The organism is Kitasatospora sp. NPDC017646 (assembly GCF_044329365.1).
GTDB lineage: Bacteria > Actinomycetota > Actinomycetes > Streptomycetales > Streptomycetaceae > Kitasatospora.
Genome location: NZ_JBIRJC010000037.1, coordinates 1 through 54,726 on the forward strand (window position 1 = coordinate 1; position 54,726 = coordinate 54,726).

At 72.5% G+C, this 54,726-nt stretch carries 52 protein-coding genes, 1 tRNA gene and 3 pseudogenes (1 of these 56 only partly in view); 23 read left to right on the top strand and 33 right to left on the bottom strand.

Features of this window, described 5'->3' with window-relative positions:
• Positions 1 to 111: 111 nt before the first annotated feature.
• Positions 112 to 900, bottom strand: a complete 789-nt coding sequence (locus ACH4J0_RS34330) for a helix-turn-helix domain-containing protein (RefSeq protein ID WP_396244972.1) — start codon at positions 898 to 900, stop codon at positions 112 to 114.
• Between the two features lie 99 nt (positions 901 to 999).
• Positions 1,000 to 1,085 (bottom strand) — tRNA-Leu (locus tag ACH4J0_RS34335).
• 62 nt (positions 1,086 to 1,147) lie between these two features.
• Between ACH4J0_RS34335 and ACH4J0_RS34340 the strand changes: the two genes are divergently transcribed.
• A complete protein-coding gene (locus tag ACH4J0_RS34340; protein WP_396244974.1) occupies positions 1,148 to 1,834 on the top strand; it encodes an ANTAR domain-containing response regulator in 687 nt (228 codons plus the stop codon).
• A gap of 68 nt (positions 1,835 to 1,902) precedes the next feature.
• Here ACH4J0_RS34340 and ACH4J0_RS34345 read toward each other — a convergent pair whose 3' ends face one another.
• From ACH4J0_RS34345 to ACH4J0_RS34370, 6 genes are all read right to left on the bottom strand, one after another.
• Entirely contained in the window at positions 1,903 to 2,619 is a 717-nt protein-coding gene (locus ACH4J0_RS34345) for an ABC transporter ATP-binding protein (RefSeq protein ID WP_396244975.1), read from the bottom strand.
• A complete protein-coding gene (locus ACH4J0_RS34350) occupies positions 2,616 to 3,437 on the bottom strand; it encodes an ABC transporter ATP-binding protein (RefSeq protein ID WP_396245044.1) in 822 nt (273 codons plus the stop codon). The genes ACH4J0_RS34345 and ACH4J0_RS34350 overlap by 4 nt, the downstream gene beginning before the upstream one ends.
• Positions 3,438 to 3,445: 8 nt before the next feature.
• Positions 3,446 to 5,380 carry a branched-chain amino acid ABC transporter permease gene (locus ACH4J0_RS34355; RefSeq protein ID WP_396244977.1) on the bottom strand — a complete coding sequence of 645 codons (1,935 nt, stop codon included), beginning with the start codon at positions 5,378 to 5,380 and terminating at the stop codon, positions 3,446 to 3,448.
• Positions 5,381 to 5,385: 5 nt separating this feature from the next.
• Positions 5,386 to 6,315 carry a branched-chain amino acid ABC transporter permease gene (locus ACH4J0_RS34360; RefSeq protein WP_030281863.1) on the bottom strand — a complete coding sequence of 310 codons (930 nt, stop codon included), beginning with the start codon at positions 6,313 to 6,315 and terminating at the stop codon, positions 5,386 to 5,388.
• 123 nt (positions 6,316 to 6,438) lie between these two features.
• Positions 6,439 to 7,680: a branched-chain amino acid ABC transporter substrate-binding protein gene (locus tag ACH4J0_RS34365; RefSeq protein ID WP_396244979.1), complete on the bottom strand. Its 1,242-nt coding sequence runs from the start codon at positions 7,678 to 7,680 to the stop codon at positions 6,439 to 6,441.
• Between the two features lie 593 nt (positions 7,681 to 8,273).
• Positions 8,274 to 8,738 (bottom strand): PaaI family thioesterase, encoded by a 465-nt coding sequence (locus ACH4J0_RS34370; protein ID WP_396244980.1) that lies wholly within the window; start codon positions 8,736 to 8,738, stop codon positions 8,274 to 8,276.
• Between the two features lie 230 nt (positions 8,739 to 8,968).
• On the opposite strand from ACH4J0_RS34370, the gene polA reads away from it, so the two are divergent.
• Positions 8,969 to 11,656: a DNA polymerase I gene (gene polA / locus ACH4J0_RS34375; RefSeq protein ID WP_396245045.1), complete on the top strand. Its 2,688-nt coding sequence runs from the start codon at positions 8,969 to 8,971 to the stop codon at positions 11,654 to 11,656.
• A gap of 205 nt (positions 11,657 to 11,861) precedes the next feature.
• Here the strand turns inward: polA and ACH4J0_RS34380 are convergent, their stop codons facing one another.
• Positions 11,862 to 12,236: a GNAT family N-acetyltransferase gene (locus ACH4J0_RS34380; RefSeq protein WP_396245046.1), complete on the bottom strand. Its 375-nt coding sequence runs from the start codon at positions 12,234 to 12,236 to the stop codon at positions 11,862 to 11,864.
• The gene (locus ACH4J0_RS34385; protein ID WP_396244982.1) at positions 12,167 to 12,895 is read right to left on the bottom strand and encodes an SDR family oxidoreductase; all 729 of its coding nucleotides are present in this window, start codon (positions 12,893 to 12,895) and stop codon (positions 12,167 to 12,169) included. The genes ACH4J0_RS34380 and ACH4J0_RS34385 overlap by 70 nt, the downstream gene beginning before the upstream one ends.
• A 235-nt stretch (positions 12,896 to 13,130) precedes the next feature.
• Here ACH4J0_RS34385 and ACH4J0_RS34390 point away from each other — a divergent pair, with 235 nt between their 5' ends.
• The gene (locus ACH4J0_RS34390; protein ID WP_396244984.1) at positions 13,131 to 13,397 is read left to right on the top strand and encodes a hypothetical protein; all 267 of its coding nucleotides are present in this window, start codon (positions 13,131 to 13,133) and stop codon (positions 13,395 to 13,397) included.
• A 20-nt stretch (positions 13,398 to 13,417) separates the two neighbouring features.
• Here ACH4J0_RS34390 and ACH4J0_RS34395 read toward each other — a convergent pair whose 3' ends face one another.
• From ACH4J0_RS34395 to ACH4J0_RS34410, 4 genes are all read right to left on the bottom strand, one after another.
• Entirely contained in the window at positions 13,418 to 14,230 is an 813-nt protein-coding gene (locus ACH4J0_RS34395; protein WP_396245047.1) for a class I SAM-dependent methyltransferase, read from the bottom strand.
• 545 nt (positions 14,231 to 14,775) lie between these two features.
• Complete coding sequence (locus ACH4J0_RS34400) at positions 14,776 to 15,204, bottom strand: VOC family protein (RefSeq protein WP_396244985.1); 429 nt, start codon at positions 15,202 to 15,204, stop codon at positions 14,776 to 14,778.
• 172 nt (positions 15,205 to 15,376) lie between these two features.
• Entirely contained in the window at positions 15,377 to 17,890 is a 2,514-nt protein-coding gene (hrpB, locus tag ACH4J0_RS34405; RefSeq protein ID WP_396244986.1) for an ATP-dependent helicase HrpB, read from the bottom strand.
• Between the two features lie 5 nt (positions 17,891 to 17,895).
• Positions 17,896 to 18,789, bottom strand: a complete 894-nt coding sequence (locus ACH4J0_RS34410; RefSeq protein ID WP_396244987.1) for a class I SAM-dependent methyltransferase — start codon at positions 18,787 to 18,789, stop codon at positions 17,896 to 17,898.
• A gap of 415 nt (positions 18,790 to 19,204) precedes the next feature.
• Here ACH4J0_RS34410 and rpsA point away from each other — a divergent pair, with 415 nt between their 5' ends.
• Both rpsA and ACH4J0_RS34420 read left to right on the top strand, forming a co-directional pair.
• Positions 19,205 to 20,695 carry a 30S ribosomal protein S1 gene (gene rpsA, locus ACH4J0_RS34415; RefSeq protein ID WP_238740199.1) on the top strand — a complete coding sequence of 497 codons (1,491 nt, stop codon included), beginning with the start codon at positions 19,205 to 19,207 and terminating at the stop codon, positions 20,693 to 20,695.
• A gap of 224 nt (positions 20,696 to 20,919) precedes the next feature.
• On the top strand, positions 20,920 to 23,133 hold the full coding sequence (locus ACH4J0_RS34420; RefSeq protein ID WP_396244988.1) for an MMPL family transporter: 2,214 nt from the start codon (positions 20,920 to 20,922) through the stop codon (positions 23,131 to 23,133).
• A gap of 3 nt (positions 23,134 to 23,136) precedes the next feature.
• Here ACH4J0_RS34420 and ACH4J0_RS34425 read toward each other — a convergent pair whose 3' ends face one another.
• Positions 23,137 to 23,577 carry a MarR family winged helix-turn-helix transcriptional regulator gene (locus tag ACH4J0_RS34425; protein ID WP_396244990.1) on the bottom strand — a complete coding sequence of 147 codons (441 nt, stop codon included), beginning with the start codon at positions 23,575 to 23,577 and terminating at the stop codon, positions 23,137 to 23,139.
• Between the two features lie 62 nt (positions 23,578 to 23,639).
• Between ACH4J0_RS34425 and ACH4J0_RS34430 the strand changes: the two genes are divergently transcribed.
• From ACH4J0_RS34430 to ACH4J0_RS34440, 3 genes are all read left to right on the top strand, one after another.
• Entirely contained in the window at positions 23,640 to 24,284 is a 645-nt protein-coding gene (locus tag ACH4J0_RS34430; protein ID WP_396244992.1) for an MBL fold metallo-hydrolase, read from the top strand.
• A 32-nt stretch (positions 24,285 to 24,316) separates the two neighbouring features.
• Positions 24,317 to 24,916: a dephospho-CoA kinase gene (coaE, locus tag ACH4J0_RS34435; protein ID WP_396244993.1), complete on the top strand. Its 600-nt coding sequence runs from the start codon at positions 24,317 to 24,319 to the stop codon at positions 24,914 to 24,916.
• A gap of 276 nt (positions 24,917 to 25,192) precedes the next feature.
• Positions 25,193 to 25,732 (top strand): GNAT family N-acetyltransferase, encoded by a 540-nt coding sequence (locus ACH4J0_RS34440; protein ID WP_396244995.1) that lies wholly within the window; start codon positions 25,193 to 25,195, stop codon positions 25,730 to 25,732.
• Positions 25,733 to 25,756: 24 nt separating this feature from the next.
• On the opposite strand, the gene ACH4J0_RS34445 is transcribed toward ACH4J0_RS34440, so the two are convergent.
• Positions 25,757 to 26,485 carry a hypothetical protein gene (locus ACH4J0_RS34445; RefSeq protein WP_396244996.1) on the bottom strand — a complete coding sequence of 243 codons (729 nt, stop codon included), beginning with the start codon at positions 26,483 to 26,485 and terminating at the stop codon, positions 25,757 to 25,759.
• A gap of 79 nt (positions 26,486 to 26,564) precedes the next feature.
• Here ACH4J0_RS34445 and ACH4J0_RS34450 point away from each other — a divergent pair, with 79 nt between their 5' ends.
• Both ACH4J0_RS34450 and ACH4J0_RS34455 read left to right on the top strand, forming a co-directional pair.
• Positions 26,565 to 27,446, top strand: coding sequence for a LysR family transcriptional regulator (locus ACH4J0_RS34450; protein ID WP_396244997.1), 882 nt, complete (start codon positions 26,565 to 26,567; stop codon positions 27,444 to 27,446).
• Positions 27,447 to 27,573: 127 nt separating this feature from the next.
• Positions 27,574 to 28,128 carry a hypothetical protein gene (locus ACH4J0_RS34455; protein ID WP_396244999.1) on the top strand — a complete coding sequence of 185 codons (555 nt, stop codon included), beginning with the start codon at positions 27,574 to 27,576 and terminating at the stop codon, positions 28,126 to 28,128.
• 124 nt (positions 28,129 to 28,252) lie between these two features.
• Here ACH4J0_RS34455 and ACH4J0_RS34460 read toward each other — a convergent pair whose 3' ends face one another.
• The 3 genes from ACH4J0_RS34460 to ACH4J0_RS34470 form a co-directional block, all read right to left on the bottom strand.
• Positions 28,253 to 29,056, bottom strand: coding sequence for a hypothetical protein (locus ACH4J0_RS34460; RefSeq protein ID WP_396245000.1), 804 nt, complete (start codon positions 29,054 to 29,056; stop codon positions 28,253 to 28,255).
• A 597-nt stretch (positions 29,057 to 29,653) separates the two neighbouring features.
• Entirely contained in the window at positions 29,654 to 30,919 is a 1,266-nt protein-coding gene (locus ACH4J0_RS34465) for an alpha/beta hydrolase (protein ID WP_396245002.1), read from the bottom strand.
• A gap of 120 nt (positions 30,920 to 31,039) precedes the next feature.
• Positions 31,040 to 31,564, bottom strand: a complete 525-nt coding sequence (locus ACH4J0_RS34470; RefSeq protein ID WP_396245004.1) for a DUF6879 family protein — start codon at positions 31,562 to 31,564, stop codon at positions 31,040 to 31,042.
• Between the two features lie 46 nt (positions 31,565 to 31,610).
• Between ACH4J0_RS34470 and ACH4J0_RS34475 the strand changes: the two are divergent.
• Positions 31,611 to 31,841: pseudogene (locus ACH4J0_RS34475) on the top strand (MerR family DNA-binding protein); the annotation flags it as partial.
• A 10-nt stretch (positions 31,842 to 31,851) separates the two neighbouring features.
• Here ACH4J0_RS34475 and ACH4J0_RS34480 read toward each other — a convergent pair.
• Positions 31,852 to 32,706 carry a helix-turn-helix transcriptional regulator gene (locus tag ACH4J0_RS34480; protein WP_396245005.1) on the bottom strand — a complete coding sequence of 285 codons (855 nt, stop codon included), beginning with the start codon at positions 32,704 to 32,706 and terminating at the stop codon, positions 31,852 to 31,854.
• 167 nt (positions 32,707 to 32,873) lie between these two features.
• Between ACH4J0_RS34480 and ACH4J0_RS34485 the strand changes: the two genes are divergently transcribed.
• Positions 32,874 to 33,650 (top strand): SDR family oxidoreductase, encoded by a 777-nt coding sequence (locus tag ACH4J0_RS34485; protein ID WP_396245007.1) that lies wholly within the window; start codon positions 32,874 to 32,876, stop codon positions 33,648 to 33,650.
• Here the strand turns inward: ACH4J0_RS34485 and ACH4J0_RS34490 are convergent.
• From ACH4J0_RS34490 to ACH4J0_RS34500, 3 genes are all read right to left on the bottom strand, one after another.
• A complete protein-coding gene (locus ACH4J0_RS34490; protein ID WP_396245008.1) occupies positions 33,625 to 34,587 on the bottom strand; it encodes an aminoglycoside phosphotransferase family protein in 963 nt (320 codons plus the stop codon). The two genes, ACH4J0_RS34485 and ACH4J0_RS34490, sit on opposite strands and share 26 nt — an antisense overlap.
• 83 nt (positions 34,588 to 34,670) lie before the next feature.
• Positions 34,671 to 34,880 (bottom strand): DUF397 domain-containing protein, encoded by a 210-nt coding sequence (locus ACH4J0_RS34495; protein WP_396245009.1) that lies wholly within the window; start codon positions 34,878 to 34,880, stop codon positions 34,671 to 34,673.
• Positions 34,877 to 35,731: a helix-turn-helix domain-containing protein gene (locus ACH4J0_RS34500; RefSeq protein ID WP_396245010.1), complete on the bottom strand. Its 855-nt coding sequence runs from the start codon at positions 35,729 to 35,731 to the stop codon at positions 34,877 to 34,879. Before ACH4J0_RS34500 ends, ACH4J0_RS34495 begins: the two co-directional genes overlap by 4 nt.
• A 247-nt stretch (positions 35,732 to 35,978) precedes the next feature.
• Between ACH4J0_RS34500 and ACH4J0_RS34505 the strand changes: the two genes are divergently transcribed.
• The 3 genes from ACH4J0_RS34505 to ACH4J0_RS34515 are packed head-to-tail and all read left to right on the top strand — an operon-like array spanning position 35,979 to position 36,822.
• Positions 35,979 to 36,374, top strand: a complete 396-nt coding sequence (locus ACH4J0_RS34505; protein ID WP_396245012.1) for an ATP-binding protein — start codon at positions 35,979 to 35,981, stop codon at positions 36,372 to 36,374.
• The gene (locus ACH4J0_RS34510; RefSeq protein ID WP_396245013.1) at positions 36,371 to 36,649 is read left to right on the top strand and encodes a hypothetical protein; all 279 of its coding nucleotides are present in this window, start codon (positions 36,371 to 36,373) and stop codon (positions 36,647 to 36,649) included. Before ACH4J0_RS34505 ends, ACH4J0_RS34510 begins: the two co-directional genes overlap by 4 nt.
• On the top strand, positions 36,646 to 36,822 hold the full coding sequence (locus ACH4J0_RS34515; RefSeq protein ID WP_396245015.1) for a hypothetical protein: 177 nt from the start codon (positions 36,646 to 36,648) through the stop codon (positions 36,820 to 36,822). Before ACH4J0_RS34510 ends, ACH4J0_RS34515 begins: the two co-directional genes overlap by 4 nt.
• Positions 36,823 to 37,321: 499 nt before the next feature.
• Here the strand turns inward: ACH4J0_RS34515 and ACH4J0_RS34520 are convergent, their stop codons facing one another.
• Entirely contained in the window at positions 37,322 to 37,756 is a 435-nt protein-coding gene (locus tag ACH4J0_RS34520; protein WP_396245016.1) for an SRPBCC family protein, read from the bottom strand.
• 107 nt (positions 37,757 to 37,863) lie between these two features.
• Between ACH4J0_RS34520 and ACH4J0_RS34525 the strand changes: the two genes are divergently transcribed.
• Positions 37,864 to 38,502: a formylglycine-generating enzyme family protein gene (locus tag ACH4J0_RS34525; RefSeq protein ID WP_396245017.1), complete on the top strand. Its 639-nt coding sequence runs from the start codon at positions 37,864 to 37,866 to the stop codon at positions 38,500 to 38,502.
• A 37-nt stretch (positions 38,503 to 38,539) separates the two neighbouring features.
• Here the strand turns inward: ACH4J0_RS34525 and ACH4J0_RS34530 are convergent.
• Positions 38,540 to 38,707: pseudogene (locus ACH4J0_RS34530) on the bottom strand (transposase); the annotation flags it as partial.
• A gap of 114 nt (positions 38,708 to 38,821) precedes the next feature.
• Here ACH4J0_RS34530 and ACH4J0_RS34535 point away from each other — a divergent pair.
• Positions 38,822 to 39,328 carry a GNAT family N-acetyltransferase gene (locus tag ACH4J0_RS34535; protein ID WP_396245018.1) on the top strand — a complete coding sequence of 169 codons (507 nt, stop codon included), beginning with the start codon at positions 38,822 to 38,824 and terminating at the stop codon, positions 39,326 to 39,328.
• A gap of 13 nt (positions 39,329 to 39,341) precedes the next feature.
• On the opposite strand, the gene ACH4J0_RS34540 is transcribed toward ACH4J0_RS34535, so the two are convergent.
• Positions 39,342 to 39,959, bottom strand: coding sequence for a phosphotransferase (locus tag ACH4J0_RS34540; protein WP_396245048.1), 618 nt, complete (start codon positions 39,957 to 39,959; stop codon positions 39,342 to 39,344).
• Positions 39,860 to 40,270 (bottom strand): annotated as a pseudogene (gene soxR, locus ACH4J0_RS34545) (redox-sensitive transcriptional activator SoxR); the annotation flags it as partial. The gene ACH4J0_RS34540 and the pseudogene soxR, both read right to left, overlap by 100 nt.
• Before the next feature lie 56 nt (positions 40,271 to 40,326).
• Between soxR and ACH4J0_RS34550 the strand changes: the two are divergent.
• Positions 40,327 to 41,034, top strand: coding sequence for a thiamine pyrophosphate-dependent enzyme (locus ACH4J0_RS34550; protein ID WP_396245019.1), 708 nt, complete (start codon positions 40,327 to 40,329; stop codon positions 41,032 to 41,034).
• Positions 41,035 to 41,092: 58 nt separating this feature from the next.
• On the top strand, positions 41,093 to 41,986 hold the full coding sequence (locus ACH4J0_RS34555; RefSeq protein ID WP_396245020.1) for a transketolase family protein: 894 nt from the start codon (positions 41,093 to 41,095) through the stop codon (positions 41,984 to 41,986).
• 4 nt (positions 41,987 to 41,990) lie between these two features.
• Here ACH4J0_RS34555 and treZ read toward each other — a convergent pair whose 3' ends face one another.
• From treZ to glgX, 3 genes are all read right to left on the bottom strand, one after another.
• Positions 41,991 to 43,721 carry a malto-oligosyltrehalose trehalohydrolase gene (gene treZ, locus ACH4J0_RS34560; RefSeq protein WP_396245021.1) on the bottom strand — a complete coding sequence of 577 codons (1,731 nt, stop codon included), beginning with the start codon at positions 43,719 to 43,721 and terminating at the stop codon, positions 41,991 to 41,993.
• 2 nt (positions 43,722 to 43,723) lie between these two features.
• Positions 43,724 to 46,192 carry a malto-oligosyltrehalose synthase gene (gene treY, locus ACH4J0_RS34565; protein ID WP_396245023.1) on the bottom strand — a complete coding sequence of 823 codons (2,469 nt, stop codon included), beginning with the start codon at positions 46,190 to 46,192 and terminating at the stop codon, positions 43,724 to 43,726.
• A gap of 71 nt (positions 46,193 to 46,263) precedes the next feature.
• Positions 46,264 to 48,411, bottom strand: a complete 2,148-nt coding sequence (glgX, locus tag ACH4J0_RS34570; RefSeq protein ID WP_396245024.1) for a glycogen debranching protein GlgX — start codon at positions 48,409 to 48,411, stop codon at positions 46,264 to 46,266.
• Between the two features lie 383 nt (positions 48,412 to 48,794).
• Between glgX and ACH4J0_RS34575 the strand changes: the two genes are divergently transcribed.
• The 4 genes from ACH4J0_RS34575 (at position 48,795) to ACH4J0_RS34590 (ending at position 51,969) form a co-directional block, all read left to right on the top strand.
• The gene (locus ACH4J0_RS34575; RefSeq protein ID WP_396245026.1) at positions 48,795 to 50,069 is read left to right on the top strand and encodes an SAV2148 family HEPN domain-containing protein; all 1,275 of its coding nucleotides are present in this window, start codon (positions 48,795 to 48,797) and stop codon (positions 50,067 to 50,069) included.
• Positions 50,070 to 50,115: 46 nt separating this feature from the next.
• Entirely contained in the window at positions 50,116 to 50,583 is a 468-nt protein-coding gene (locus ACH4J0_RS34580; protein WP_396245027.1) for a GNAT family N-acetyltransferase, read from the top strand.
• Between the two features lie 171 nt (positions 50,584 to 50,754).
• Positions 50,755 to 51,489 (top strand): exonuclease domain-containing protein, encoded by a 735-nt coding sequence (locus ACH4J0_RS34585; protein ID WP_396245028.1) that lies wholly within the window; start codon positions 50,755 to 50,757, stop codon positions 51,487 to 51,489.
• Between the two features lie 18 nt (positions 51,490 to 51,507).
• A complete protein-coding gene (locus ACH4J0_RS34590) occupies positions 51,508 to 51,969 on the top strand; it encodes a GNAT family N-acetyltransferase (RefSeq protein ID WP_396245049.1) in 462 nt (153 codons plus the stop codon).
• A 3-nt stretch (positions 51,970 to 51,972) separates the two neighbouring features.
• Here ACH4J0_RS34590 and ACH4J0_RS34595 read toward each other — a convergent pair whose 3' ends face one another.
• The 3 genes from ACH4J0_RS34595 to ACH4J0_RS34605 all read right to left on the bottom strand — a co-directional run.
• Positions 51,973 to 52,782: a hypothetical protein gene (locus tag ACH4J0_RS34595; protein ID WP_396245029.1), complete on the bottom strand. Its 810-nt coding sequence runs from the start codon at positions 52,780 to 52,782 to the stop codon at positions 51,973 to 51,975.
• 35 nt (positions 52,783 to 52,817) lie between these two features.
• Positions 52,818 to 53,879 (bottom strand): polysaccharide deacetylase family protein, encoded by a 1,062-nt coding sequence (locus ACH4J0_RS34600; protein WP_396245030.1) that lies wholly within the window; start codon positions 53,877 to 53,879, stop codon positions 52,818 to 52,820.
• A 171-nt stretch (positions 53,880 to 54,050) separates the two neighbouring features.
• Positions 54,051 to 54,726, bottom strand: the 3' portion of a protein-coding gene (locus ACH4J0_RS34605) for a phosphotransferase enzyme family protein (RefSeq protein ID WP_396245031.1). Its footprint extends 218 nt past the window's final position; 676 of the gene's 894 nt are visible here — the last part of the coding sequence; its start codon lies off the right edge, out of view; its stop codon occupies positions 54,051 to 54,053.

Below are 54,726 nucleotides of genomic sequence, written 5' to 3' on the forward strand. Positions count from 1 at the left end.
CGCCCGGCCCCGCCGCCCCCACCACCCGCGCCGGCGCCCCCCGGGGGGGGCGGGTGCCCCTGGGCGGCCCCGGGGGGGGCGCGCCCCTCCGGGGCCCGCCCCGCGCCGCTGTCAGTACTTGGGGCCGATGTGGGCGTCCATGAGGGCGACGGAGTCCTTGCGGGCGACGGAGATGTTGATCCCGCCGGTGGGGCGCGGGATCGAGGCCTTCCACTGCACGCCGACGGCGTCCAGGGTGGCGGTGAAGAGGCCGATGATGTCGGTCGACGTGTTGGTGAAGAAATAACGTGGGTACTCGTAGCGGCGGACCACGCCGTCGACGGTCTTGGTCGCCCAGTTGGTGATGCGGCAGCCGTCGGAGTGGATGAGGCCTCGCAGGAACTCCCAAGGATGGGCGTCGACGATCTCCTGCTGCCACGGCGCCAGGGCTATGGTGCGCTCGTGCTTCTTGCCGGGTCCGTGCTGGGGGAAGTGACAGGTCAGATGATTCGAATAGACCTTTATGTCGTGGCAACCAGTGCGCCGCACCCGGCAAGGCTTGTTGTTGGGGAGCACCTGACGCATGGTCTGCTCGACGGAGTCCTGGATTCCTGGCCACTTGTCGTCGCAGGTGATCTGGAGGCTTTGGGTCCTGCGGTACTCGTTGGGCAGGAGGATGTGGCCGTCACCGAGGTAGAGCCCAAGCAGATAGGCGTAGGCAGGGCGGTTCAGCTCGTCGCCGTAGCAGTGCATACACGCGGAGCGCTTACGGCCGGGAAGCTCGTTGCGTTTGGCGAGATCCTGGTGCTTCCACCAGGAGACCGTGCCCTTTGGGACGCGGAGGCGGCGGGCCACCTCGGCATTGCTGATGCCTCGGCGGAGGAGGTGGACAGCCTGGTCGCGCACAGAGAGAGTGGTCATGTGCGCCACATTGAGACGTGTGCTGCTGGATGGGGGACGCGTTGACGCTGATCCACTAGATGAGGTGAATTTCCTGCAACTGGGAATACGAGGAAATTCTGGTGCCGAGTGTGGGATTCGAACCCACACGCCCTTTCGGGCAATCGCTTTTGAGGCGATCGTGTCTGCCCTTCCACCAACCCGGCTGGCTTGCGCCCGTGAAGGATACCCTGTGAGCACCGTCGAGCGCAGCTAGGTACCCTCGTGCATGCAGTACCCCGCCGGAACTAGGAGCCCCGTGAGCACCGCCGACGAGCAGGCACAGCCGCTTGAGACCGATTCGCCCCAGATCACCCGGATCGTGATCGCCGAGGACGAGGCGCTGATCCGCCTCGACCTCAAGGAGATGCTGGAGGAGGAGGGGTACACCGTCGTCGGCGAAGCGGGGGACGGGGAGACGGCGGTACGGCTCGTGGAGGAGCTGAAGCCGGATCTGGCGATCTTCGACGTGAAGATGCCGGTCCTGGACGGCCTCTCCGCCGCCGAGCAGATCCACGAGAAGCACCTTGCGCCCGTTCTGATGCTCACCGCGTTCTCGCAGCGGGAGCTGGTGGACCGGGCCCGGGACGCCGGGGCGATGGCGTACATCGTGAAGCCGTTCTCGAAGTCGGACCTGGTGCCGGCGATCGAGATGGCGGTGTCGCGGTACACCGAGATGCGGGCGCTGGAGAAGGAGATCGGGGATCTCACCCAGCGGCTGGAGACCCGGAAGCTGGTGGACCGGGCGAAGGGTGTGCTGCAGACCAAGTTCGGGCTGTCGGAGCCGGCGGCTTTCCGGTGGATCCAGAAGACCTCGATGGACCGCCGGATGACGATGGCGGCGGTGGCCGAGGCGGTCATCGAGGAGGGCGAGGCCCAGGACCGCAAGAAGGCGGGAGAGGGCACGTCCGAGTAGTACGGACCAGGCGACATGAGGAGGGCCCGGCAGAACGTTTCTGCCGGGCCCTCCTCGCGTAGGGCGGGTCAGTCCTCGCCGAGGTACGCCTTGCGGACGGACTCGTCGTGGAGGAGGTCCGCGCCCGTCCCGGAGAGGACGACGCGGCCGGTCTCCATGACGTAGCCGCGGTCGGAGAGGGACAGGGCGGCCTGGGCGTTCTGCTCGACCAGCAGGATGGTCGTGCCGCTCGCCTTGAGCTCGACGATGGTGGACATGATCTTCTGCATCATCAGCGGGGAGAGCCCCATCGAGGGCTCGTCCAGCATGAGCAGCTTGGGCTGGGACATCAGGGCCCGGCCCATGGCGAGCATCTGCTGTTCGCCGCCGGAGAGCGTCCCGGCGGCCTGGCGGCGGCGCTCCCCGAGGATGGGGAACAGCGAGTAGGCCCGTTCCACGTCCGCCGCGATGCCGGCCGCGTCGGTGCGCAGGAAGGCGCCGAGGAGGAGGTTCTCCTCGATGGTCATGCGGGGGAAGATGTGCCGGCCTTCGGGGGAGTGGGCGAGGCCGAGGGCGACGATCTTGTGCGCGGGGACGGTGCTCAGGTCCTGGCCGTCGAAGGTGATCCGGCCGGCGGTGGGTCTGAGGAGGCCGGAGAGGGTGCGCAGGGTGGTGGTCTTGCCGGCGCCGTTGGTGCCGATGAGGGTGGTGACCTCGCCCTGGTTGACGGTGAAGCTGATGCCCTTGACGGCTTCGATCTTGCCGTAGGCGACGCGGAGGTCCTCGACCTCGAGGAGTGCGGTCACTGGTCGGTCTCCGTAACGGTCTCCGGAACGGCGGGGGTGCTGCCTTCGAGCGGGGCGCCGAGGTAGGCGCTGATGACGCGTTCGTCGTTCTGGACGGTCGCGCGGTCGCCCTCGACGATCTTCTGGCCCTGGACGAGCACGGCGGTGCGGTCGCAGAGGTTGAAGATGAACCGCATGTCGTGCTCGATGACGAGGACGGAGACGCCCTTGTCGCGGATGGCGAAGACGAGTTCCTCGGCGGCCCGGGTCTCCTGGGGGTTCATGCCGGCGGTGGGTTCGTCGAGGAGCAGCAGGCCGGGGTCGGAGGCGAGGGCGCGGGCGATCTCCAGCTTGCGCTGTTCGCCGTAGGGGAGGTTGCGGGCGAGGTGGTCGGCCTTGTCGGCGAGGCCGGTGAAGGCGAGGAGTTCCATGGCCTTCTCGCGGCTCTCGGCTTCGGCGTTCTTGTAGCGGGGAAGGCGGAGGATGGCGGAGAAGATGCCTTCCTTGGTGCGGGTGTGGCGGCCGACGAGGACGTTCTCCAGGACGGTCATGTTGGCGAAGAGCCGGATGTTCTGGAAGGTGCGGGCGATGCCGGCCTGGGTGACGAGGTGGGGTTTGGGGGGCAGGACGGTGCCGCGGTAGCGGACGGCGCCTTCGGTGGGGACGTACAGGCCGGTGAGGCAGTTGAAGAAGGTGGTCTTGCCGGCGCCGTTGGGGCCGATGAGGCCGATGATCTCGCCTTCGCCGACGGTGAGGGAGACGTCGTTGACGGCGGTGAGGCCGCCGAATCGCATGGTGACGCCGGTGACGTCGAGCAGGGGCGCAGCGGTGGTGGTCATCTGGCGGGTCACGCCCCTGCCTTGGTGAGTGCGGTGGTGTGGTCGTCGCCGGTGGGTTGGGCCGGCTCGTCGGCTTCGTGGAACTCGAGTTGCCGGCGCCGGTTGGGGATGAGGCCTTCGGGGCGGACGCGCATCAGGACGATGAGGGCGGCGCCGAAGACGAGGAGCTGGTAGTCGGAGAGGAATTCGAGCTTCTTCGGGATGAGGAAGAGGAGGGTGGCGCCGGCGAGCGGGCCGCTGATGGTGCCCATGCCGCCGAGGATGACGGCGGCGAGGAGGAAGGCGGAGTTGGGGGGCAGGGCGTCGGCGAAGGTGTACTGGTCGGGGGTGACGGTGTAGGTGACGTGGGCCTGGACGGTGCCGGCGACGCCGGCGAGGCAGGCGCCGAGGGCGAAGGCGAGGAGTTTGAGGCGGAAGCCGTTGATGCCCATGGCTTCGGCGGCGGTCTCGTCCTCGCGGATGGCGATCCAGGCGCGGCCGATGCGGGAGTTGCCGACGCGTGCGAAGACCAGGACGACGAGGGCGGTGACGAGCAGCATCAGCAGGTAGTAGTTGCCGAAGCGGCCGATCTGGAGGCCGCCGAGGGCGTGGGTCTGGCTGAAGTCGAAGCCGAAGACGTTCAGTTCGGGGATGCGGGGGATGCCGTTGGAGCCGTTGGTGACGTTGGGGCCGGTGGTCCCGTTGAGGTTCTGCATGGTGATGCGGAAGATCTCGCCGAAGCCGAGGGTGACGATGGCGAGGTAGTCGCCGCGCAGGCGCAGGGTGGGGGCGCCGATCACGACGCCGAAGACCATGGAGACGGCGGCGCCGACGATCACCGCGGCCCAGAACGGCAGCTGGACGTGGATAGGTGAGGCGGGGGAGCCGGAGACCAGGGCGGCGGCGTAGGCGCCGACGCCGAGGAAGGCGACGTATCCGAGGTCGAGCAGGCCGGCCAGGCCGACGACGATGTTGAGGCCGAGGGCGACGGTGGCGAAGATCAGGATGTTGGTGGCGACCGAGGCGTACTGCTCGCCGGTCTGGAACGGGAAGCTGGCGGCGGCGGCGAAGGCGGCGCCGGTGGTGACCGGGCGGTACTTGAGGGTCAGTGCACGCAGTCTGCTCAGCAGGCCCGAGCCGGCGAGCGCGGCGATCACGAAGGCGACGAGCAGCAGGTATCCGATGAAGAGCTCGCCGTAGTCGGTGTCGATGCCGAAGGTGATCGCGTAGGAGCCGACGCCGAAGGCCGCCACGATGAGCAGGACCTCCACCCAGGAGGGGAGTTCGCGGGGCGTGGGCAGGGGGCGGTCGATCTTGCCGAGGCGCAGCCGGCTGTTGGCGAGGTGGCCGAGCTGGAGGAGGAGGACGGCGCCGGCGGCGATGGCGAGGGCGCCGGACAGGGCGGTCATGACGGGGGCGACGGGCTTGTCGCCGGGGATGGCGTGGGCGGCGATCCAGCCGACGGGGGCGGCGGGCAGGAGGAGGAAGAGCCGCTTGTCGAGGGTGCGCAGTGGTACGTGGGTGCGCCGGTCGAGGGGGAGGCCGAGGGCGCCGAGGACGCCGAGCAGGCCGCCGGCGGCGAGGACCCAGCCGCCGGGTTCGAGGTTGGCGAGGCCGCCGAGTTCGGTGGAGATGGCGGCGACGGAGTAGGCGGCGACGGCGAAGGAGCCGGTGGCGGCGTACAGGACGGCGTTGTTGCTGCGGGTGGGGGCGGCCCAGCGCAGGCCGGGGGTGCCGTGGACGGCGAGCAGCAGGGCGAGGGTGAGGACGCCCGCGGCGACGGCGAGCCATTGGAGGCCGGCGGGGGAGCCGTAGTAGGTGAGGTCGCCGGGGAAGTCGCTGGTCCAGGTCCAGGACATGGCGGCGGAGGCGGCGACGGAGAGGGCGCCGAGGCCGGTGAGGGCGGTGGCGGCGGTGGCGGGCAGGGGGATGACCGGGGTGGTCTCGGTTCTGGTGGTGGTCATGGTGGTCACGCCCTGTCCGCGACGCGCTCGCCGAGCAGGCCCTGGGGCCGGACGAGGAGCACGAGGATGAGGAGTACGAAGGCCCAGACGTCCTTCCAGGCGCCCCCTCCGAAGAGGTGCATGCCGGGCAGGTGCTGGATGTAGCCGGTGGCGAGGGCTTCGGCGAGGCCGAGGGCGAGGCCGCCGAGCATGGCTCCGTAGATGTTGCCGATGCCGCCGAGGACGGCGGCGGTGAAGGCCTTGAGGCCGAGGATGAAGCCCATGCGGAAGTCGACCTGGCCGCTGCGCAGTCCGTAGGCGACGGCGGCGACGGCGGCGAACGCGGCGCCGATGGCGAAGGCCATGACGATGATGCGGTCGGTGTCGATCCCCATCAGTTTCGCGGTGTCGGGGTCCTGGCTGGTGGCCTGCATGGCGCGGCCGGAGCGGGTGCGGGTGACGAACCAGCCGAGGGCGAGCATGCACAGGGGGGCGGCGATGATCAGGAAGAGGTCGCTGCGCTGGACGGTGACGGAGCCGAGGCTGAAGGGGTCGCCGGGGATCTTGGGGAAGACCCGGGCCTTCTTGGCGTCGGGGTAGAAGGAGAAGACGAGTTGCTGGAGGAAGATGGACAGCCCGATGGCGGTGATCAGGGGGGCGAGCCGGGGGGCGTTGCGCAGCGGCCGGTAGGCGAAGCGTTCGGCGGCGACGGCGGTGAGGGTGGAGACCAGGATGCCGGCGATCAGCATGAGTGGCAGGGCCAGCCACAGGGTGGTGCCGCCGGGGAGGGCGAGGTAGGCGGTCAGGGCGCCGAAGCCGCCGACCATGACGATCTCGCCGTGGGCGAAGTTGATGAGCTGGACGATGCCGTAGACCATCGTGTAGCCGATCGCGACGAGTCCGTAGAGGGCGCCGAGGATCAGGCCGTTGGCCAGCTGCTGCGGTAGGTCGTGCACCGCTGGGCCTCCGTAGTGCGTTCTGGGGTGTCCGCGTGGGTGGTGGATGTGGGGGCGCGCGGGGGCACTCGTGGCGCCCCCGCGCGCTGGTGGTGCTGCTGGTGCTGGGTTCCGGTGGGGCGGTCAGCCGTTGAAGGTGCCGGACTTCTCGACCGCCCACTTGCCGTCCTTGACGGTGTAGACGGTGAGCTGCTTGTTGGTGGTGTCGCCGAACTCGTCGAAGGAGACCTTGCCGGTGACGCCGTCGAAGGAGACCTTCTGGACGGCGTCGCGGACGGTCTTGCGGGCGTCGCTGGTGGGCAGCTTGCCGTTGTTGGCGGCGACGACGTTCTTGACGGCTTCGATGATGGCCCAGGCGCTGTCGTAGGAGTAGCCGCCGTAGGTCTCGTAGGCGTCCTTGTAGCCGGCGGCCTTGTAGTCGGCGATGAACTTCTTGGCGGTGTCGAGGGTTTCGACGGGCAGGCCGACGGCGGTGGCGAAGTCGCCCTGGCTCTTGGGGTTGAGCTTGATGAACTCGTCGCTCTGGATGCCGTCGCCGCCCATCAGGGGGATGTTGACGCCGGCGTCCTTGAGCTGGAGGGAGAGGGGGCCGGCGGCGGGGTATTCGCCGCCGTAGTAGACGGCGTCGGCGCCGGAGGCCTTGACCTTGGTGACGATGGCGGAGAAGTCGCGGTCGTCGGGGTTGACGTGTTCCTCGCCGGCGAGGGTGCCGCCGAGTTTGGTGAACTGGCCCTTGAAGGTGGCGGCGAGGCCGGCGCCGTAGGTCTTCTGGTCGTCGATCAGGAAGACCTTGGTCTTCTTGGCGTCGTTGTAGAGGAACTGGGCGGCGAAGGGGCCCTGGACGGCGTCGGTGGTGGCGGTGCGGAAGTAGGACTTGAAGGGGCGCTTCTTGTCGCCGCTGGCCCACTTCTCGCCCTGGCTGAGGGCGACGCCGGTGTTGGCGGGGGAGATCTCGGTGAGGCCGGCGTCGTCGAAGATCTGCTGCATCGACTGCGCCACGCTGGAGTTGAGGGGGCCGACGACGCCGAGGACCTTGGAGTCGCTGACCAGCTGGGTGGCGTTCTGCTGGCCGGGGGCGGGCTTGGCGGTGTCGTCCAGGGCCTTGACCTCGAACTTGACGCCGGGGACCTCGTTGGTGGCGTTGGCGTTCTTGACGGCGAGGTCGACGGAGTTGCGGATGCCGAGGCCCAGGGCGGAGAGGTCGCCGGTGAGCGGGGCGTCGACGCCGATCACGACGGTGGTGGCGGCGCTGTTGTCCTTGCTGCCGGCGTTGTCGCCGGACTTCCCGCCGCGGGAGCCGCAGGCGCTGAGGCTGAGGGCGCCGATCACGGCAATGCTCACGACAATTGCTGAACGGTGACGCACGAGGGTCCCCTTCGGTTCAGGAGGCGCCCGCGCCGAGTGGCGGGAGCCGGGATGCGCGGAGGGCCGGGCCCTTTCCGGATGGCGCGGTGACTGGCCGTGACTCTAGATGTCGTGGGGCGGCTCGGGCAGTGGTGCGACCAGGCTGTGATTCTCTTGTTATGAGCACACGGAGCATTTGTCTCAGCATGTGGTCGTTCCGGCTCGACCGACCCTGAACTGCCGGGCGTTTACTCGCTGGTGGAGGGATGTAAGGGCCAGAAATGAGGGTTGCAGCTGGCGCTGTCGATAATCGGACATGAGTGTCCGATGCGCTGCTTTCGACCGTGCACGTCCGCATTTCGGACAAGGAGGGCGCGACGAAGGGGCTCCGGGGCCCCTGGAGGCCACGGAACCGTCACATGCGTGGATTTCCTGCTTGTTACGCTGAGTTACGGGAGGGGGAGGAAAGGGTGGGGGACGCGTCGGTCGCATCCGGACATGCCGACGCCCCCTTGCTCAGACCAACGCCTGCCCACGGAGGCGGAAGGTCAAACAAGGGGACGGGAAAGGGACTTGATGGCCTCGGTGCCGAACGGGCCGTGCCCGTACGCCCGTTACAGGTCGCGCAGCATGCAGGTCAGCCGGCAGCTGGTGACCCGCTTGCCGGTGTCGTCGGTGATCGCGATCTCGTACGTGGCGGCCGTGCGGCCCTTGAACACCGCCGTCGCCACCCCGGTGACCAGGCCGGAGGTGGCCGAGCGGTGGTGGGTGGCGTTGAGGTCCACGCCCACCGCGTACCGGCCCGGGCCGGCGTGCAGCATCGCGCCGATCGAGCCGAGCGTCTCGGCCAGCGCCGCGGAGGCACCACCGTGCAGCAGCCCGTACGGCTGCTGGTTGCCCTCCACCGGCATGGTGCCGACCACCCGGTCGCCGGAGGCCTCGACGATCCGGATGCCGAGCTTCTCGCCGAGGTGGCCGCCGGAGAAGGTCTCCGGGCTCACCCCGAGCTTGGCGAAGTGGTCGAGTACGTCCTGCGGGACCTTCAGGACGGGGGCGGTGCCGGGAGTCGCGTCGGTCATGGGGGTACTCCTTCGGGGGTGTCACGTCGTCGTGCTGCCTGTGATCGTACGACCGTCCTACTCGCCGGTAGCGGCGGTGCCCGCACTGGCGCGGCGCCCCTTTTGTCGGTGCCGGGCCATAGGATCGGTGGCCGGAAGTGGAATCGGCAGGAACGGACGTTGACGTGGCTACGCAGAGTACGGACAAGGGTGCGACGGGTGACGGCGGGGCCGGTCCGCGGCCCCGGCTGATGCTGCTCGACGGGCACTCGATGGCCTACCGGGCCTTCTACGCCCTGCCCGTGGAGAACTTCAACACCTCCACCGGCCAGCCCACCAACGCGGTCTACGGCTTCGCCTCGATGCTCGCCAACACCGTCCGCGACGAACGGCCCACCCACCTCGCCGTCGCCTTCGACCTCTCCCGGCAGACCTTCCGCTCCGCCGAGTTCCCCGACTACAAGGCCAACCGCGCCAAGACGCCGGACGAGTTCCGCAGCCAGGTCGGCCTGATCGGCGAACTCCTCGACGCCATGCACATCCCCCGGATGACCGTCGAGGGCTTCGAGGCCGACGACATCATCGCCACCCTGGCCACCGCCGCCGAGGCGGCCGGCTACGACGTCGACATCGTCACCGGCGACCGCGACTCCCTCCAGCTGGTCACCGACCACGTCACCGTGCTCTACCCCACCAAGGGCGTCTCCGAGCTCACCCGCTTCACCCCGGAGAAGGTCACCGAGAAGTACGGCGTCACCCCGCGCCAGTACCCCGACCTCGCGGCCCTGCGCGGCGACCCGTCCGACAACCTGCCCGGCATCCCCGGCGTCGGCGAGAAGACCGCCGCCAAGTGGGTCAACCAGTTCGGCTCCTTCGACGAACTGGTCGCACGCGCCGACGAGGTGAAGGGCAAGATCGGCGAGAAGCTGCGCGACAACCTCGACTCGGTCAAGCGCAACCGGGTGCTCACCGAGCTGGTCCGCGACGTCGAACTCCCGCTGGGCGTCGCCGACCTGGCCCGCCGGCCCTTCGACAAGGCCGCCGTCGGCACCCTGATGGAGTCGCTGGAGTTCCGCAACGCGAACTTCCGCGACCGGGTCTTCGGCATCGACCCGTCCGCCGGCGAGGCCACGGTGGAGGTCGAACTCGCCCCCGGCGTCGACGTCGACGGCGAACTGCTCACCGACCCCGGCACGCTCGCCGCCTGGCTGCGCGAGCACGCCTCCGACGGCAGGACCACCGTCGCCCTCGCCGCCGTCTACCAGTGGGCGCTCGGCACCGGCGAGGTCACCGAAGTCGCCCTCGCCGCAGGGGAGTCGGCCGCCTGGTTCGACCCGGCGCTGCTCGCCGAGGAGGACGAACGGGCCTTCGCCGGCTGGCTCGCCGACGCAGCCGCCCCCAAGGCCCTGCACATCGCCAAGCAGGTCATGCGCGCCTTCGCCGAACGCGGCTGGACCATCGCCGGGGTCGTCGCCGACACCGCGCTCGCCGCCTACCTGGAGAAGCCCGGCCGCCGCACCTTCACCCTGGAGGTGCTCGCCGAGGAGTACCTGGCCCGCTCCCTCACCCCGGCCCCCGCCGCCGAGAGCGGCCAACTCGCCTTCGACGCACCGGAGGAGGACCCGACCGCGCACGCCCAGGCCCTCATGCTCCAGGCCCGCGCCGTGCTCGACCTCGCCGCGCTCTTCGACACCCGCCTCGCCGAGGTCGGCGCCGCCGGGCTGCTGCACGACATGGAACTGCCCATCGCCGCGCTGCTCGCCCGCATGGAGCGCTACGGCATCGCCGCCGACCGCGACTGGCTCACCCGGCTGGAGACCCAGTTCGCCGCCGAGATCCAGCGCTGCGTCGAGGAGGCCCACGCCGCCGCCGGGCGGGAGTTCAACCTCGGCTCGCCCAAGCAGCTCCAGGAGATCCTCTTCGGCGAACTCGCCCTCCCCAAGACCAAGAAGATCAAGACCGGCTACACCACCGACGCCGACGCGCTCACCTGGCTGGCCACCCAGACCGACAACGAGCTGCCCGTCATCCTGCTGCGCCACCGCGACCAGGCCAAGCTGCGCACCACCGTCGAGGGCCTGCTCAAGACGGTCTCGCCCAAGGGCCGGATCCACACCACCTTCAACCAGATGGTCGCCGCCACCGGCCGTCTCTCCTCGCAGGACCCGAACCTGCAGAACATCCCCGTCCGGACGGAGGAGGGGCGCGCCATCCGCCGCGCCTTCGTCGTCGGCGCCGGATACGAGTCGCTGCTCACCGCCGACTACTCCCAGATCGAACTGCGGATCATGGCCCACCTCTCCGAGGACGAGGCACTGATCGAGGCCTTCGCCACCGGCGAGGACCTCCACACCACCGTCGCCTCCCAGGTCTTCGAGGTCCCCGGCGCCGCCGTCGACGCCGAGATGCGCCGCAAGATCAAGGCGATGTCCTACGGCCTCGCGTACGGGCTGTCCGCGTACGGGCTCTCCCAGCAGCTCGGCATCAAGCCGGCCGAGGCCCAGGGCCTGATGGACACCTACTTCGAACGCTTCGGCGGGGTGCGCGACTACCTGCACCGGGTCGTCGAGGAGGCCCGCGCCACCGGCTACACCGAGACCCTGCTCGGCCGCCGCCGCTACCTGCCCGACCTCAACAGCGACAACCGCCAGCGCCGCGAGATGGCCGAGCGGATGGCCCTCAACGCCCCGATCCAGGGCTCGGCCGCCGACATCGTCAAGATCGCCATGCTGCGGGTGGACGAGGCGCTGCGCGGCGCCGGGCTCACCTCCCGGATGCTGCTCCAGGTGCACGACGAAATCGTGCTGGAACTGGCCCCGGGCGAGCACGACCAGGTCGAGGCCATCGTCCGCGAGCAGATGGCCGGCGCCTACCCGCTGCGCGCCCCGCTCGACGTCTCCGTCGGCGTCGGCGCCGACTGGGAGGCCGCCGCGCACTGACGGCGGCTTTTCGGACGGGCCCGGACGCGTGGAGCGTCCGGGCCCGTCGATCTCGGGGCGCGGCCGTCGGAGGGCTCCTCGCCTACGGCTGGTCCGGGGTCCGGGAACGGCTCCGGAAGTCCGGGTAGCCCAGGATGAGCAGTTTCTCGGCCGGGTTGAGGCCGTACGGGACCACCTTGCCGGTGAGTTCGAAGCCGAGCCGCTGTCAGAACGCCAGCGCCCGTGTATTGCCCTCGTGCACGCCCAGGGTCAGCCACCGCACGTCGGTGTTGACCCGGGCATGGTGGATGCTCGCCCTCACCGGGCCGGCGGCGGGGCCGGCCGGCCCGCGGTGCTTCGGGGACACGTAGACCGAGTGGACGTGAACGTGGTCCGGGACGTCCGGGAGGGGCCCGACGCCCGCGATCCCGACCCAGCCGCCGGCTTCGTCGATGGCGACGAACGTGGCGGACTCCGCGCAGGAGGACTCGACGGCGGCCTGTCGCTGCCGGACCTCGGCAGGGCATGGGCTCAGACCTGCTCGAAGTGGAAGGCCTTGATGAAGCAGTCGCGGGGCTGGGACACCGCGAAGAGGACGCAGTCCACGAGGGACTGGGCGGTGAGGGCGTCCTCGGCCCCGCGCGGGGTGGTCTCCCACTCCTCGGTGAGGGGGTCGGGGTTGTCGAAGTCGGGCGGATAGAGGGAGATCACCCGTACTCCCCGGGGCCGTAGGCGCTTGGAGAGGATGTCGACGAACCCGGCCTGGGCGCCCTTGGCCGCGTAGAAGGAGTCGTGGGCGTCCGAGCGGTGATGCCCCGGGGTTCCGCAGGCGGAGACCATGGTCACCACGTCCGGCTGCGCCGAGTTGAGCAGGAGGGGGAGGAAGTGCTTCACGGTCAGGACGGTGCCGGTGGCGCCGGAGGCGATCGTGTCGACGACGTCGGCGTCGGAGGCGGACAGCAGGTCCGGGCCGGCGAGGTAGCGGGAACCGTTGTTGATCAGCACGTCGATGTGGCCGGTGTGCCTGCCCACTCCAGCGGCGAAGCCGCGGATCGAGGCGGGATCCGTCAGGTCGCAGGCGAAGGCGTGGACACGCTGGTTCCCGCGGCCGCGGATCTCGTCCCGGACCCGCTCGGCGGCGGCGAGGGTGCGGGCGGAGAGGTAGACCTCGGCGCCGAGGTCCGCCAGACGGATGGCCAGGGTGCGGCCGAAGTCGCGGCCGGCGGCGGTGATGACCACCCGGTGATCGTCGAATCTCATGTGCCCAGCCTCGCCGACGGCAAGACGGCGTCACATCCTCCTGGAGTGCTGGAGCCGCCCTCTACCGGGGGAGGCCGCAGGTGGGCCCCGGTTCGCCCGGCGCAGGAAGTCGGCCCGTCCGACTTCCTGCACGGCGGATCTCGCCCGAGGTGCGGACGGGGGAGTGTCCGGGCCCGCCGGTACGATCTGCCCGGCCGTCGCGCAGGGGGCGTGGCACGGATCCGGGGGAGCGGCGATGACGGACGGGTACCGCGGGGGCGCCGCTGGGGCCGCCGCGAAGCCCAAGGCCCCGGCCGCCCCGGCGGGACAGGACCCGCACGACGCCGCCCCGGTGCCCTGCACCAACTGCCGGACCGAGCCGCAGCCCGGCTCGGGCGACTGCTACCCGCGCGGCGAGGCCAAGGTCATGGTCTGCGGCCCGGTCCAGACCGGCATCCCGATCCTGCGCCCGGGTCAGTCCACGGGCACCCCCACACCGGGCTGGCCCGACCACACCCACTGACGCGGTCACCGGGAGGCGCTCTACCGGCGGACCGCCGAGATCAGTCCGCCGGGCCGCTCCTCGTGCTGCGGCGGGGTACTGACCGGGCGGCCGTAGGCGGCGGCGCGTTCGCGCAGGGTGTGACAGTCGGCTTCCCAGCCGTGCCCGGCCAGCCAGCTCACCGGATCGTCGGGCATCTCCGAGACCCACATGGACGCCGCCGATCCCGGCGCGGCGTCCGCGCCGAAGCGCTCGATCACACCGCGCGAGCCCAACGTGAGCCCCATCCGACTGCCCGCCGCCGACTGCGCGCCGATCCGGGCCAGCAGCAACTCCACCGCGTCCGCGGGCAGATAGATCAGCAGTCCTTCGGCGATCCACACGGTCGGCGCCGCCGGGTCGTGCCCCGCGGCGGCCAGCGCGCCCGGCCAGTCCTCGCGCAGATCCACCGCGACGGTGATCCGCTCGCAGCCCGCGACGGCCCGCTCCTGGCGCAGCACCGACGCCTTGAAGTCCAGTGGCGCGGCGGTGTCGACCTCGAACAGCCGGGTGCCCGCGGGCCAGTCCATCCTGAAGGCCCGGCTGTCCATGCCGGCGCCGAGCAGCACGACCTGCCGGACGCCGGACGCGCAGGCCTGCCGCAGCAGGTCGTCGAGGAACTTCGTCCTGATGACGATGGAGAACGACACGGCCAGCCGGCGGCGCCGCGCGGCCTCGTCATCGGGCAGCGGCGAGGAGGGCCACAGGCCGCCCGCGGCGGCGAAGGCCCGTGCCAGCGGGTCGCGGAACAGCGCGTCCTCACGCTCGCTCTCCAGCGCCCGCACCCTGGCCACTCCCACCGCCGTGGCCCACACTCCCGACGGCCGTACCCGCTCCTGCTCATCAGTCACCGCGCCAGCCTAGACGACCACATCCGAGGGGCCGGATGAGGGGGCTGCCGCGGACATTCCGCTGTCAGTAAGGGACTTCGAGGCCACTCACCCCGGGAACGGGACGGCTTCCGTAGCCGGGCCGGCCTCGATGGGCGTCCAACGTCGGGCCGGCCCTGCGACGTTGCACTCGTTCGCCGGCAACGTCTGCGTTCACGCTGTCGACCCGCTCGGCAGGTCGGGGCGTGGGGACTGACCGGGATGGTCGGGTCGTTCCGGCAGCGGACGTCGACGGCCGCTGTGTCGGTGGGCCGGGTGTCCTGGGCGTTCACCCGCCGGACGTCGGACGGCTTCGCGCGGGAAGTCATCGCGATCGGCCTGGCCGGTCAGGACGACGGGTGCCGCACAGGAAGTCGGTGGGATTCCTGTGCGGGGGCCGGTTTCCGCGGCCGACCTTCCGCGCTGACGGGAGGGTCGGGTTCTCGGGCCCCTTGTGGATCTCCGGTGCGTGGAGCCGGAGGTGGTGCGAGTCAGTCGATGCAGAACTCGTTGCCCTCGATGTCCAGCATCGGGATGCACGCGTCGTTGCCGTCGTACAGGGTCTGCACGTGCACCGCGCCGAGCGGGATCAGTCGTGCGCATTCGGCCTCGAGTGCGGCGAGGCGTTCCTCACCCACGAGGCCGGTGCCGACCCGTACATCGAGGTGCACCCGGTTCTTGACGGCCTTTCCTTCCGGAACGCGCTGGAAGTACAGCCGCGGGCCCACGCCTGAGGGATCGACGCAGGCGGACCAGGAGTCCCGCTCCTCGGGTGACTGCGCCTGCCGGTAGTCGTCCCACGTGGCGAATCCGGCCGGTGGCGCCGGTACGACGTAGCCCAACACCTCACACCAGAAGCGAGCGAGGCGCTCGGGCTCCGCGCAGTCGAAGGTTACTTGGAACTCCCTGATCGCTGGCACCGGCGCACGGTAGCAGGAGGCTGTGCGGCTCTGCCTCGGATTTTCGCCCTGGCACGTCTGCGGGCAAGGCGGCGGGGCCGGTGCGGGCGGTGGAGAGGAGTTCCTCGTCCTCCCGGCTTCGGCACGGGCGTCCTTCCTGTCCGGTGTCCAGGCCGGTCACTTCCCGGCGCAGTTACTTCCGGGCGTTGGTGCGGCGGGTGGCTTCCGCCGTCGTCGGGTCCTCGGGCCAGGGGTGGCGGGGGTAGCGGCCCCTCAGCTCGGCGCGGACGGCTTGGTAGCCGTTCTGCCAGAAGCTCTCCAGGTCGCCGGTGACGGCGGCGGGGCGACCGGCGGGGGAGAGCAGGTGAATGGTCAGCGGGACGCGGCCGGCGGCCAGGGCGGGGGTTCTGGTCCAGCCGAAGAGTTCTTGCAACTTGACTGCGAGCACCGGGCGTTCGGTGGTGTAGTCGACGCGTGTCTTCGAGCCGGACGGCACGGTGATGCGTTCGGGGGCCAGCTCGTCCAGGCGGCCTGCTTCGCCGCTCGCCCAGGGGAGCAGGCGCTGGAGGGCGGAGGTGGTGTCGATCCGCGCGAGGTCGCTGCGGCGGCGGGCGCGGGAGAGTTCGGGCTCCAGCCACTCGTCGGCGCGGTCGAGGAGAGCGGCATCGGAGACGTCGGGCCAGGGGGTGCCGATCGCGGTGTGGAGGAAGGCGAGGCGCTCGCGGAGGCCGGGGGAAGGCCAGGTGAGCAGGGTGCTCACGCCTTCGCGAGTGAGGCCTTCGAGGAGGGCGGCACGGACGAGAGCCCGGTCGGGGCGGTCAAGGGGCTGCTCGGTGAGCTCGATGGAGCCGAGGGATTCGACCCGGCGGGAGACCACATCGTTGCGCCGGGTGTCCCAGTGGACCTCCTCGCGGGCGGTGAGCAGCGGCGCTCCGGCGAGGTGGGCGGTGTCCTCGTCCAGTGCCGCAGCGTGCAGGATGCGGGCGGAGTGCGAGCCCGCCGGGCGGTCGGCGACTGCGACGGCGAGCCAGGGGAGGGCGCCCAGCGCGGTGCCAGGGGCGAGCTCGGCAGCCGTCCCGGAGGCCATCAGGTACGGGCTGCGCTCGCCGGGGGCGGGGCGCTCCACCCGGGCGCGGGCGATGCGCTCGGGGAAGGCGAGGGCGACGACCAGGCCGGCGGCGGTGGCGTCGGGTAGCGGGGTGGCCGGTTCGTCGGAGGTGGCGCGCAGGAGGCGGCGGACTTCGTCGCGCCAGCGCGAGGCGTACGGGTCCCTGGAGGAACGCACCGCCCGCCAGACTGCGCCGAGGTCGTCGCCGAGGGCGCGCGGGGGTTCCTCGGAGAGCAGGGCGACGACCTCGGCCGCCCGGCGGGCGCCGACGGCGGGAGCACCGTCGACCAGGGCGCGGGCGAGCCGGGGATGCAGTCCGGTACGAGCGAGCCGCGTACCGCGTGGAGTGGCACGTCCGTCGGGGCCGACGGCGCCGAGGGCGGCCAGGGTCTGCCGGGCCGCAGCCATCGCCCCCGCGGGCGGGGCGTCCGGCAGGGCGAGGCCGGTGGCGTCCGGGTCGCCCCAGCAGGCGGTCTGGAGGGCGAACGACGTGAGGTCGGCGAGCGCGATCTCGGGAGTGGGGAACCGTGCGGCGCGGGCGTCCTCGGCCTCGTGCCAGCAGCGGTAGACGGTGCCGGGAGCCTCACGTCCGGCGCGCCCCGCGCGCTGACGGGCGGCGGCGAGCGAGGCCCGTACCGTGACGAGCCCGGCCAGCCCCCGGGCGTGGTCGGTGCGCGGTTCGCGGGCGAGGCCCGCGTCGACCACGACCCGGACGCCGGGGACGGTGAGCGAGGACTCGGCGACGGCGGTGGCGAGGACGACCCGTCGCGAAGCGGACGGGGTGAGGGCGGCGTCCTGGACGGCCTGCGGGGCGCGGCCGTGCAGTTGCAGGACTTCGGCCGCCACGTCGGACAACTGCCCGGCGACGCGGGCGATCTCGCCGACGCCCGGCAGGAAGCAGAGCACGTCGCCGTCACGTTCGGCGAGTGCCCGCCGCACGACGGCCGCGACGTGGTCGAGCAGCGCCGGGTCGACCCGCGTCCCGTGTGCGGGCCGGACGGCGCGCGGCGGCGGCGCCCACACCACGTCGACCGGGTGGGACACTCCGTACGCCTCCACCACCGGGGCGCCACCGAGGAGTGCGGCCCAGGCCGCCGTGTCGGAGGTGGCGGAGGCGCAGACCAGCCGCAGCTCGGGCCGCAGCGCAGCCCGCACGTCCAGCAGGAAGGCGAGCGCGGTGTCGGCGTCCAGGTGCCGTTCGTGGCACTCGTCCAGGACGACCACGTCCACGCCGGGCAGTTCCTGGTCGCGCTGCAACCGCTGGAGCAGCACGCCGGTGGTGACCACCTCGACGACCGTCTCCGGTCCGACGCGGCGCTCCCCGCGCACGGTGTGGCCGACCCGGCCGCCGACGGACCCGCCGAGCAGCCAGGCCATCCGCCGCGCTGCCGCCCGCACGGCGAGCCGCCGCGGCTCGGCGACCAGCACGCGCCGGACCGGGGCGCCGGAGTCGAGCAGCCCGGCCAGGGCGAGCGGCACCAGCGTCGTCTTGCCGGTGCCGGGCGGTGCCGCGAGGACGGCGGTGCCGTCCGTGTCCAGCGCCTCGTGCAGGGCGGGCAGGGCGGTGCGGACGGGCAGTTCGCGCCACGCGGGGTTCAAGCGGCTCAGCCCCGCTCGGTGACGAAGATCGCCGTGCCCGGGATCAGCCGCCCGCGCAGCGGGGACCAGCCGCCCCACTCCTGTTCCAGCCCGGCCGGCCACTCGGGCTCGACCAGGTCGACCAACCGGAAGCCGGCGGCGACGAGTTCGCGGACCCGGTCGCCGAGGGTGCGGTGGTGCTCGACGTAGGTGGCGCGGCCCTGCTCGTCCTGCTCGACGTACGGGGTGCGGTCGAAGTAGGAGGAGATCGCGGTGAGCCCCTCGACGCCGGGCTCGTCGGGGAACGCCCAGCGGATCGGGTGGGTGACCGAGAAGACCCAGCGCCCGCCGGGTCGCAGCACCCGGTGGACCTCGCGCATCAGGCGTTCGGTGTCGGCGCTGAACGGGACGGCCCCGTACGCGGAGCAGGCGAGGTCGAAGGAGGCGTCGGCGAAGGGCAGGACGGCGGCGTCGGCCTGGACGACGGGGATGGGCGCGGTGCCGCGGCCGAGGTCGATCCGGCGGGAGTGTTGGAGCTGGCGGTACGAGATGTCCAGGGCGACGGGGCGGGCGCCGCGGGCGGCGAGCCAGCGGGAGCACTGGGCGGCGCCGGCGCCGATCTCCAGCACGTCCTTGCCCTCGACGGGACCGAGGAGGCGGGCGTCGGCCTCGTCCAGGCCCTCGGGGCACCAGGTGAAGCGGTCGTCGCCGAGGAACTCACCGTGCTCGTCCTGGTACTCGTCGGCGTTGCGGTCCCACCAGTGCCGGCTGGCCCGGCTGCTCTCCCCGACGCCGGCCGAGCGCCGCACCGCGTCGTCGCCCTCCTCCTCGGCCGCCTCGGCGGACTCGACCTCCTCGGCGGAGGTGTCAAGATCGTGAAGGGAGGACTGGGGGGTGGTGGCCACGGTGACAATGCCCATCGCGTAGGGTATGGAGTGCGGAAGCGCCGCTGCCGCGAACCGGCCCGTCTCAGGGCCGGATCCTGGCGGTGGCATCCGGGGAAGGGCCCCTTCGGGCGCCACCGCGAGGTGCGCAATCGGAGGATATGGCCTGATCCGTACCGGGCTCCACCGTCTTGCCTCTCTTGGCGTTGACCGTGCCTGGCCGTCCCCGTATGCTACAAGTTGCGCTGCGGGCCTGCGCGCCTCGGACGGAGCAGGTCGCGCTCGCATCTGTCGAAGACCCCACGGTCGCAAGACGGACGCCGGTTTCTCGTTGTTCACGGGATCCCCGGTGCGCCGTGCTCTTGGCTGTCCGGCTTTCGGTGGGAGCGATACGGGCCCTCCGCGTGGCATTACCTACGACTTTCATGTCCGTACCGGAGCCCTTTTCCTAATGACGAGCCCCACCGACTCCTCCCTCAGCACCACCCCGCAGGTCGCGGTCAACGACATCGGCGACGCGGACGCGTTCCTCGCCGCGATCGACGAGACCATCAAGTACTTCAACGATGGCGACATCGTCGAGGGCGTCATCGTGAAGGTCGACCGTGACGAGGTCCTCCTCGACATCGGTTACAAGACCGAGGGCGTCATCCCGTCCCGCGAGCTCTCGATCAAGCACGACGTTGACCCGCACGAGGTCGTCGCCGTCGGTGACAACATCGAGGCCCTGGTTCTCCAGAAGGAGGACAAGGAGGGTCGTCTCATCCTGTCCAAGAAGCGCGCTCAGTACGAGCGCGCCTGGGGCACGATCGAGAAGATCAAGGAAGAGGACGGCATCGTCACCGGTACCGTCATCGAGGTCGTCAAGGGTGGTCTCATCCTCGACATCGGCCTCCGCGGCTTCCTCCCCGCCTCGCTCGTCGAGATGCGTCGCGTCCGCGACCTCCAGCCCTACGTGGGCAAGGAGCTCGAGGCCAAGATCATCGAGCTGGACAAGAACCGCAACAACGTGGTCCTGTCCCGCCGTGCCTGGCTGGAGCAGACCCAGAGCGAGGTCCGCCAGACCTTCCTCACCACCCTGCAGAAGGGCCAGGTGCGCTCCGGCGTCGTCTCCTCGATCGTCAACTTCGGCGCCTTCGTGGACCTGGGTGGCGTCGACGGCCTGGTGCACGTCTCCGAGCTGTCCTGGAAGCACATCGACCACCCGTCCGAGGTCGTCGAGGTCGGCCAGGAGGTCACCGTCGAGGTTCTCGACGTCGACATGGACCGCGAGCGCGTCTCCCTGTCGCTGAAGGCGACCCAGGAGGACCCGTGGCAGCAGTTCGCCCGTACCCACCAGATCGGCCAGGTCGTTCCGGGTAAGGTCACCAAGCTGGTTCCGTTCGGTGCGTTCGTCCGCGTGGACGAGGGCATCGAGGGTCTGGTCCACATCTCCGAGCTGGCCGAGCGCCACGTCGAGATCCCGGAGCAGGTCGTCCAGGTCGGCGACGAGATCTTCGTCAAGGTCATCGACATCGACCTCGAGCGTCGCCGCATCAGCCTGTCGCTGAAGCAGGCCAACGAGGCCCTGGGTGCCAACCCGGCCGAGGTCGAGTTCGACCCGACCCTGTACGGCATGGCCGCCTCGTACGACGACCAGGGCAACTACATCTACCCGGAGGGCTTCGACCCCGAGGCGAACGACTGGCTGCCCGGCTTCGAGAAGCAGCGCGAGGAGTGGGAGCGCCAGTACGCCGAGGCGCAGGCCCGCTTCGAGCAGCACCAGGCCCAGGTCATCAAGAGCCGCGAGGCCGACGCCGAGGCCGCTGCCGAGGGTGGCGACGCCGTCGCCGCTGCCGCCGGTGGCTCCTACTCGTCCAGCAGCGACGAGGGCTCGGGCGCCCTGGCCTCCGACGAGGCCCTGGCCGCCCTGCGCGAGAAGCTGGCCGGCGGCCAGAGCTGAGGCTCTCGCCCCCCGCTAGCTGACAGCTAGGGAACGGGCCCCATCCGGATTCGTCCGGGTGGGGCCCGTTCCGCGTTCCCGGGCGGGGGACGGCGGCTTCGTTTTCCGGTTTGACTTATGTGTGGTTTATGTGTAGAGAAATGTGAGATGAGGCTCATCGCCCTGCTATAGGCCGGAGTTCGGGTTGCACCTACATTGAGTGGAACTGCCCGAAAGGCTCCTCCATGCGCAACCCCTCCACCGCCGCCCCCACCGCTGTGGTCGGCGGCCGGCTCGCCGCGATCGGCCGGTTCTGCTTCCGCCAACGCCGCTGGGTGCTCGGCTTCTGGGCCGTCGTCCTGGTCGTCGGAGTGCTGATCGGGGGCCGGGTCTTCGAGGGGTCGGTGGCCGGGGCCTCCTCCGCCACCGCCGAGGCCGACCGGGGCAGTGCGGTGGTCGCCGCGGCCGATCCGGTCAAGGGCACGCTGACCGCGGTGGTGGACGGCAAGCCGGTGGACGACCCGGCCGTGCGCACCGCCGTCCAGGAGGCAACCGCCGGGATCGCCGCCCTGCCCGGGGTCTCCGGCGTCCAGGACGCGTACGGCCCGGGCCCCGGCCCGGCCGCGCTGCGGGCCGCCGACGGGACGGCGGGCCTGGTCACCGTACGGATGGCCGCCACCGCGACCCCGGCCCAGACCGACGCGGTCACCCACCGGCTCGCCGCGCTGGACGGCACGGGCGGGGCGCACGTGACCGTCGGCGGGGACCTGGTGCTCCAGCAGGAGGTCAAGAAGCAGACCGAGCAGGACACCCGCTTCGGCGAGATGGTGACCCTGCCGCTCACCCTGGTCGTGATGGTGTTGGTCTTCGGCGGCCTGGCCGCCGCCTCCCTGCCGGTGATCGGCGCCGTCGCCTCGGTGGGCGGGGCGCTGCTGGCCATGTTCGGGTTCAGCCGGATCATGGACATCGACACCAGCGTGCTGCCGATCGCCACCGTGCTGGGGCTCGGACTGTCGATCGACTACGCGCTGCTCATGGTGAATCGTTTCCGCGAGGAACGCGGCCACGGTGCGGGCATCGCCGCCGCCGTCGAGCGCACCGCCGCGACCGCCGGACGCACCGTCGCCTTCTCCGGACTGACCGTGGCCGTCGCGCTGTCCGGCCTGTTCGTCTTCACCAGCCCGGTGCTGGGCGCCGTCGCGGCGGCCGGGGTGAGCGTGGTGGTGATCGCGGTCACCGCCGCGCTGACGCTGATCCCCGCGCTGCTCGGCTTCGCCGGTTCGCGGATCAGGACGCCCACCGCGCCCGTCCCGGACGAGGGCTTCTTCAGCCGGACCGTCCGCCGGGTCCGCAAGCGGGCGGTGGCGGTGACCCTCGCCTCGGTGGCGCTGCTGATGGCGGCCGGGGCCCCCTTCCTGCACGCCGAGATGCGCAGCTCCGGAGCCGCCGTGCTGCCCACCTCCTCGGCCGGGCGGCAGGTCGCCGAGACCATCGACCACCGCTTCCCGCAGGTCGCGGCCGCGCCGATCACCGTGGTGGTCGAGGGCGGGGCGCCGGTGGCGCAGGCGTACGCGGACGACGTGGTCGCCAAGCTGCCCGGGGTGAGCGGGGTGCGGGCGGTGACGCCGGTCGGCGACGGGGTATCGACGGTGGACGTGCTGGTGCACGGGGACCCGCAGGGCGGCACGGCCAAGCAGGTGGTGGACGAGCTGCGCGCGGACCGGGGCGGGCTGCGGACGTACGTCACCGGCGGCGCGGCCTCGGTGGTGGACTTCAAGGACGAGCTGCTGTCGCGCGGGCCGTGGGCGCTCGGCCTGGTCGCGGCCGGGACGCTGGTGCTGCTGTTCCTGATGACCGGCTCGGTGGTGATGCCGGTCAAGGCGCTGCTGATGAACCTGCTGTCGCTGGGCGCCTCGCTCGGCGCGCTGACCCTGGTGTTCCAGGACGGGTGGTTCAGCGGCCTGCTCGGGTTCAGTCCGACCGGCGGGCTGGAGACCTTCATCCCGGTGCTGGTCTTCGCCTTCGCCTTCGGGCTGTCGATGGACTACGAGGTGTTCCTGCTCTCCCGGATCAAGGAGCTGACCCAGCGCGGGCACGGCTGTGTCCGGGCGGTGGAGCTGGGCGTCCAGCGCAGCGGTCGGATCATCACCTCGGCGGCGCTGCTGATGGTGATCGTCTTCGCGGGCTTCGCGCTCGGGGACATGCTCATGGTCAAGCAGATGGGCATCGCGCTGGCCGTGGCGGTCGCGGTGGACGCCACCCTGGTCCGCTGCCTGCTGGTGCCCGCCGCGATGAGCCTGTTCGGCGAGTTCAACTGGTGGGCGCCCGCCCCGCTGCGGCGGCTGCACCGGCGGTTCGGGCTGAGCGAGCACGTCGACCTGCCGGAGATCGAGCAGCCGGTGATCCCCACGCAGGGGCAGGGGCAGGTGGAGGCGCAGCGGTCGGAGCTGGTGGCGTGACGGTCAGCTGAGGCGCTGGAGCAGTTCGACGCTCGCGCGCAGCTGGGCCCGTTCCTCGGTGCTGAGCCGGGTCTCGATGGCGGTGGCGATGTGGTGCTCGCGGCGGGCGCGCTGGTCGAGCAGGGCGGCGCGGCCGGCCTCGGTGGCGGCGATCAGCTGCTTGCGGCCGTCGGTGGGGTGGGGCTGCTGGGCGACCAGGCCGGATTCGGTCATCAGCGCGACGGTGCGGGCCATCGACTGGTGGCGCACGCGCCGGCGGTCGGCGAGTTCGGCGACGGTGTAGGAGCGTTCGTCGCGGACCAGCAGGCCGAGCACGGCGGCCTGGTTCGGCGGCAGGTCGTCGTTGTCGCGCAGGGTGCGGACCAGGCTGCCGAGGGCGGCGCGCAGGTCGGCGGCGAGGTCCAGGGTGTCCGGATGCGGGGCGTGTGGGGCGTCGCTGGTCATGGGAGAAGTCTATCCGGAGGATATGCAGCAAAACTGTACAGTCATGCTGTATGGTTTTGAGCATGCGAATCACGAAGTTCGGACACGCCTGCGTACGCATCCAGCACGACGACATCACCCTGGTCGTCGACCCCGGCGCCTTCACCGACCCCGCCGCACTGGCCGGGGTGGACGCCGTCCTGATCACCCACGAGCACATGGACCACTTCGAGGAGTCCGGGCTGCGCGCCGCGCTGGAGGCCGACCCGGTCCTGCGGGTGTGGACCAACGACGCCGTCGCCGCCCAGCTGGAGGGCCTCGGGCGGCGGGTCACCGTGGTCGGCGAGGGCGACGCCTTCGAGATCGGCGGGGTCGGCGTCTCGGTGCACGGCGAGTGGCACGCGGTGATCCACCCGGACGTCCCGCGGGTGAAGAACATCGGCTTCCTCTTCGACGGCCGGCTGTTCCACCCCGGCGACGCCTTCACCGTGCCGCCGCACGCCGTGGAGACCCTGCTGCTGCCGCTCGCGGCGCCGTGGAGCAAGGCCTCCGAGGTGATCGACTACGTCCGGGAGTCGGGCCCCCGCCGGGCCGTCCCGGTGCACGAGGCGACGCTCAGCCCGATCGGGCAGATGGTGGCCACCCGGCTGCTCGGGCCGGACGGGCCGGGCGTGGGCGGCGCGGAGCTGGTGGTGCTCGGGGAGAGCGAGAGCCTGGAGCTGGGCTGACGGTCCCGGTGCCGCGCCGGTAGCCTGACGCCATGCTGAAGATCGGACTGACGGGTGGCATCGGCGCGGGCAAGAGCGAGGTGTCCCGGCTGTTCGCCGCGCACGGCGCGGTGATCGTGGACTCCGACCTGATCGCCCGCGAGGTGGTCGCCCCCGGGACGGACGGCCTGGCGGCCGTGGTCGCCGAGTTCGGCCCGCAGGTGTTGCGGGAGGACGGCACGCTGGACCGACCGGCCCTCGGGGCGATCGTGTTCGCCGATCCGGAGAAGCTCCGGGCGCTGAACGCGATCGTCCACCCGCTGGTGCGGGCCCGCTCCGCCGAACTGGAGGCGGCGGCCGCAGCCGACGCGGTCGTGGTGCACGACGTGCCGCTGCTCACCGAGAACGGACTGGCCCCGCTGTTCGACCTGGTCGTGGTGGTCGACGCCGACGACGAGGTGCGGCTGGAGCGGCTGGTGCGGTTGCGCGGGATGGCCGTGGAGGAGGCCCGGGCCCGGATGGCCGCCCAGGCCTCGCGCACGGACCGGCTGGCGATCGCCGACCTGGTGATCGACAACGGCGGGCCGCTGGAGGCGTTGGCGGCGCGGGTCGACGAGGTGTGGGCGGAGCTGGTGAAGCGGGCCGCCGCGTAGCGCCGACCGGCGCCCCGGGCTCAGGCCACCGTGAGCGGCAGGCGGGCCCGGACGGCGAAGCCGCCCTCCGGGGTCGGGCCGGCGTGCAGGGTGCCGCCGAGGTCGTCGGCGCGGGTGCGCATGCCGTCCAGGCCGTGCCCGCCCGAGGGCAGGGGCTTCTACACCGGGGCCCTCCCGGGATGATCTTCTGGCCGGGCTGGCCGGTATCAGGTGGCCGGTACCAGGTGGTCGGGACGGGACTTGGACGCTGCTCCGCTGGGAATGGAGCATGGAGTGATGAATGATCGTTTTTCTGCGGAACCGCTGGCCGTCGAGCGGATGGAGGGCTACTCCCGTGCCGAACAGGAGGAGATCCTCGGCCCGGGCGAGGATCCGTACGGAGTCGCCTACACCGGGCTGACCTTCCGGCCCAAGGAGATCCACTTCGGCATCCGGGCGGCCGACGGCCGGCTGACCGCCCACACCGGGCTGCTGCCCGTCCCGCTCACCGTCGGCGGCACCGACCTGGAGGCGATAGGCGTGGGCGGGGTGTGCGTCGCGGCCGAGCGGCGGGGCGAGGGCCTGGCGCACGCCGTGGTCGAAGCGGCCGTGGACCACGGGCGCGCGCTCGGCTTCCGGTACGCGCTGCTGTTCTGCCGCCCGCCGCTGGCCGTGTTCTACCGGAGGCTCGGCTTCCGTGAGGTGGCCGAGGAGGTGACGGTCGAACAGCCGGAGGGGCGGCTGGCGGTGATGCCGCTGTGCACCATGTGGCGGCCGCTGGCGGCGGGCGCCGGGTGGCCGGAGGGCCCGGTGCGGCTGCGCTCACTGCCGATGTGAGCCGCTGACCGGGTGTTCGGGCGGTCAGGCGGGCGTCGCCTCGCCGAGTGCCGCGTGGGCGACGGCCGCCTCGGCCAGGGCGCGGATCATCGGGTGGGCCCGGGTGCCGTCGCCGGACAGCTCGGGCTGGAACAGCGAGGCGAGGAAGAACGGGTGCCCGGGCAGTTCCAGGACCCGGACCTGCCCGGACTCGTCCGTCCCGCTGAAGCGCAGCCCGTGGGCGCGCAGCCGGTCCAGGTAGTCGGCGTTGAGGCCGTAGGAGCAGTGGTAGCGCTCCAGGGTGCCGGTGGCGCCGAGGGCGCGCTCGGCCAGGGTGCCGGGGGTGATCACGACGGCGCCCTCGTGGCCGACCAGGGAGCAGGCGAGCGGAACGATCACCTGCTCCTCGCGGTCGGGGTCCTCCTCGCCGTGGACGGCGCCGGTGAGGCCGCAGACGTTGCGGGCGTACTCCAGCACCGCGTGCTGGAACCCGGCGCAGGTGCCGAGGAAGGGGATGCCGCCCTCGCGGGCGGTCCGGATCGCGGCCAGGGCGCCCGCCTCGCTGCGGTACGGGCTGCCGGGCAGCAGCCAGACGGCGTCGAAGCCGTCGAGGGCGCCGGGTGCCCCGGCGTCCTCCGTGGGGATCCAGTAGGCGTCCAGGACGAGCTGGTCGCGGTCGGCGAGGGCGTCGAGCAGGCCGGGGATGCGGGCGTGCGAACGGACGGCGGGGGAGCGGTCGCCGACCAGGGCGATCCGCGGGGTCAGGTAGGTCATGGGGCTATCCTGACCCCGCATTCGAGATCAGCGCCAACGATGATTTCTTACCTATCGATCAGATCGGTTGATAACCCCCGTGGATCCGCAGCAGTTGCGCACCTTCGCCACCGTCGCCCGGCTCGCCTCCTTCTCCGAGGCGGCCCGGGAGCTCGGCTACACCCAGTCCGCGGTGTCCCAGCAGATCGCCGCGCTGGAGGCGGACCTCGGCACCGCCCTGCTGGTGCGCCGCCCGGTCGGCCCGACCGTGGCCGGGCGGCGGCTGCTGGAGCACGCCCTTCCGCTGTTGGTCCGCCTGGAGGCGGCGCGCGCCGACGTCACGCGCCTGGCGGGCGCCCCGAGTGCCCGACTGGTGCTCGGTGCCACTCCGTTGGCGGTCGGGGCGTCTCTGGGGCGCGCGCTCGGCGAGGTGCGCCGGGCGTACCCGCAGGTGGAACCGGTGGTCCGGGTGCTCGCCCACGACGTGCTGGCAGCCCGGGTCGCCACCGGCGAGGTCGACCTCGCACTGATCGACGGCCTGGCCGCACCCAGCGACCCGCTGCCGCTGCCCGAGGTCGGCCCGCTGACCACCGTCGCGGTGGACGAGCAGCCCGTCGCCGTCGCCCTGCCGACCGGGCACCCGCTGGCCGGACGCGCCGGCCTCGCCCTCGCCGACCTGTCGGCCGCGCGCTGGCTGGACGCCCCCGACCTCGCCCCGACCGCCGACCGGCTGCGCGCCGCCACCGGCACCGACGGCTTCCGGCCCGCCACCCGCTACCGGGGCACCGACCTGCACGGACTGCTCGCCCTCGTCGCCACCGGGCACGGGCTCACCCTGCTGCCCCAGCCGGTGGCGGCCCGGGCGCCCGGCGTCGACCACGCGCCGATCGCCGCGCCCCGGCTGGTGCACCGCACCGAACTCGTCCACGGCAGCCTGCCGGACGGGCCGGCGGCGCTGCTGGCACGGCTGCTGGTCGACTGAGGCGCGCGCGGATGTGGAGGGGTGGTCACCACTCGTTCACGTCCCGGGGCTGACGGTGGCCGTACGGGCGGTGCTGTCATGGGCACAGTCGCCCGGCGATCGGCCGGGCCGGTCCTGGAGAGCCTTCATGATGCTCCGTCAGCCACTCACCGTCGCCGCCGCGGCCGTCCTCGCCGCCGCCGGGCTCGCCACCGGCACCGCGCAGGCCGCCGCCCCGGCCGCCCACCAGCCGGTCAAGTCCGGTGCGCTCGCCACGAGTTGTTCGCAGGCGCACCTGCCGCTGCCCGACCCGTCCTGCACCCCCGGCGCGTACAACCCGGCCGTCACCCAGGCCACCATCGGGCAGACCATCTGCGTCTCCGGCTGGACCGCCACCGTGCGCCCGCCGACCAGCTACACCAACGCGCTGAAGGCCCAGCAGATCGCCCAGTACGGCTACTCGGACACCAGCCCGGCGGACTACGAGGAGGACCACTTCGTCCCGCTGGAACTCGGCGGCGCGCCGCGCGACCCGCGCAACCTGTGGCCCGAGCCGCGCTACGGCAACCAGCCGGCACAGAGCAAGGACTCGGTCGAGACCAGACTGAAGAACGCGGTGTGCGGCCACAAGGTGACCCTGGACGCCGCCCGGAGCGCGATCGCGAGCGACTGGACCACGGCGCTCAGCCGCCTGGGGCTCTGAGCCGGCGGGCAGAGTGATGCCGCCCGGTCCGTCCGGTCCCCTGTGCCGGACGGGCCGGGCGGCCGTCTGTGTGGGTGGTGCCCAAGTGCTGCCGGTGCTCCGAGGGTTACGGGCTCCGCAGGTGTTACTGGTGTCCGTCGCAGCCCGGGAAGGCCTCGCACAGCGGGGCGCTCATGCCGGTGGCGACGTACTTGTCCTCCGGGCCCTTCCAGGCGTCCTTCGGTTGGGCGCCGCCCTTGGTGGTGGCCCAGACGGACAGCTCGCTGACCCACCCGCCGTCGGAGGTGACGTACTCGTGGAGGGTGGCGGTGGAGCCGTCCTGCTGCGGGACGGTGAGCACGGCGGCGAAGTAGGGCGCGCCGTCCGCGCTGTCGACCTTCACGGTGGCGCCGGGCGCGGTCTTGGCGCAGGACTTGAGCGCGTCCTCCAGGTTGTCCGCCGCCAGGTTCGTCAGCTGCTTGGTGCCGCTGCTGTGGGTCGGGTCACCGTGGACGAGCAGGGTCTGCTGGGCGGTCCAGCGGTCGCCGCCGAAGCCGACCGAGGCCTTGGCGGCCGTTCCGGTGAACTGCCCCTCCTGGTCCTTGGTGGGCGCGGTGTGGCACAGCTCCATGCCCTTGAACGTGACCGCTCCGGTGACCGGCTTGGCGTTGGCGGCCAGCGGGGCGTAGTGGTACGTCTCGTCCATCGGGATGCCCTTGGTGTCCATCCAGGCCTTGGCCGGGATGCCCTTGCCGTCGGGCTTGGACGTGCTTGCGCCGGTGGCGGGCGCTCCGGTGGGCGCCGTGCCGGTCGCCGCGGCGCTGGTCGCTGCGGGGGCGGCGGTCTTGCCGCCGTCCTGGCCGCTGTTGTCCGGGCCGCAGGCGCTCAGGGCGCCCACGCAGAGCAGGGCGGCGGTGGTGGCGGTGACCAGTCGGGTGCTGCTGCGCAACTGACGATTCCTCGCGTGTCCGGTGTCGTGGTTCCGGGCGGAGGCCGGGGCCGGTGGCACGTCGGCCGTCCGTCCCCGCCGCCCGGTCGACCCGTGCCTGCGGGCACTCGACATGGCTGTTCCTCCCCCGTTTGGTGCTGCCGTCAGGCCCCCTGGCTCCGCAGCTCACCGCGGGTCTGAGGGTTGGTCAGAGCGGGCGCTGCGTTGACGGCGGACGAAACTTATGCCACGGGAGCGCCGGGAGCAAAGCGGGATTCCCACCCGGGGTCGGGGGAGTGCGGCAGTTGCAGCGGGCCGGTGGGGAACGTGTGTGCGGCCGCGGCGGAAGCCATGGGCGGGACGCGGCCCCGGCCCGCGGATCCGCCCGCGCCCCGACACCGCCGCGCCCGCCGGATCCCTTGCCGGGCGCGTGGTCCGGCGGTGGATCGCACCCGTCCGGAGCGGCGCGGCCGGCACGGGTGGGGGCGGCCGACACCAAGGCTTTCCCCAGGCCGTGAGCGGGCGGGATCCCACCCACGGTGCGTGTCGGAGCGTCGGCGCAGGGTGGTGGTGCGGGTGCGGCCGGTACGGAATCCGGACGGAATCCGGACCGGGCCGTTACGGCTGGGGGTGGGTCCCCGGGACGCCGAGTTGGGCGGCGAGCCAGGGGAGGGCCTGGGTGAAGGTGGCGGCGCCGGTCTGCCAGGTGTGCTTGCCCGAGCCGACGGCGGAGGTGGTGCGGATGCCGTCCCGCTTGGCAGCCGCCTCCAGGGCCTTGGCGGACTCGATCTGGCCGTGCTCCTCGTCGCCCTGGCCGAAGAAGCCGGAGACGCCCTGGTACTTGGGGTGGTGGGCGAGCACGGTCAGCGGGTCGTGGGCGGCCCAGGCAGCCGCGTCGCCGCCGTACAGCTCCTGGATGGTGTGGTCCTTGTCACCGATGTACGGGCCCTTGTCGCCGGAGAAGTCGCCGAAGTGGGTGAAGCGGTTGGGGTGTTCGACGACCAGGTCGACGGCGCAGGTGCCGCCCATCGACCAGCCGGCCACACCCCACTTGTGCGGGTCGGTGGCGGCGTTGAAGGTCTTCTGGATGTACGGCGGGACGTCCTTGAGCAGGTGGCTCTCGGAGTTGCCGTGCGGCCCGTCCACGCACTCGGTGTCCACCCGGAAGCCGCCGGTGGCGTCGACGAAGACCAGGATCGGGGAGAAGCCGTTGTGCTTGGCGGCGAACTCGTCGGCGGTCTTCACCGCGTTGCCGGAGCGGATCCAGTTGTCGGGTGCCGCGAACTCGCCGCCGATCATCTCCAGCACCGGCAGCTTGGGCCGGCTCTGGCTGCGGAACCAGGCGGGCGGCAGGTAGACCAGCTCCTGGCGGTGGGCGAAGCCGCTCGCGGTGTCCGGGATGTCGACCTGGACGATGCGGCCGGTCCTGGTCTTGCCGTGGATCGAGCCGAGTTCGGCCAGGGTGATCTGGTCCGGCAGCGGCTGTCCGCTGAGCTCGCCGATCGCGTCGTCGATCGTCGGGTAGTAGCCGGTGGCGATGTTCACGCTGTTCGCGGCGCAGAACAGCGCCAGCAGCGCGGTCGGCGCCACCAGCGCCCGCCGCCACCACCTCGCGCCGCGCCAGCCGAAACCCAGCACGGAGAACGCCGCGATCGCCACCCCGCTCCACAGCCACACCCCGAACGGGATCGGATCGGTGATCCCGCCCAGGGTGAGCACCCCGGCGGCGACGACCGCGGTGACCGCGAGCGCCGTGCCGAGCGCGATCGGCCCCCACTTGCGCTGCCAGTTCCGGTCCCGCCAGCCCACCGTGACCACGAGCAGGGCGAGAGCGGCGGCCTGGACCGTCCAGGGGAACCAGCCGTCGAGCAGGGAGACGTTCATGCGCGGAGGCTAGGCGCGGCGGATGAGAACGGGCTAAAGAAGCTGACCGTCCGCTGATCAGATGCTGGGAGCGGGCTGGAAGCGGAGCCGGGGACGGCGTGTCCCCGCGCGGGCGCGCCGTCAGACGGTGAAGCGGTCGTGCGGGGTCCCGCGCTCCCAGACGGCCTCGTAGGCGGTGGAGACCGTCTTCACCACCTCCGGGTCCTCGGTGAACTCGTGTCCGGCCCAGTCGCCGTCGCCGGTGAACCAGTGGAAGAGGACCAGGCGGTCGTCGATCAGCCAGAGGTCGTTGCCGGGGAGGGCGAGGTCGGAGGCGAGACGGCGGGGGAGCCAGCGGACCTGTTCCCCGGCCGCGATGTTGGCGGTGGTGAGGGCGTGCTCCCAGCGGATGTAGTCCGTCACGGGCTCGGAGACGATCCGGGCCCGGCGCAGGACGACGCCCCGGGCGACGGTCTCCCGCACGAGGGGGAGCCAGCCGGCCCAGAAGCCGGAGCCGGGATCGAGGTCGACCGCGCCGGAGCGCTTGAACTCCTTGAAGGCGGCGGCCTCGTCGGCGACGCCGTAGACGTCACGCATCTCCAGGTGGACCGCCGTGCGCCGCGCGCCCCTCAGCAGGGCGGAGAAGTCCGGCACGTTCTGCGTCATCGCACACCTCTCACGGGGTGGTGGGGTCGGGATCGTTGCGGCGGGTGAGACGGTGACCTGGCTGCACTACGTCCGCACCGCGCAGACGCTCGGCTTCACGCTGGCCGGGATCGCCCAGCACGGCGCGCAGCTGCGCGACGCGCCCGACAGCGCCGAGGCGCTGTCCGTGCTGCTCCAGGACAAGATCCGGATCATCGACGAGCGCATGGCCTCCCTCGCCGCGCTGCGGGCGGACCTCGACGCGCGCGTGGGCACCGGATGCCCACTGCGCGGCTGAGCCGGACGGGTCAGCCGGCGGGGACCTCGGGCGCGGTCCAGCTGGCCATCAGTCGGAGTGAGTTGGCGGTTTCGGAGCCCGGTTCGACGTTGTAGACGCACAGGGTCTGCTCCGCGTCGCCGGGTACCTGGAAGGACTCGTAGGAGAAGTGCAGGGCTCCGACGAGGGGATGGTGGTAGTGCTTGGCGCCGTGGGTGCGGCGCAGTACCCGGTGGTCGTTCCACCAGCCGGTGAACTCCAGGGACTTCAGCGTCAGTTCGCCGACCAGGTCGGCGAGCCGGCGGTCGTGCGGGTAGCGGCCCGCTTCGAGCCGGAGGACGGCCACGGTTTCGGCGGCGATCCGCGCCCAGTCGCCCACGCGCTCGCGTGCCCGGGGGTCGAGGAGGTAGTAGCGGGCCAGGTTGCGGCGGGTGGCGGGCAGGGCGTCGAAGTCCGTGAGCACCTCCCGGGCGAGCCGGTTGGAGGCCAGTACGTCGGTGCGCCGGCCGAGGATGAACGCCGGTACGTGGTCGAGGGTTTCGAGCATCAGGTGCAGTCCGGGCCGGACCCGTTGCGTCTCGGCGGGGGCGCGGCGAGGGGACCGGGTGCCGGAGCGCAGGAGGTCGGTGAGGTGCTCGCGTTCGGTGTCGTCCAGGCGCAGTGCGCGGGTGATCGCGTCGACGACCTCGGGGGAGGGGTTGCGGGCGCGGCCCTGCTCCAGGCGCGTGTAGTACTCGGTGCTGACGCCGGCCAGGCGGGCCACCTCGTCCCTGCGCAGGCCGGGCACGCGGCGTACGCGCCCGTCGGCGGGCAGCCCGGCTTCGCGGGGGGTGACGCGGGCACGGCGTGAGCGCAGGAAGCCGGCGATCTCCTTGGTGCGGTCCATGAAGCCCATTGTCGGTGGAGCGGAGGGATGGTGGCGGGGCCTTGGGTGGCCCTGCTGGTACCTGCCTGGGTGGGGCCGGTTATGGCGGTCCGGGGGGTCGGTTCGGGGGCTGTACTGGATCTGCGGCCGGCGGGGATCGGTCGTCACTCCCCTGGAAGGAAAGCATCATGTCCACGAACTCGTCGCTCCAGCCGCTGGCCGGTCGTGTCGCCGTCGTCACCGGGGCCTCCAGCGGCATCGGTGAGGCGTCCGCCGAAAAGCTGGCGTCGCTGGGTGCCCGCGTCGTCGTCCTGGCGCGGCGGGCCGAGCGGCTGGCTGAGCTGGTCGAGCGGGTCGAGGAGAACGGTGGCGCTGCGTCGGCGATCGCCGTCGATGTCACCGACGCTGCTGCTGTGCGGGCCGCCGCCGAGCGGGTGGAGGCCGAGTTCGGCGGTGCCGACCTGCTGCTGAACAACGCCGGCGTGATGCTGCCGGCTCCGATCGAGGAACTGGCGACGGACCAGTGGAAGCAGCAGATCGACCTGAACGTCACCGGCCTGATGAACGCGATCGGTGCCTTCACTCCGCAGCTGGTGAAGGCTGCGGGGGAGCGCGGGGTGGCGGACCTGATCAACACCTCGTCCATCGCGGCTCAGAACATCTTCCCCAACTTCGCGGTGTACTCGGGGACCAAGGCGTACGTCTCCCACCTGTCGCGCCACCTGCGGACCGAGTTGGGGCCGAAGAAGGTGCGCGTCTCGGCGGTGGAGCCGGGGATCGTCGCCACCGAGCTGCAGAGCCACGTGACGGATCAGGGTGCGCTGGAGTGGCTGGAGGGGTCGAAGGAGACCGTGGAGTGGCTCACGCCGGAGGACGTGGCGGAGCTGGTCGGTGTGATCGCGACGCTTCCGGCGCGGGTGAACCTCCAGCAGGTCACCATCATGCCGACGGGGCAGGCCAGTTAAGCGGTGGCGCTGCGGACGTGTCACGGGCGGTGCTGACGAGGCGGCGCAGGGCGGCCTGAGCGGGTGGCCCCCAGGTGGCTTTGCCGCCGGGGCGGTTGTGACGGCCGGCCTCGCCGACGAAGATGCCGCCGAGGGCACGGATGAGGGCCCAGCCTCGGGCGCGGCGCAGGGTGGCGGGGTCGGGGGCGGGCTGGTAGGCGTGGTGGAAGAGGTCGGCGGCGCCGTCGGGGAGCAGGTTCCAGGGGGCGGCGAGGTCGCAGGCCGGGTCGCCCGCGCAGAGTTCGCCGAAGTCGATGACGCCGCAGAGGGTGCCGTCGGCGGTGAGGACGTTGGCGGGGTGGAGGTCACCGTGGATCCAGCGGGCCGGGCCGGTCCAGGGCGGGGCGGTGACGGCGTCCTCCCAGATGGCGAGGACAGCGTCCGGGTCGGGGATCAGGCCCAGGTCGGTGGCTGCGGCGAGGCCCTTGGTGAACTGCTCGGCGTGAAGGGCCAGCGGGCCGCCGCGTCCGTCGCGCCCGGCGGGGGCCGAGGCGGGGGCGGGCTGGTGGAGGGCGGTGAGGAAGGCGGCCAGGGTGCGGGCGGCCTCGGCGGCTCGGGTGACGGGCGCGCGGTCGGCGGGGGTGCCGGGGACCCAGGTGGTGATCAGCCAGGGGTGGGGGAAGCGCTCGGAGGGTTCGCCGAGGCGCTGCGGGAAGGGGACCGGGAGGGACAGCGGCTGTGGGAGCGCGGGCAGCCAGGCGTGCTCCTTGCGCAGCATGGCGCCGGCGGAGGAGGTTGCCCAGGGCAGTCGGACGGCGAGGTCGTCCCCGAGCCGCCACATCTGATTGTCCCAGCCCAGTGCCCCGAGGCGGAGGGGGAGGTGGGAGAGGTCGGGATGCTGGTCGAGGAGGAGGCGGTGGATGAGGTCGGCGGTGATCTCCGTGGGCGTGTGGGTCATGGAGGAACGGTAGTTGAGGCCGACGGCCGGGCGTACGAGAACGGGCGGCTCCGCGTGTGACGCGGAGCCGCCCGTGGTCTGTGTCAGCGGGCGGAAGAGAAGTCGCCGGCCCGGATGCCGGCCACGAACGCCCGCCAGGCCGCAGGAGAGAAGCCGAGGGCCGGGCCGTGGGGGTCCTTGCTGTCGCGGACCGGAACGAGGCCGGTGATGCCGTCGGCGACCTCTATGCAGTCGCCTTGGCCGTTGCTGTAGGTGCTCTTTCGCCAGTTGGCGATCTGGAGCTCTTGATTCATGGGGAGTACTCCTCTGCGACTTCCCTCAACCATGCGATGGACCTCTCGGGTTGGACCGATGACGCCATGAGGCGATGGAAGGCGTCCTCATGGCGGGCGATCTCCTGCGGCCGTTCCGAGTAGATGCTGCTGGTAGTCGCCTCGGAATACGCCACGCTGCCGGGGATGTCGTTGAACGAGAGAATGGAGAACGACGCGCCCATCGCCGCGTGTGCACCGGCGGAGAACGGCAGGACCTGAATCGTGATGTTGGGGTGCGCATCCGCCATCGCGGCCAGGTGATTCAACTGTTCGGTCATGTCCTGATTGCCACCCACCGGCCGCCGTATGACGGCTTCGCCGATGATCGCCCAGAGTTGCGGAGGCTCATGGCGATCGAGGATCCGCTGGCGATCCATCCGCAGGGCAACCCGTCGCTCGACTTCCTCGGCGGACTCGGTCGGATTCATCGCCCGGATCACATGCCGTGCGTATGCCTCGGTCTGCAGTAGTCCCGGAACCAACTCGCACTGGTAGGTCACGATCCTCGCCGCGTCCGACTCGAACCCCACGTATGCGCGGAACCAGTCCGGCAAGGCGTCGCCGTAGGCGTGCCACCAACCTTGCTGGCGGCTCTGGCGAGTCAGGTTGAGGAAGCGCTTCACCTCATCCGGTGAAGTGACGCCGTAATGGGCCAGGAGCTTCGCAGCGTCGCGCTCTTGTAGTGGGACCAACCCGCTCTCGATGCGGCTCAGCTTCGAAGCGGACCAATCGAGTGCGGCGGCGACGTCCTTGGCGTTCATCTCACGAGACGCCCGCAACTTGCCGAGTTCGCTGCCGAGCCTACGCCGCAGCACGGTCGGACTGCTCATGCGTCACACTCCCTGCCCGGTGGCTTCCTTGCATAGTTTGCCATCACTCCTGGAGTCCAATCTCGGTTCATGATCGAGCAATTGCATGACGGAAGCAGTTGCATGCAATTGCTTCTCCAGGGCATGCTACAGGGAGTAGCCCGTCGGATCGCCTGAGTGATCGAGACTGGCCTGCTGCCGGGCATTCCCTTGCCTTCGCCCGGTCGTCGCATGGCTTCAACCCCTCTCTCTGGAAGGTGCCTTCGCCATGTCTCGAAACTCCTCCTCCACCACCTGGCTCCCGCGCAGCCGTCGCTCGCCCGCCGTCGCGCGGCAGCGGCTCTCCGTCCTCCTCTCCTCCATCCCGAACGGGGACCGCTTCCTTGACTCCGGGCTCGTGGTCACCACCGAGTTCGTCACCAACGCCGTCCTGCACGGCACCCCGGTCGGCCACCTCATCTACTTCGCCCTCGACGTCGACCCCACCCGCCTCCGCATCGAGGTCCACGACGCGCGGGGCGACCGCCTCCCCGCGCTCTCCTCGCCCGGTCTCGACGGTGAGACCGGGCGAGGACTCCACCTCGTCGACTCCCTCACCAAGCGCTGGGGCTGCTGCCCGCGCCGACCCGTGGGCAAGATCGTCTGGGGCGAGGTGGCCGCGTGAGGGCCGACCACGAGATCCGCGTCGAAATCCCCGGTTCCAGGCCCCCATTGGTCCGCACCCTCAGCCCCGACGCGCTCGAATCCCTCTGGAACTCGATCTGCTGCCGCCCGATGTCCCGGCTCCAGCGTGAGATCCTGGAGCGCGCCCTCACCGGCCCCTGCGCCGAACGCAACATCGTCCGTCACCTCGCCGCCCACCCGTGCCTCGTCCTCCCTTTCGGCGACTGCGAGCTGCGCATCAGCTGGGCCAACACCGCCGAGGGGGCCCCGGCGTGATCGACCGCCTCCGGGACCACTGGTTCCAGCACTGGTCCCGCACGCCCGTCGCCCGCCTCCTGCGCGCCGAACGACGCCGCCTCCGAACCGAGTTGGCCCGCAGACTGCCCGGAGCCTCCGCAGCGGTCCGCCAGCGCGTGCTCGCGTCGATCAGGGACACCGAATCCACCTGATTGCGTCCACTCCAACCGAAGTTGCTGTGGCCGGCCGTCCGAGGGCTCGACCCGACAGGGCGCCGGGCCGACCGGCCTCATCGTTTCCTGCCCCCGCCGGCGACGACCGTGGTCGGCGGGGGTGAACTCCACGCAGGCTCTGGCGGCGGTGGCCGTCCCGCCGATTCCGCCGCGCCGTCGCAGCAGTACGACGAGGCCCCACTCGGCCGCGACGGCTGGGTGAGGCCTCTCTCGTTCCGGCGGGAATCCCCGTTCGGCCGCGGGGTGTCAGGTGCGGCTGACGTGGGCGGTGGCGGTCGCCGCGCCGGGGACGGTGGCGCGTACCCGGACCCGGCCCCGGACCCGGAAGGTGCGCGGAGGGACGGGGGCGGGCCGCGGTCAGGCTGGGGACGGTCCGGCGATCCGCCCGTTCACGACGTGGCGCACTGCGCCGGACGGGCGCGGAATGCCGCCGAGCAGGCCAAAGTGCCGCCCGGGCGGCATCCGGCCCGATCCGAGGTCAGCCCGAGAAGCGCTCGCGCAGGCCCGCGAGGCCGGAGGTGAAGACGCCGTGGACGCGTTCGGTGGAGTCCTTGCGGTGATCGGGCTCGATGTCGTAGCTGACGCTCCACTCCACGAAGCTGGCGCCCAGTTCGGTCACCGGGGTGACCCGCAGAGTGGCCCGGTAGCCGTCGAAGTGGAAGGTGCCGTCAGGGAAGCTGTAGGTGTAGCTGCGGGCCTCGGTGTCGTAGGCGAGCAGCGTCTCGTGCAGGACGACGCCGTCGGGCAGCTCGAAGACCCGGACCGATCCGATCGCGTTGCCCGTCAGGCCGTTGCCGAGCCGGCTGGGCGGCAGGTGGGGGTGCCAGTCGCCGAGGGCGTGGAAGTCCCCGACCAGCTCCCACACCCGCTCGGCGGGGGCCTCCACCACTGTGCTGACCGTCAGGACCGCCATAACTGGTGCCGCCTTTCCTTCGGTTGGTGAGGAGCTAATTCTGATGTCACGTCAGATGGTGCCGCCAGGGGGCGAGCCGATCGGGGCGGGCCGTAGGATCGCCGATCATGGAACCGAGTACCGGACTGATCGCCGTTCCGCCCGGCCGTGTCACGCTCTCCGACCGCCGCACCCAGCGGACGTGGAGCGTGGAGGTGGCCCCGTTCGAGCTGGCGCCCTGTTCGGTCACCCGTGAGCAGTACGAGGGCCTCGCGGGCGACCGCCGCCCCGCGCACAGCGTTTCCTGGCTGGACGCCGTCCACCACTGCAACGAGCTGTCGCGGCGCGAGGGCCTGGCGCCCGCCTACCGGGTGGACGGCGAAGAGGTCTCCTGGGACGGCGGCGCCGACGGCTACCGGCTGCCGACCGAGGCCGAGTGGGAGCACGCCTGCCGGGCCGGGACGGACGGCCCGCGCTACGGCCCGCTGGACGAGATCGCCTGGCACCGCGGCAACTCGGGCGAGCGCCCGCACTCCGTCGGAGAGCTGCGGCCCAACGCCCACGGGCTGTACGACCTGCTCGGCAACGTGTGGGAGTGGTGCTGGGATCTCTACGACCCCGAGGTGTACGGCAGTTACCGCGTCCTGCGCGGCGGCGGCTGGTTCGACGAGCACTGGAGTTGCCGCGCCTCCGTCCGCCGCCGCAGCCACCCGACCCTGCGGATCGACGACGTGGGCTTCCGGCTCGCGCGGTCGGCAGGGGCTTAGAAGTCATCTTGTTACGTCCCGTAGCGGCGGACCGTCGTCATGTCTGCCGTGAGAGGTGCCGGTAGCAGATGAGTGCTGCGGCGATGCCGGCGAAGGCGGCGAAGTGGTCGGCCTTGTACTCGCAGCGGCGGTGGAGTCTGCGGAAGCCGTTCAGCCACGCCACCGTCCTCTCGATCACCCAGCGGTGCCGGCCAAGGCGCGTGGAGGCTTCCAGCCCACTCAAGACTCCAAACGAGATGTCTTCCTCGGAACCAGGCGGAGATTCCGGCGGAACCCCCTCGGCGGGCCGCGCGTTGGCGCCTGCGTGAACGATGAAGCGGTGTCCCTGCGTCCGATAGCCGAAGCCGACCTCCCCGCGTTCGGCCGGCTGGTCAACGACCCCGAGGTGATCGGCGAGTTCCAGTGGTTCGGCTGGCGGGACCCGGAGCGCTTCCGGCGCCGGTGGGCGGAGCACGGGCTGCTCGGCGACGACCAGTGGATCTTCGCGGTCGTGGCCGGCGAAGAGTTCTGCGGCTTCGTCGCCGCCAGGCGGAAGGGGATGCTGCCGACGGCGCCGTTCTGGAGCATCGGCATCCAGCTGATGCCGCAGGCGCGCGGACGGGGCATCGGTACGCAGGCCCAACGGCTGCTGGTGGACTACCTGTTCGCGCACACGCCGGCGATGCGGGTGGAGGCGGACACGGACGTCGACAACATCGCGGAGCAGCGCGCCCTGGAGCAGGTCGGCTTCACCCGGGAGGGTGTCCACCGTGCGGTGACCTTCCGGGCCGGGCACTGGCGCGACGGGGTGTTCTACGGCATGCTGCGCACCGACCCGAGGCCCTGATCGAAGGGGCCCTTCAGGCGATCCCGAACCACTCCGGGGCGAGGTCCTCCGGGGTCCGGGCAGAGGGCTCCAACTCCTCCAGGTACCACGGCAGGTCGCCGTACACGTGCAGCAGCGTGTACGCCATGAGCAGCCGCGGTTCGAAGGGGCGGCCGTAGGCGGTGAGCAGCCGCCCGAGCAGGTGCGGGTCGGCGCGGGTGGTGAAGAGGCCGACGGCGACCAGGTCGTAGGCCGGGTCGCCGATCATCGCGGGCTCGAAGTCGATCAGGCCGGTGAGCCGCCAGCGGCCGTCCGGGTCGGCGATCAGGTGCTCGCGCATGAACTCGGTGTGCAGCAACGATCGTCGGGTGGCGGCCGAAAGGCTCTTCAGGGCGTGTCGGCCCTGGGGCCGCGGCCGCGCGGGACGTCCGTCGGGACGTTCGCCTGGACGTCCGCCCGGGCGGGTTCCGGGCCGGTGGCCGGGTCGCGGGTGAGCAGGTAGCGGGCGCCGGGGCCGGCCTGGGCGGCCCGGTCGTCGGCGTTGTAGAGGGCGCAGCGGGTGAGCGAGAGGCAGCCGCAGCCGATGCAGCCGGTGAGTTTGGCCTTGAGCAGTTCGAGTTCGGCGATCTGTTCGTCGATCCGGCCCTGCCAGGACGCGGCGACGGCGGTCCACTCGGCGCCGCTGGGGGCGGGGCGCTCGGGCAGCCGGTCGAGGGCGACCCTGGCCTCGTCCAGGGAGAGTCCGACCCGCTGGGCGGCCCGGACGAAGGCGATCCGGCGCAGCGTGCCGCGCAGGTAGCGGCGCTGGCCGCCGGAGGTGCGGGTGGCGTGGATCAGGCCGAGGCTCTCGTAGTAGCGCAGCGCGGAGGCGGCCAGGCCGCTGCGGGCGGCCAGCTGGCCGATGGTGAGCAGGTCGCCGGAGCGCGGGCCGGTGGTGCGGACGCCGTCGGGTATCGCGGTCATGGGGGCTCACTGTAGCCGCTTGACCTCAAGCTCGCTTTAAGTTGCACGATCGGTGCATGACGACGAAGACAGAGACGGCGGCCCCGGCCCGCTTCGAGGACCTCCAGCCGCTGATGGCCCTGATGACCGGCGACGAGAAGCACGACGTCGCGGCCACCTCCACACTGGACGCGCTCTGGGTGCTGTACGACCGGGTGCTGCGGGTCACCCCGGGCACCGCCGAGGCGCAGGACCGCGACCGCTTCCTGCTCTCCAAGGGCCACGGCCCGATGGCCTACTACGCCGTGCTGGCCGCCAAGGGCTTCATCGATCCCGCCGTGCTGCCGAGCTTCGGCGGCTACGACTCCCCGCTGGGCTACCACCCGGACCGCACCCTGCTGTCCGGCGTGGAGATCTCCTCCGGCTCGCTCGGACACGGCCTGCCACTGGCCGTCGGCACCGCGCTCGGCCTGCGGGCGCAGGGGCTGACCGACCCGGCGGTGTGGGTGCTGGTCGGCGACGCCGAGTTCGACGAGGGCTCCAACCACGAGGCGGTGGCCTTCGCCGGCGCCTACGGGCTGGACCGGCTGCACGCGGTGGTGATCGACAACTCCTCGGCCACCCATGGCTGGCAGGGCGGGATCGCCCAGCGGTTCGCCGCCGAGGGCTGGTCGACCGCGACGGTGGACGGCCGCGACCACGAGGCGCTGCACCGCGCCTACACCACCGCGCACCCGGGCCGCCCGCACGTGGTGGTCGCCCGGGTCGAGCCGAAGTACTCCTGATCGCGCCGGCGCCACGAGAGATCACGCCAACACCCCCAGAACGAAAGGCACTTACCCCATGGACACCATGCGCGAGCGCTTCGTCGACGTCACGACCCGCCTCCTGGACGAGGACCCCCGGCTGGCCGTGGTGCTCGCCGACATCACCGCCGCCGCCTTCGAGCCCGCCCACGAGCGCCACCCCGACCGGGTGGTCAACGTCGGCATCCGCGAGCAACTGCTGATCGGCGCGGCCGGCGGCCTGGCGCTGAGCGGGATGCGGCCGATCGCCCACACCTTCGCCAGCTTCCTGGTCGAACGGCCCTTCGAGCAGCTCAAGTTGAGCCTGGTCCACCAGGGTGTCGGCGCCGTCCTGGTCAGTGCGGGCGGCTCCTACGACAACCCGGCGGCCGGCCGTACCCACATGTCCCCGGGCGACGTCGCCCTGCTGGACACCCTCCCGGACTGGACGGTGCACGTCCCCGGCCACCCCGAGGAGGCCGAGCGGCTGCTGCGCCACGCCGTCGCCGACGGCGACCGCAACGTGTACGTCCGGCTCTCCAACCACCAGAACACCGCGCCCGTTCCGGTCGAGCCGGGCCGCTTCACCACCGTGCGCACCGGCACGCGCGGCGTGGTGCTGGCCGTCGGCCCGATGCTGGACGCGGTGCTGGCGGCCACCGAGGGGCTGGACGTCACCGTGCTGTACGCGGCGACGGTGCGCCCCTTCGACACCGCCGGTCTGCGCGCCGCCATGGGGGAGCGCACGGACGTGGTGCTGGTGGAGCCGTACCTGGAGGGCACCTCGGCGAACGAGGCGCACGCCGCGCTGGCCGACCGCCCGCACCGGGTGCTGGCCCTGGGCGTGCCGCGCGGGGAGCACCGGCACTACGGCTCGATGGCCGAGCACCTGGCCGCCTACGGCCTGGACGCCTCCTCGCTCAAGGAGCGGATCGCCACCTTCCTCTGGTGAGCGGTCAAGTGAGCACCACGGCGACGGAGTCCGCCGCCAGCCGCACCGCCGCGCCCTCCACGGAGGCCGCGCCGAAGGCCGCCACCACCTCCCGCCCGGAGGCCGCCAGCGGCAGCGCCGCCCCGGACGGGCCGAGGTTGACCGCCACCCGGTACGGCCCCCGGTGCACCACCAGCCAGCCCGCCGCCTCGTCGAAGGCGACCCGGACGGCGCCGAGGTCCGGGTCGGCCAGCTCGGGGCGTTCGCGCCGCAGTCGGATCAACGTCCGGTACCACTGGAGGAGTTCGGCGTGCGGGGCGCGCCGGGCCTCGGTCCAGTCGAGGATCGAGCGCAGCACGGTGGCCGGCTCCTGCGGGTCCGGGACGGCCTCGGCGGCCCAGCCGTGCTCGGCGAACTCCCGGCGCCGACCGTGCCGGACGGCCTCCGCGAGGTCCGGGTCGGTGTGGTCGGTGAAGTACTGCCAGGGGGTGGCTGCGCCCCATTCCTCGCCCATGAACAGCATCGGGGTGAACGGCGAGGTGAGCACCAGCGCGGCCCCGCAGGCCAGTCGCCCGGCGGGCAGCGAGGTGGAGATCCGGTCGCCGAGCGCCCGGTTGCCGACCTGGTCGTGGGTCTGGAGGTAGCCGAGCAGCCGGTGGCCGCCGCCGGGACCGAACGGCCGCCCGTGGCTGCGCTCCCGGAAGGAGGACCAGGTGCCGTCGTGGAAGAACCCGCGCCGCAGCGTCTTGGCGAGGGCGGCGAGCGGCTCGCGCGCGAAGTCCCCGTAGTAGCCCTGGGATTCGCCGGTCAACGCGCAGTGCAGGGCGTGGTGGAAGTCGTCGCTCCACTGCGCGGTGAGTCCCTGGCCGCCGGCCTCGCGGGCGGCCGTGGTGCGCGGGGTGTTGAGGTCGGACTCGGCGATCAGGAACAGCGGGCGGTTGCTCGCGGCCGCCAACCGCTCGACCTCGTGGGAGAGTTCCTCCAGGAAGTGGACGGCCCGGTCGTCCGCCAGAGCGTGCACCGCGTCCAGTCGCAGGCCGTCGATCCGGTAGTCGCGCAGCCAGGCCAGCGCGCTGCCGATCAGGTAGGCGCGCACCTCGTCCGAGCCGGGCGCGTCCAGGTTGACCGCCGAGCCCCACGGGGTGTGGTGCCGGTCGGTGAAGTACGGGCCGTACGCCGGAAGGTGGTTGCCGGACGGGCCGAGGTGGTTGTGCACCACGTCGAGCACCACTCCCAGGCCCTTGCGGTGCGCGGCGTCCACGAAGCGCTTGAGCCCCTCCGGCCCGCCGTAGGGCTCGTGCACGGCCCACAGTGACACCCCGTCGTAGCCCCAGCCGTGCCGGCCCGGGAACGGGCAGACCGGCATCAGCTCGACGAAGTCCACTCCCAACTCGACCAGGTGGTCCAGCCGTTCGGCGGCGGCGTCGAAGGTGCCGCGCGCGGTGAAGGTGCCGACGTGCAGCTCGTACAGCACCGCGCCGGGCAGCGCGCGGCCGCGCCAGCCGGACTGCGACCAGCGGAAGGCGGCGTGGTCCACCGCCCGGCTGGGGCCGTCCGGGCCGTGCGGCTGCCGGGGCGAGCGCGGGTCGGGCAGCGGCGGGCCGCCGTCCAGCCGGAAGGCGTAGTCGCCCTCGGGCGCCTCGCCCGTCCACCAGCCGGCCCGCTCGGGGCAGCGGGCCAACGCGTGGGCGCTGCCGTCGACCTCGACCGAGACCGAGGAGGCCGCGTACGGCGCCCAGACCTCGTAGCGAGCCATCCTCAGCCCCTCCTGCTCAGCAGTGCCACCGGATGCGTCGCCAGCAGCTCCGCGACCGGCACCTCTCCGGACGGGAAGCTGCGCAGCGACAGCAGGTCCGTCCAGGGGCCGCCGGCGGGCAGCTCCAGCACCTCGCCGCGCCAGCCGCCCGCCCGGGCCAGCCCGTACGGCAGCCGGGTGACGGCGGTGACCACGTCCTCGCCCCGGGCGAAGGCGATCAGGTGGTCGGGGGCGGCCAGCGGCCGGTAGGCGCCGAGCGGGCCGGAGCGGCGAAGGTGCAGGGCGGTGGCGGTCAGGTGCAGCTTCTCCCGGGCGAGGTCGCCGGGGCGCGGGGTGGCCGCGTCGGTGAGCCGTACGGCCAGCGCGCCGAGGTCCACCACGCCCCGGTTGTCCGGGTCCACGAGGGTGTACAGCGGCTCCTCGCTGCCCTGGTAGAGGTCCGGCACGCCGGGCATGGTCAGGTGCAGCAGGGCGGCGGCCAGGGTGTTGGAGCGGGCGTACGGGGCGAGCGCGTGCACCAGGCCCTCGATCCGGGGGAGCAGCCCGGCGTTGCCGTGGACGGCGCGGGCGCGCTGTTCCAGAGCCTGTTCGTACCCGGCGTCGGGGGCCGTCCAGGAGGTGTGGAGCTTGGCCTCGCGGGCGGCCTTGAGCAGGGCGGCGACCAGCCGGTCCGGGCTGATCGGCCAGGCGGCCACCAGGGTGTGCCAGAGCAGCCAGTCCGCGTCGCGGTCCAGACCGGGAGCGGGGGGCCCGGCGGCGGTGGACCAGGCGGCGGCCTCGGCGGCCCAGGCCTCGGGCTGCTCGGCGAGGACGGCGAGCCGGGCCCGGGCGTCGGCGCTGCGCTTGGTGTCGTGGGTGGAGAGCACCGTCATGCTGTGCGGCCAGGTGCGCTCCAGGTACTGGCACCAGTCGTGGAACTCGGCCGGGTGCAGCCCGGGCCGGGCGGGTTCGCCGCCGACCTCGTTGAGGCCGGGCAGCGCGTTCCAGCGGTAGAAGGCGGTGTCCTCGACGCCCTTGGCGGCCACGGCGGCGGCGGTCTGGGCGAAGCGCAGGCAGAACTCGTCCTTGTCGCTGCCGCGCCCCAGCTCGCCCAGGGCGAGCGCGGCGACCAGGCGCTCGGTGGGGTCGGCGGCGCCGTCCGGGCCGGGCGGGCCGGGCGGGCCGGTGGCCTGCAGCGGATCGTCGAAGACGGGCTCCCCGGGCCGCGCGTACGGCCGGTACACCGGGTAGTCGGTGAGCAGCCGCCGTAGTGCGGCCCGCAGCTGATCGGGCGCGTGGTCGGCGTGGGCGGGTTCGGCGGCGCCGATCCGCAGCGCGATCCGGACCAGCCGTTCGACCTCGGCGGTCAGCTCGCCGCCGGGCCCGGTCATGTCGGCCCGGCCGCGCCGGGCGGCCGCGACGGCCGGGTGCGGGTCCTGGCACAGGTCGCGGACCGGCCCGCCGCGCAGGAAGGACTCGTACACCCCGGCCAGCCGGCAGGCGCCCGCGTGGTCGGTGAGCACGCCGTCGATCCGGCGCAGCGCGTCGTAGCCGGTGGTGCCCGCGACCGGCCAGTCCTCGGGCAGCCGCTCCTCGCCGGTGAGGATCTTCTCCACGACGACGTAGGCGCCGCCGGTGGCGTCGGCGAGGCGCTCCAGGTAGCCGCGCGGGTCGGCGAGCCCGTCCGGGTGGTCGATCCGGAAGCCGTCCAGGACGCCGTCGGCGTGCAGTGCCAGCAGCACGGCGTGGGTGGCGGCGAAGACCTCCGGCTCCTCGACCCGGACGGCGATCAGCTCGTTGACGGTGAAGAAGCGCCGGTAGTTGAGCTCGGTGCGGGCGAGGCGCCACCAGGCCAGCCGGTACCACTGGCGGGCGAGCAGCTCCACGAGCGGGAGTCCCTCGGTGCCCGGGCGAAGCGGCAGCTCGTGCTGGTGGTAGCGCAGCAGCTCGCCGTCCACCGTCAGCTGGTCCAGGACGGCGCCGAGCCGGTCGCCGAGCAGCGGCAGCAGGATCCGCCCGCGCCCGGGGGCGTCGGCGGGGCCGGGCTGGGCGGTCCAGTCGATGTCGAACCAGCGGGCGTACGGCGAGTCGGGCCCGTCCCGCAGCACCTGCCAGAGCGGCTGGTTGAGCCGTTCGGGAACGGGCACGGCCATGTGGTTGGGCACCACGTCGGCGATCAGCCGCAGGCCGTGCCGGTGGGCCTCGGCGGCCAGCTCCCGCAGCGCGGCCTCGCCGCCGAGCTGCCCGCTGATCCGGGTGTGGTCGACGGTGTCGTAGCCGTGGGTGGAGCCGGGGGCGGCCTCCAGCAGCGGGGAGAGGTGCAGGTGGGAGACGCCGAGGGCGGCCAGGTAGGGGACGGCGGCGGTGGCGTCGTGGAGGGTGAATCCGGGCTGGAGCTGGAGGCGGTACGAAGCGGTCGGCGGCGGGGTCGGCGGCGACGTGGGGCGGGTAGCGGCCGGGCGGGGCTGCGCGGGCTCGGCGGCGGAGGTCATAGGTCCATAGGTACCCGGCCGGGCCTGCCGCCAAGACCCGCTGCTGATCCGAACAGGTGAGCGCATGCCCGCTACGCCGGCCGCTGCAGCACCATCAGCGAGCGGTCGGTGAGCCACAGCGCGTCCCCCGCCTTGATCCGCGCGCCGGTGCCCGGAGCGGGCAGTCTGGGCTGCGCGGTGTCGACCACGACCTGCCACTCCTGCCCGTGGTCGGCGGGCACGGTGAACTCCAGCGGCTCGAAGTGGGCGTTGAACATCAGCAGGAAGGAGTCGTCGACGATCCGCCCGCCGCGCCGGTCCGGCTCGGAGATGGCGTAGCCGTTCAGGAAGACGGTCAGCGACTTGGCGTAGCTGGCGCCCCAGTTGCGCTTGGTCATCTCCTCCCCGGCGGGGGTGAACCAGGCGATGTCGGTGAGGTCGTCGTAGCCGTTCGGGGTGGGGGCTCCGGAGCCGTGCCGTCCGGGCACCGGCCGCCCGTGGAAGAAGCGCCGGCGCCGGAACACCGGGTGGTCGCGGCGCAGCCAGATCATCCCCTGGGTGAACTCCAGCAGCCGCGCCTGCGGCCCCTCGGTCTCGGGCCAGTGCACCCAGGTGAGCTCGTTGTCCTGGCAGTACGCGTTGTTGTTGCCCTGCTGGGTGCGGCCGAGCTCGTCGCCGTGGGACAGCATCGGCACGCCCTGGGAGAGCATCAGGGTGGCGATGAAGTTGCGTTGCTGGCGGGCCCGCAGCTCCTCGACGGCCGGGTCGGTGGTCGGGCCCTCGGCGCCGCAGTTCCAGGAGCGGTTGAAGGATTCGCCGTCCTGGTTGTCCTCGCCGTTGGCCTGGTTGTGCTTGTCGTTGTAGGAGACCAGGTCGCGCAGGGTGAAGCCGTCGTGGCAGGTGACGAAGTTGATCGAGGCGATCGGGCGGCGGCCGTCGTCCTGGTAGAGGTCGGAGGAACCGGTGAGCCGGGAGCCGAACTCGGCCAGGGTGGCGTTCTCGCCGCGCCACAGGTCGCGCACGGTGTCCCGGTACATGCCGTTCCACTCCGTCCACAGCGGGGGGAAGTTGCCGACCTGGTAGCCGCCCTCTCCGAGGTCCCAGGGTTCGGCGATCAGCTTGGCCTGGGAGACCACCGGGTCCTGCTGGACCAGGTCGAAGAACGAGGACAGCCGGTCCACCTCGTGGAACTGCCGGGCCAGGGTGGCGGCGAGGTCGAAGCGGAAGCCGTCCACGTGCATCTCGGTGACCCAGTAGCGCAGCGAGTCCATGATCAGCTGGAGCACGTGCGGGCTGCGCATCAGCAGGCTGTTGCCGGTGCCGGTGGTGTCCTCGTAGAAGCGCTGGTCCTGGGCGAGGCGGTAGTAGGAGACGTTGTCCAGGCCGCGCAGCGACAGCGTCGGCCCGAGGTGGTTGCCCTCGGCGGTGTGGTTGTAGACGACGTCGAGGATCACCTCGATGCCGGCCGCGTGCAGCGCCTTGACCATCGACTTGAACTCCTGGACCTGCTGGCCGCGGTCGCCGCCGGAGGAGTAGGAGGAGTGCGGGGCGAAGAAGCCGATGGTGTTGTAGCCCCAGTAGTTGGCCAGGCCGAGGTCGCGCAGCCGGTGGTCGCGGACGAACTGGTGCACCGGCATCAGCTCGATCGCGGTGACGCCGAGCTTGGCCAGGTGCTCGATCACCGCCGGGTGGGCCAGGCCCGCGTAGGTGCCGCGGATCTCCTCGGGGATGCCGGGGTGCAGCTGGGTGAGGCCCTTGACGTGGGCCTCGTAGATCACGGTGCGGTGGTAGTCGGTGCGCGGCGGGTGGTCGGTGCCCCAGTCGAAGTAGGGGTTGATCACCACCGAGTGCATGGTGTGGGGGGCGGAGTCGAGGTCGTTGCGGCGCTCGGGTGCGCCGAAGTGGTAGCCGTAGACGGACTCGTCCCAGTCGATGTGGCCGCTCATCGCCTTGGCGTACGGGTCCAGCAGCAGTTTGGCGCTGTTGTGCCGCTGGCCCAGGCCCGGGTTGTACGGGCCGTGCACGCGGAAGCCGTAGCGCTGGCCGGGCTGGACGCCCGGGAGGTAGGCGTGCCGGACGAAGGCGTCCGTCTCGCGCAGTTCCACGGCGGTCTCGGAGCCGTCCTCGTCGATCAGGCACAGCTCGATCCGGTCGGCACTCTCCGAGAACACCGCGAAGTTGGTGCCGGCCCCGTCGTAGGTGGCTCCGAGGGGGTAGGGCTTACCGGGCCAGACCTGCATGGCGTCCTCAACTTCCTTCTGGCGTACGGAAACTGACCTATAGTCCGACTATCTGCCCGGACCCGTGCGCTCTCTTCCCGGCCGGGCGGGCGGGCATGTGCGACGCTCGCGCGCCGTGACGCACGGCACAGCCCGCAATACTCCCCGAGCCCTTCCCCGACGGCCGGGAGATAGCGCCGGGGTTAGCCCGAACGGGTGTCCAGCGGCGAATCCTGTGAAGAATGGGGCGGGTGGTGCGCGCGAGCCCCTCGCCCATCCGGCTGCGGGCGGCTCGCGGCGGGCAGTACCCTTGATCGTCCGGCCGCCCCGGCCGACCCGGTGCTTGTCAACGGCCCGTCAACGGTCCCCGCGCCCGCGGGGGTCAGCCGCAGATGAGGTGGCGCATGGTGTTCCCCGCTGGCGGCCGTGGCTCCGCGCCCGACGGCCCCGACCGGGGCGGTGTCCGCAGCGAGGCGCCCACGGTGGTCATGCGCCCCACCATGACCGGCCGCGCCCTGGTGCCGGCCCAGGGCGGCCCCGTCGAGGTCCCCGCGCTCGCCTGGTCGGCCGGCGAGTGGGAGGACGCCTACCAGCGGGTCCGGCTGTCCGGCCGCGCCTACGTCTGGCTCAACCTGGTCGAACAGCGGCTGCGCTCCCTCGTCGACGAGGTGCTGCATCCCATCTACGCACCCGCCCACGGCGAGGACTGGGTCACCGCCGCCGCCGGACCGGCCGGCGAGGAATGGGCCCACCGGGCCGGCGCGGTGCGCGAGGTCAGCCGCCGCAAGGGGTACCTGCTCGACCCGGCCGACGACGACCCGCTGGTCTTCCTCACCCTGCCCCAGCTGCGCGAACTGATGGTCCAGCACTGGCCCTGCTTCGAGCCCTACCTCGCCGACCGGCGCGAGATCGAACTCGCCCTGGACGAGCTGGAGGTGGCCCGGCACGTGGTCTCCCGCAACCGGGTGCTCACCCAGACCGTGCTGGCCCAGACCGAACGCGCCGCCGCCCGGCTGCTCGCCGTCCTCGACGGCGGCGCGGGCGGGGTGCCCGCCGACGTGGTCGAGTCCCTGGTCGCCGGGCGCTACGCGGACGTGGTCGCGGTGCACGCCGACCGGGTCCGGCTCCAGCGCGACCTGCCCGTCGAGGACCTGCTCGACGGCGCCCGCCGCCTGGACGCCCTCGGCATCGGGCTCGGCATGCTCTGCCAGAACTACACCGGCAAGCGCCTGGTCCGCCTCGCCGGCGAGGGCTGCCGGGTGCGGCTGCTGTTCCTCAACCCGGCGAGCAGCGCCGTACGCCGCCGCGAACGCGAACTCGGGCTCTCCCGCGGCGAGTTGTCCCGATCCATCGAGATGAACATCATGCACGTGCGCAGGGTCCGGGCCCGGCTGCGGGACCAGGGCGGCTTCGAGATCCGGGTCTTCGACGAGACCCCGCGCTTCACCGCCTACCTCGTCGAGGGCCCCCGCCCCACCGGCCCGGTCGCCGGTCGCCGGCAGAGCCGCGACCTCGGCGTCATCCAGCCCTACCTGCGCCGCTCCCGCGGCATGGAGTCCCCGGCCCTGATCCTGCGCGGCGGAGCGGGCCAGCAGCCGGGCGGCACCGAGCCGGGTCTGCTGGAGGTCTACCGCGAGGAGTTCGAGGGCGTCTGGGCCGACTCCAGGAACGTTTCCTGAGAAAACCCCTGGTCAGTGCCTCGCGGAGGGTGGAACACTGCGGGCCGTGAACAGTCTCCCCGCCTGGACCCTGGAACCCGCCGGCCCCGAGGACCTCGGACCCGTCGTCGAGCTCAAGGCCCAGGTCATGCGCGCCGACCTCGAACGCCTCGGCCGCTGGGACCAGGAGCGGTCCCGGGAGCGCGTCCGGAAGTCCTTCTCCACCCGGTACACCTCCGTACTGCTGGTCGAGGGAGCCTTCGCGGGCTGCGTCACCATCCGCCCCGACGAGCGGGGCGGGCGCCACCTGGAGCTGTTCTACCTCGCCCCGCACCTCCAGGGCCGCGGCCTCGGCACCGCCGTGCTGCGCCACCTCCTCGCCGACGCCGACGCCGCAGGGGACCCGATGCGCCTCGTCGTCCTCCAGGGCAGCGCCGCCCGGCGGCTGTACGAGCGGCACGGCTTCGAGGTCGTCCACGAGGACCCGATCGACGTCACCATGCACCGGGCGCCGGCGCCCGTGCCCTCCGCCTGACCCGGCGCGCCACCTGCAGTAACGATTCGCCAAGTGGCGTGCTCGTGAGTGCGCGCGTCCACCCCAGGAAGTCCGGGTGCAACAGCAGGGACGGCTCCCCTGGCGGCCGGGTTGTCGGTGGGGCGGGTGATGATAGGGGCTGTTTCGCTGGAGGACGGAAGGACACACCTGATGAGCTGGTGGCAGCAGCCACTGGTCGGCTTCGACCTGGAGACCACGGGCACCGACCCGGCCGTGGACCGCATCGTCACGGCCGCGCTCGTGGACACGGTCGGCGCCGTCCGGGTGGAGGCCGTCAACTGGCTGCTCGATCCCGGGGTACCGATCCCCGCCGAGGCGGAGGCGATCCACGGGATCGGGGACGCGACGGCGCGCAGCAGGGGGCGGCAGGCCAAGGAGGCGGTGGAGGAGATAGCCGCGGCGCTGTGCGCACGGATCGCGGACGGGCGGCCGGTGGTGGCGTTCAACGCGCCGTTCGACCTCTCGCTGCTCGACGCCGAGCTGCGCCGGTACGGGCTGCGCACGCTCGCCGAGCGCCTCGGCGGGCCGGTCGGGCCGGTGCTGGACGCGCTGGTGATCGACCGGGCCGTGGACAAGTACCGCAAGGGTTCGCGCACCCTGCAGCGGGTGTGCGAGGTGTACGGGGTGGAGCTGACGGACGCCCACGAGGCGGGCAGTGACGCGCTGGCCGCCGTGCGGGTCGCCGTCGCGCTGGCCGGGCGGTACCCGGCCGAGGTGGGAGAGGTGGCGCCGGCCGAGCTGCACGGGCGGCAGATCGGCTGGTACCGGGAGTGGGCCGAGGGCCTCCAGGCCTGGCTGCGCCGCGGCAAGGACCCGCTGGCGGTGGTGGATCCGCGCTGGCCGTCCAGACCGACGGACCAGGAGCTGCCCGGACTCACCGGATGACGGGGTGACGGGATGCCCGTGACCGTACGCCCGGCCCGCCCCGGGGACCTGCCCGGCTTCCTCGCCCTCGCCGCCGAGGTCGAGCACTGGTTCGGCCCGATGGTGGCCGAACCCGGCTTCCACCGCGCGGTGGAGGGGGCCGCCGTCCGGGGGCGCGCGACCGTCGCGGAGGACGACCGGGGTCTGCTCGGCGGCCTGCTGTTCGGCGGCGAACCCCCGCTGCACCACCTGCACTGGCTGGTGGTGGCCGAGCGTGCCCGGGGCACCGGCGTCGGCCGGGCGCTGGTGGAGGACGTGCTGCGCCGTCACGTCGGCGCCCCGGCCACGGTCGAGGTGGTCACCTTCGGCCCGGACCACCCCGGCGCGGTGACCAGCGGCGCCCGGGTCTTCTACGAGCGGCTGGGCTTCACCCCGGCCGAACCCGCCGGACCCGGACCGGAGGGCGGCTCCCGCCAGGTCTACCGACTGCGCCTGCCCTGACCCCTACTGCAGGTCCAGCCCCACCGGGTGCGCCACGTCCACCGGGCAGACGAACACGTGCAGTTCGCCGTGCCGCCCGACGGACAGGCCCGGGTCGTCGCCGCTCTCCACCGTCATCAGGTGCGTCATCCGCTCGCCGCAGCGACCGCAGTCGATCGGGACGAGGTCGGTGGAGTGCCAGGACGGCCAGCCGCCCAGCTTCCAGCCGTCCGCGCGGCCGGGGTCGCGCTCGTACTCGATGCCCTGTCGTGCGGTGAACTCCCTGACAGCGCGGGCCAGTTCCTCGGGCAGGTCGTCCCGGTCGGGCAGGTCGAGGACCTGCTCGGGGCGCAGTGCGCACGGCTGCGGCAGGTAGTAGTCCTCCTGGCTGCACCGCGGCGGTGGGGGAGTGGCCGGGGCGAGGTCGGCGGCGCGGTGCCAGTGCAGTTCGACGGCGGGGCCGTAGTAGAACCGCTCGCCCTGGATGTCGTCGTGGTCGTTGGGGCACCAGAGCACCTGGAGCAGGTCGGTGCCCTCCGGCCAGGGCAGGTGCGGCGCGTCCTCGGCCCGCAGGTGCGCGAGCGTGATCAGGGCCGTCGGGACGGCGGGCGTCCCGGAGGCCCTGCGGGGGATCCGGTCGTCCTCCTCCGGGTGCCGGGCGGTGCAGTGCGGCCAGGGCGCACCGGCCGGCCAACGGGCCGGGCCGCCGATGCCGCTCGCCCCTGGGGCGGGCTGGTCGGCGTACGGGTGCAGCAGGGTGGCGGGCCGCAGGTAGTCGGCGAGGCCGGGGACTGCGGCCGCGAGGTCGGCGGCGCTGGGCGCGGTGTCGGTCACGGCGCCCAACCCTAGGGCTCCGAAGTCGAACTGCCTTACGCGGCGGGCAGGTCGAAGGTGTACCCCTGGGCGACGAGCCAGGGCAGCAGCTGCTTGAGCGCGGCCACGGTCTGGCTGCGGTCGCCGCCGCCGTCGTGCATCAGGATCACCCCGCCAGGCTTGAGCTGGCCCTGCACGGTGGAGACGATCGCGGGCACGCCGGGGCGGGACCAGTCGCGGGGGTCGACGGACCAGCCGAGGGAGGACATCCCGAGCCCGGCCGCGACGTGCTCGTTGTCGGCGTCGAAACCGCCGCCCGGCGCGCGGAACCAGCTGACCTCGGTGCCGGGCCCGCCGGCCTTGACGATCATGTCGTGGGCGGCGGTGATCTCGTACACCGCCTTGTCGTGGGGGAGCTTCGCGAAGGGCTGCGGGTGGTGGACGCTGTGGTCGCAGAGCCGGTGACCCTCGGCGAGCACCCGCTTGACCAGGGCCGGGTTGGCGGCGGCGTTCTGGCCGATCTCGCAGAAGGTGGCCTTGACGTGGTACTGCGCGAGCAGGTCGAGGATCTGGCCGGTGGCCGGGCCGGGGCCGTCGTCGAAGGTGAGCGCGACGGTGCGGCCGCCGGAGGCGGTGGAGCCGATCACCTTGGTCGCCGTCCCGGTGTGGGCGGGCGGCGCGGCCGGCGGCGCGGCGGGCGTGACGGGCGCGGCGGGCGTGACGGGCGGCGCGGAGGAGGTGGGGGTGGCCGGCGCGGTGGGCGTGCGCGGCTCCGCGGTGGTCGGTGGGGCGGCCGCGCCGGAGCCGGTGGCGGCGTCCGAGCCGGGGACGGGCGCGTTGGTGGTGGCGGCCGTGCCGGTCGGCTGCGGCGACCGCTGCTGCGGCGGCGAGGCGGTGCCGGGGGCTGCGTCCGCGGGGGTGGTGCTGGTGCCGGAACTCGGCTGGAGCGCCCCGCTGGCGGTGCCGCACGCGGACAGGCCCAGCACGGCGGCCACCGCGATGCAGCCCGCGACCAGCCGGCTGCGGCCGACGGCCGGACGGGCCGGACGGGTCAAACGGGTCGGACGGGTCGGGTGGGCCTGGAGGGAGGGGCGGCGGCGGGCGGCGCTCCGGTGCATGGCGGCGGCTCCTGAGGGGCGAGAGGGGTGCCGATCCATCGGTCAGGATGACTGTGCGATAGGACGCCGATCGTACGTGCCCCGGTTGCGTGCCCGGACCGGTCCGGCCTAAGAGCCTTCTCACACCCGGTGGGGTTGGCGTCCGTCGCTCGGAAGGGGTACCCGCGCCCCTCAGAACGGGTACCAGCGCACCTCGGTGGCCCCCTCGCGGAGCGAGGCGACCCGGCGCCCGAACTCGGCCAGTGCCGCCGGGTTCCCGGCCGCCTGCTGGGCGACCCAGGAGGCGCTGGCCGTCTCCCGGGCCCCGCGCAGCACCGCGAAACCGGGCCAGTCCCGTACGTCCCAGCCGTAGTCCCCGGTGAACGCCCGGTACTCCTCGCCCGGCACGCCGTAGCGGTCGTGGCTGAGCGCGAGCACCACCAGGTCGTGTTCGCGCAGGTCGTGCGAGACGTTCTCCAGGTCGAGCAGCACCGGCCCGTCCGGGCCGACGTGGACGTTGCGCGGCAGCGCGTCGCCGTGGATCACCCCGGGGTGCAGCCGCGGTACGAGGTCGGGCAGGGCGGCCTCGAAGGCGTCCCGGCGGTGGCGCAGGAAGGCGACGTCCGCGGGGTCGACCTGCCCCTCGGCGGAGGCCAGCCAGCGTTCGACCGGTGCCAGCAGGTCGCGGCGGCCGAGCGGGAAGGGCGGCAGCGGCAGCCGGTGCAGGGCGCGCAGCAGCGGGGCGAGGTCGGCCGGGCGGGCCGGGCGGACGGCGGGGGCCAGCCGGTGCCAGAAGGTGACCGGGTGGCCGTCGGCCGACTGCGGTTCGGGCGCCACCGCCTCGTACGGGCGGACCGCCGGGACGTCC

Bases quoted from the DNA above. Each gene is read 5' to 3' on its own strand.
- ACH4J0_RS34330 (WP_396244972.1), bottom strand. From the start codon at position 900: ATGACCACTCTCTCTGTGCGCGACCAGGCTGTCCACCTCCTCCGCCGA.
- ACH4J0_RS34340 (WP_396244974.1), top strand. From the start codon at position 1,148: ATGCAGTACCCCGCCGGAACTAGGAGCCCCGTGAGCACCGCCGACGAG.
- ACH4J0_RS34350 (WP_396245044.1), bottom strand. From the start codon at position 3,437: ATGACCACCACCGCTGCGCCCCTGCTCGACGTCACCGGCGTCACCATG.
- ACH4J0_RS34355 (WP_396244977.1), bottom strand. From the start codon at position 5,380: ATGACCACCACCAGAACCGAGACCACCCCGGTCATCCCCCTGCCCGCC.
- ACH4J0_RS34370 (WP_396244980.1), bottom strand. From the start codon at position 8,738: ATGACCGACGCGACTCCCGGCACCGCCCCCGTCCTGAAGGTCCCGCAG.
- polA (WP_396245045.1), top strand. From the start codon at position 8,969: ATGCTGCTCGACGGGCACTCGATGGCCTACCGGGCCTTCTACGCCCTG.
- ACH4J0_RS34385 (WP_396244982.1), bottom strand. From the start codon at position 12,895: ATGAGATTCGACGATCACCGGGTGGTCATCACCGCCGCCGGCCGCGAC.
- ACH4J0_RS34390 (WP_396244984.1), top strand. From the start codon at position 13,131: ATGACGGACGGGTACCGCGGGGGCGCCGCTGGGGCCGCCGCGAAGCCC.
- ACH4J0_RS34410 (WP_396244987.1), bottom strand. From the start codon at position 18,789: ATGGGCATTGTCACCGTGGCCACCACCCCCCAGTCCTCCCTTCACGAT.
- rpsA (WP_238740199.1), top strand. From the start codon at position 19,205: ATGACGAGCCCCACCGACTCCTCCCTCAGCACCACCCCGCAGGTCGCG.
- ACH4J0_RS34420 (WP_396244988.1), top strand. From the start codon at position 20,920: ATGCGCAACCCCTCCACCGCCGCCCCCACCGCTGTGGTCGGCGGCCGG.
- ACH4J0_RS34425 (WP_396244990.1), bottom strand. From the start codon at position 23,577: ATGACCAGCGACGCCCCACACGCCCCGCATCCGGACACCCTGGACCTC.
- ACH4J0_RS34430 (WP_396244992.1), top strand. From the start codon at position 23,640: ATGCGAATCACGAAGTTCGGACACGCCTGCGTACGCATCCAGCACGAC.
- coaE (WP_396244993.1), top strand. From the start codon at position 24,317: ATGCTGAAGATCGGACTGACGGGTGGCATCGGCGCGGGCAAGAGCGAG.
- ACH4J0_RS34440 (WP_396244995.1), top strand. From the start codon at position 25,193: ATGAATGATCGTTTTTCTGCGGAACCGCTGGCCGTCGAGCGGATGGAG.
- ACH4J0_RS34445 (WP_396244996.1), bottom strand. From the start codon at position 26,485: ATGACCTACCTGACCCCGCGGATCGCCCTGGTCGGCGACCGCTCCCCC.
- ACH4J0_RS34455 (WP_396244999.1), top strand. From the start codon at position 27,574: ATGATGCTCCGTCAGCCACTCACCGTCGCCGCCGCGGCCGTCCTCGCC.
- ACH4J0_RS34465 (WP_396245002.1), bottom strand. From the start codon at position 30,919: ATGAACGTCTCCCTGCTCGACGGCTGGTTCCCCTGGACGGTCCAGGCC.
- ACH4J0_RS34470 (WP_396245004.1), bottom strand. From the start codon at position 31,564: ATGACGCAGAACGTGCCGGACTTCTCCGCCCTGCTGAGGGGCGCGCGG.
- ACH4J0_RS34480 (WP_396245005.1), bottom strand. From the start codon at position 32,706: ATGGACCGCACCAAGGAGATCGCCGGCTTCCTGCGCTCACGCCGTGCC.
- ACH4J0_RS34485 (WP_396245007.1), top strand. From the start codon at position 32,874: ATGTCCACGAACTCGTCGCTCCAGCCGCTGGCCGGTCGTGTCGCCGTC.
- ACH4J0_RS34490 (WP_396245008.1), bottom strand. From the start codon at position 34,587: ATGACCCACACGCCCACGGAGATCACCGCCGACCTCATCCACCGCCTC.
- ACH4J0_RS34495 (WP_396245009.1), bottom strand. From the start codon at position 34,880: ATGAATCAAGAGCTCCAGATCGCCAACTGGCGAAAGAGCACCTACAGC.
- ACH4J0_RS34500 (WP_396245010.1), bottom strand. From the start codon at position 35,731: ATGAGCAGTCCGACCGTGCTGCGGCGTAGGCTCGGCAGCGAACTCGGC.
- ACH4J0_RS34505 (WP_396245012.1), top strand. From the start codon at position 35,979: ATGTCTCGAAACTCCTCCTCCACCACCTGGCTCCCGCGCAGCCGTCGC.
- ACH4J0_RS34520 (WP_396245016.1), bottom strand. From the start codon at position 37,756: ATGGCGGTCCTGACGGTCAGCACAGTGGTGGAGGCCCCCGCCGAGCGG.
- ACH4J0_RS34525 (WP_396245017.1), top strand. From the start codon at position 37,864: ATGGAACCGAGTACCGGACTGATCGCCGTTCCGCCCGGCCGTGTCACG.
- ACH4J0_RS34550 (WP_396245019.1), top strand. From the start codon at position 40,327: ATGACGACGAAGACAGAGACGGCGGCCCCGGCCCGCTTCGAGGACCTC.
- ACH4J0_RS34555 (WP_396245020.1), top strand. From the start codon at position 41,093: ATGGACACCATGCGCGAGCGCTTCGTCGACGTCACGACCCGCCTCCTG.
- treZ (WP_396245021.1), bottom strand. From the start codon at position 43,721: ATGGCTCGCTACGAGGTCTGGGCGCCGTACGCGGCCTCCTCGGTCTCG.
- treY (WP_396245023.1), bottom strand. From the start codon at position 46,192: ATGACCTCCGCCGCCGAGCCCGCGCAGCCCCGCCCGGCCGCTACCCGC.
- glgX (WP_396245024.1), bottom strand. From the start codon at position 48,411: ATGCAGGTCTGGCCCGGTAAGCCCTACCCCCTCGGAGCCACCTACGAC.
- ACH4J0_RS34575 (WP_396245026.1), top strand. From the start codon at position 48,795: ATGGTGTTCCCCGCTGGCGGCCGTGGCTCCGCGCCCGACGGCCCCGAC.
- ACH4J0_RS34585 (WP_396245028.1), top strand. From the start codon at position 50,755: ATGAGCTGGTGGCAGCAGCCACTGGTCGGCTTCGACCTGGAGACCACG.
- ACH4J0_RS34600 (WP_396245030.1), bottom strand. From the start codon at position 53,879: ATGCACCGGAGCGCCGCCCGCCGCCGCCCCTCCCTCCAGGCCCACCCG.